Genomic DNA, 57671 nt, shown 5'->3' with positions numbered 1-57671 from the left:
TGTTCACGCATTGGTTGCAGACGATGCATTTTTCCGGATAAAATTTTTGAATGCCGCGAAACCGGTCCGGGAGCGGGAGCGGTTCGTGCGGGTAATCGTACGTCACTTTTTCACGCGTCAACTCTTTTAACGTATACGCCAATCCTTTCATTAATCCGATCATCGGTCTCCCCCTCTCATGGGAACATGGCGTTCCGGCATAACCGTCCCCTAAAGCGCAGGGCGGCCATGCGCATCAGCGCGGCTGCCTCCTTGCCTAAGCCGGGTTGGGCCTCGTCCGCTTTTCGATTTAGAAGGCCGGTGAAAAACGGCTGTTACGAGCAAATCAACGGCATTTCGCCAAAAAAGAAGACTGATTCCACAGTTTTTCTCTAATTGAGAAACAGGTGGAGCTAGCAGTATTTTGTACTAAATCACCAACCTCTTAGAAAAACCACGACTTGATCAGCGCCGTCAGCACCATGTTGACGAGCGAAAGCGGAAGCAACACTTTCCAGGCGAACTCCATCAGCTGGTCGGCGCGCACGCGCGGAAACGTCGCCCGAAACCAAATGAGGACGAAAACAACGGCACAAAATTTCAACGCAAACCAAACCGCTCCGGGAATCCAGCCGAGAAACGCGACCGGATGCCAGCCGCCGAGAAACAAAATCGTCACAAGCGCCGCCATGGCAAACATGTACACATACTCGGCAAGCATGAAAAACGCCCATCGGAATCCTGAATATTCAACATGAAACCCTGCGACAAGCTCGGACTCCGCCTCCGGCAAGTCAAACGGCGTCCGGTTCAATTCCGCCACCGCTGCCACAAAGAAAATCAAAAAGGCGAGCGGTTGGGCGAAAATGAACCATAGATCGTCTTGCGCTTTCACAATGTCCACTAAGTTCATGCTTCCGGCCAAAAGCACGACGCCAAGCGCTGACATGACGAGCGGAATTTCATACGAAATCATTTGCGCCGCCGCGCGCATGCCGCCAAGCAGAGCGTATTTGTTGTTCGACGCCCAGCCGCCGGCGACAACGCCGATGGTCGTCAAGCCGGAGACAGCGATATAATACAGAAGGCCGACGCCGATATCGGCGAACCGGAACGAATCGGTAAACGGCAATACCGCCAGCACCATAAACGACGGCGTAAAGGCGATGATCGGCGCCAACACGTACAGCGGACGGTCGGCTGCTTTCGGGATCGTATCCTCTTTCAAAAGCAGCTTCAACACATCGGCAACGGTTTGCAACAGTCCGAAGCGGCCGCCGACCTGGTTCGGGCCGATGCGTCCTTGCATAAACCCCATCACTTTCCGCTCGGCCAAAATGCCGTATGTGACAAACCCGAGCACGACCGCCAACAGCAGCGCCCCAAGCCCGAAAAACAGGGCGATGTTCGACCAACTTGGCGTCGATTCAAGCCATTGCTCCATCATCCATCGACCTCCCCGAGCACAATGTCAATCGACCCGAGAATGGCAATGACATTGGCCAAGTTTTGCCCTTTGAGCAACTTCGGAAGTATTTGCAGATTGTAAAACGACGGACGCCGGAATTTGAGGCGGTACGGCTCCTTTTTGCCGTCGCTCGCAATATAGCAGCCGATCTCGCCGCGCGGCGCCTCAATGCGGACGAACGTCTCGCCCGGCGGCGCTTTGATGATGCGGGGCACTTTTCCCATGATCGGCCCCTCAGGCGGAAATTGCTCGCACGCCTGCTCGATGATGCGAAGCGACTGCTCAATTTCCGCCATCCGGCATTCATAGCGGGCAAGGCAGTCGCCGCCCTCGCGCACCGGCACATCAAACTCAAAGCGGTCATAGATTGAATACGGTTCATCTTTGCGCAAATCCCATTTGACGCCGGTCGACCGCAAGTTGACGCCGCTGAGCGAATAGCTGATCGCCTCTTCTTTCGTATACCGCCCGACGCCTGTTACGCGCTCGCGGAAAATTTCATTGCCGGTGACGAGGTCGTGGTAGCCGGCCAATTTCTCCCGCATGTACGGGACAAACTGCTTCACTTTGTCGATCCAGCCGTCCGGCGCGTCCCATTTAACGCCGCCGATGCGCATGTAGTTGAAGGTCAGCCGCGCCCCGGACAGCTCATTTAATAGATTAATAATCATTTCGCGTTCGCGGAATGCATACAAAAACGGGCTTGTCGCACCAAGATCGAGCAAATACGTCCCCCACCAAACGAGGTGGCTGGCGATCCGCCCGAGCTCCATCGCAAGAACGCGCAAATACTCGGCCCGCTCCGGCACTTCAATGCCCATCATCGTTTCGACCGCATGGCAAAGCACATAGTTGTTCGTCATCGCCGACAAGTAGTCCATCCGGTCGGTGTACGGGATGATTTGCGTGTATTGCAGCCCTTCGGCGATTTTTTCCGTCCCTCGATGCAAGTAGCCGATGACCGGCGTCGCCTCTTGAATGATCTCGCCGTCAATTTTTAAAATGAGGCGGAACACCCCGTGCGTGCTCGGATGCTGAGGGCCGACGTTTAAAATCATTTCTTCTGTGCGCAGCATCATCTACACCTCCGCATCATACGGCTCATAATCTTTGCGCAGCGGATGTCCGACCCATTGTTCGCCGAGGAAGATTCGAATCAAGTTCGGGTGTCCGCGGAAACGGATGCCAAGCAAATCGTACGCCTCGCACTCCGGCCAGTTCGCCCCCGGCCAAAGCGGGACGAGCGAATCGACTTCCGGGTTGTCGCGCTCGATTTTGACTTTCAACGCCACCGGCTGTCGGTTCGGATAGGAATACAAATGGACGTACACTTCCATGTGCGTCTGAAAATCGGTTCCGTGCAGCTCGGACAAGTAGTCAAACCGGAGCTGTTCATTGTATTTTAAAAACTCGGCTACTTTGTAGTACGCCTCTTTGGGAACAACAAGCGTCGGCACGTCTTTCGCCAGCCGGTTGATATACGCGTCTTCGAGCACATCCGGCCCGAGATGTTCCTCAATGATCCGGACATATTTTTGCAGCAGCGGATCGTTCGGCGATGAAGCAGATGGCTTCGCCGCCCCGCCATCCTCCCCAGCGGCTGCGGCCTTCGCCCGGGCAGCCGCGGCCGCTTTTTGTTTCGCCCCCTCATCGCCAGCGCCGCCTTGTTGCTTCGCCAAGGCTGCCGCCCGCGCTTTTACCGCGGCCGCAGCTTTCGCTTTCGCCGCGGCGGCCGCTTTTTGCTTGGCTAGCTCGTCATCGTCGCCCGACGCTTCAGCGGCTTTTTGTTTGGCTAATGCAGCAGCTCTCGCCTTCGCGGCCGCAGCTGCCTTTTTCTTCGCCAACTCAAGATCATCCTCCGCACCGCTTTCCGCCGCCTCGCGCTGACGACGCAGTTCGGCCGCCTTCGCCCGCGCTTCTTCCGCCGCTTTCTTCTTCGCCGCCTCAAGGTCGTCCCCGGCCCCCGCTCCCGACGCCGCCGCCTCGCGCTGACGACGCAGTTCGGCCGCCTTCGCCCGCGCTTCTTCCGCCGCTTTCTTCTTCGCCGCCTCAAGGTCGTCCCCGGCCCCCGCTCCCGACGCCGCCTCGCGCTGACGACGCAGTTCGGCCGCTTTCGCCCGTGCTTCTTCCGCCGCTTTCTTCTTCGCCGCCTCAAGGTCGTCCCCGGCCCCCGCTCCCGCCGCCGCCTCGCGCTGACGACGCAGTTCGGCCGCTTTCGCCCGCGCTTCTTCCGCTGCTCGTTTTTTCGCTGCTGCGAGATCTTCAGCTGATGCCGGCTGCGCTGCATCCGTCTCTTTGTTTGCCGGTTGGGTGGACAAATCCGAAGGCGCTTTCACACCGTCGTCAGGGACGCTGTCGGATGACTTGGCTTGTTCAGCTGCTTGCCTGGCGGCGAGCCGTTCGCGCGCCAACTGCTTCGCCCGTTCCGCCGCTTCTCTTTTTCGCTGGGCCAAATCTTTTTCCTCATCCATCGGTTACAACACCTTCTTCCCTGTTTTGGCTTCAAGGCGAATTTTTTCTTTTAATTTATGAATGCCGTAAATGAGCGCCGCAGGGTTTGGCGGACAGCCAGGTATGTACACGTCAACTGGGACGATTTGGTCAACCCCTTTGACGACGCTGTATGATTTCACATACGGCCCGCCGGCTGTTGCACACGAACCCATGGCGATCACCCATTTCGGCTCCGGCATTTGCTCGTACAACCGGCGCAAGAGCGGCGCCATTTTTTTCGTCACCGTTCCCGAGACGATCATGACGTCTGATTGCCGCGGCGAGGCGCGGAAAAACGAGCCAAACCGGTCGAGATCGTAATGGGCGCCGCCGACCGCCATCATCTCAATCGCGCAACAGGCAAGGCCGAACGTCAGCGGCCAGAGCGAATTGCTGCGCGCCCACCCTTTTAACTGCTCGAGCGTCGTCAAAAAAACGTTGCGCTTCACTTCTTCCATTTCCGCTTGCGAGAAGCCATCCCATTTTACATCCATCGTAACACCTTCTTTTTCCAAGCGTAGATCAAACCAATGGCAAGCAAGAAGATGAAGATCACCATTTCAATCAAGGCAAACAGGCCGAGCTGGTCGTAAACAACCGCCCAAGGATATAAAAACACCGTCTCGACGTCAAAAATCACAAATAGCAAGGCAAATAAATAATAGCGGACTTGAAACTGGATGCGCGAGTCGTGAAAGGGTATGTTACCGCTTTCATAGGTCGTTGCCTTCGCCTCGTCCGGCACATGCGGCCGCAACAAGCGTCCAACCGCAAGCGCCCCGATCGGCAGCAACACCCCGAGGCAAAGGAAGACGAAAATAATCAAATAACTGTTCGCATAGACGTTGCTCAACACGCTCGCCCCCCTTCCGGTTTACTACATACGTATGTTGTTAATGATGAAATTTTTCAATAATTCATTCGATTTCATTATAACATTTATATCCAGCCGTGTCAGCAAAACTTCAAGTTAACACTGTCAACACTGTATCCATTCATGTAAGCGCTTCATCTTTGTTGAAACGACGGAATGCGAGGAACGAAAAAAGAGAGAGCGTTTGCCTCTCTCCTTGACGGACGATTCTTCCGTTTTCATCAAAAAAAGCAGGGGAAAAACTCCCCTGCTTTTTACTTCATTTCCGCAACACTCAAACGGTTCATGGCGCGTTTTAACGCCAGTTCGGCCCGCTTGAAGTCGATGTCATCCTGCTGGCTTTGCAGGCGGCGCTCCGCCCGCTCTTTCGCCGCTTTGGCGCGGAGGACATCGATGTCTTCCGCCCGTTCGGCGGCCTGAGCCAAAATCGTCACGTTGTCCGGTCGGACTTCGATAAAGCCGCCGCTGACCGCCACGTAGTCGGTTTTGCCGTCTTTTTTCAAACGGGCGGCGCTGATCTCGAGCGGGGCGACAAGCGGGATATGCCCCGGCAAAATGCCGAGTTCGCCGCTTTTCGCCTTGACGCTCACCATCTCAACATCGCCTTCGTACACCGGGCCATCAGGAGTGACGACGCTCACGTGGATCGTTTTCATTGTCCAATCCCCCTATCCCGGGTCACACTTCGACACCCATCGCTTTCGCTTTTTCTACCACTTCTTCAATGCGGCCGACTAAGCGGAACGCATCTTCCGGAAGATGGTCGTATTTGCCTTCCAAAATTTCTTTAAAGCCGCGCACTGTTTCTTTCACCGGCACATACGAACCCGGTTGGCCCGTGAATTGCTCCGCCACGTGGAAGTTTTGCGACAAGAAGAACTGGATGCGGCGGGCGCGGTGGACGACGAGTTTGTCTTCATCCGACAGTTCATCCATCCCCAAGATGGCGATGATGTCTTGCAATTCTTTATAACGTTGCAGCGTTTGTTGCACTTTGCGGGCGACTTGGTAGTGCTCCTCGCCGACGATTTCCGGCGCCAACGCACGCGAGGTCGAAGCGAGCGGGTCAACGGCCGGATAAATCCCCATCTCCGCGAGCTTCCGCTCCAGGTTCGTCGTCGCATCCAAGTGCGAGAACGTCGTGGCCGGAGCCGGGTCCGTATAGTCGTCGGCCGGGACGTAAATCGCTTGAATCGAGGTGATCGATCCTTTCGCCGTCGACGTGATCCGCTCTTGCAATTGACCCATCTCCGTCGCCAATGTCGGTTGGTAACCAACGGCCGACGGCATGCGGCCTAACAGCGCCGACACTTCCGAACCGGCCTGCGTGAAACGGAAGATGTTATCGATAAAGAGCAACACGTCTTGGCCTTGTTCATCACGGAAGTATTCGGCCATCGTCAAGCCGGTCAAGGCGACGCGCATCCGCGCCCCCGGCGGCTCGTTCATTTGTCCGAACACCATGGCCGTTTTGCTGATAACGCCGGAGTCTTTCATTTCATGGTACAAGTCGTTTCCTTCACGCGTCCGTTCGCCGACGCCAGCAAAGACGGAAATCCCACCGTGCTCTTGGGCGATGTTGTGGATCAGCTCTTGAATCAAGACCGTTTTCCCTACGCCGGCGCCGCCGAACAAACCGATTTTTCCGCCTTTAATGTACGGGGCGAGCAAGTCAACGACTTTAATCCCGGTTTCCAAAATTTCGACTTCGGTCGCCAATTCCTCGAATTTTGGCGCCGGACGGTGAATCGGGTCGCGGCGGGCGTCAGCCGGAATGTCGCCTTCGAGGTCGATCGGTTCGCCCAAGACGTTAAATACGCGGCCGAGCGTCACTTCGCCGACCGGCACCGAAATCGGTGCACCGGTATCGATGACTTCCATGCCGCGGATGAGGCCGTCTGTGGACGCCATTGCGATCGTCCGTACTGTATCATCGCCAAGGTGCAAGGCGACTTCCAATGTCAAGTCGATGTCGACTTCGTTTTCGTTGCGCGCTTTATGTTGAATTTTCAGGGCGTTGTAGATCGCCGGCAAGTGGCCGTTCTCAAACTTGACGTCTACAACCGGACCCATGACTTGGATAACGCGTCCTCTTGTCATCGTTTTCCCTCCTAACTTGCTAGTCCGCTATTGCAAGGCGTTTGCTCCGGCGACAATTTCCGTAATTTCTTGCGTAATCGCCGCTTGGCGAGCGCGGTTGTAGGAAAGCGTCAATGTGCGAATGAGCTCGTTCGCATTGTCCGTTGCGTTCTTCATCGCCGTCATGCGGGCGGCGTGTTCGCTTGCTTTTGCATCGAGCAATGCGCCGTAAATGAGGCTTTCCGCATACTGCGGCAATAAGACGTCCAAAATTTCTTCTTGCGACGGTTCAAATTCGTACACCGTGCGCTGCTTATTCTCCGCCAAGTCAGTGAGCGGCAGAAGCTTCCGTTCCGTCACCTCTTGCTGGATCGCGCTCACGTAATGGTTGTAATACATATACAGCTCGTCAAACGTACCGTCGGCGAATAACCCAACCGTTTTGCGGGCGATTTCTTTAATATCGGCAAACGACGGCTGGTCCGGCAAGCGGGTGATGTCGAGAATGACCGGCATGTTCCGCTTGCGGAAAAAGCTCAACCCGATGCGGCCGATGACGATGATCGCATATTCATCCGGAGAAGCATGGCGCTTTTGGATCGTTTGGTACACGAGGCGCAGCACGTTGCTGTTGTACGCGCCAGCCAGACCGCGATCCGACGTGATCACGAGATACCCGGTCTTTTTCACCGGGCGCGAAACGAGCATCGGATGCGAAGCCCCCCCGGCGCCAAGCGCCACATTAGCCACGACTTCTTGAATTTTCTCCATGTACGGAACGAACGATTTCGCGTTTTGCTCCGCGCGGTTCAGCTTCGACGTCGAGACCATTTCCATCGCTTTTGTAATTTGGCTTGTCTTCTTCGTCGCATTGATGCGCGTTTTAATATCGCGTAACGATGCCAAAGGTTTCACCACCTTTTTGCTGCACGGGTTCTAACAGGCGTGAGGGGGCGATATGCCCCCGCCGGCCTTATTGTGAAACGACAAACGTTTTCTTGAACGCTTCGATCGCTTGATTGAGATCGTCTTCGTTCGGAAGATCTTTCGTCGTGCGGATGTGCTCAAGCAAGTGTTGGCCGTTTTGGTCGAGCCACAAGTAAAACTCTTTCTCGAAACGGCGCACATCTTCAACCGGAATGTCGTCCAAAAAGCCGCGCGTCAATGCATAGATGATCAACACTTGTTTTTCGACCGGAATCGGCTGATGCAAATCTTGCTTCAGCACTTCGACCGTGCGCGCCCCGCGGGCGAGCTTCGCTTGCGTCGCCTTGTCGAGGTCGGAGCCGAATTGGGCGAACGCCTCCAGCTCACGGTAAGCGGCCAAGTCCAAACGGAGCGTCCCGGCTACTTTTTTCATCGCTTTGATTTGCGCTGCCCCACCGACGCGCGAAACGGACAACCCTGCGTTGATCGCTGGGCGGACGCCGGAGAAGAACAAGTCCGATTGCAAGAAAATTTGCCCGTCCGTAATCGAGATGACGTTCGTCGGAATGTACGCGGAAATATCGCCCGCTTGCGTTTCGACGAACGGAAGCGCGGTCAAGGAACCGCCGCCTTTGGCATCGCTCAATTTCGCTGCGCGCTCAAGCAGGCGGGAGTGCAAGTAGAAAATATCCCCCGGATACGCTTCACGGCCCGGCGGACGGCGAAGCAAGAGCGACAATTCACGGTATGCCGCGGCTTGTTTCGATAAATCGTCATAGACCACTAACACGTGTTGGCCTTTATACATGAAATACTCGCCCATCGCCACACCGGCATACGGCGCCAAGAACAAAAGCGGAGCCGGCTGCGACGCCGAAGCGGTGACGACGATCGTATAGTCGAGCGCGCCGTGTTTGCGGAGCGTTTCGACAACGGTGCGGACCGTCGATTCTTTTTGCCCGATGGCGACATAAATACAAATCATGTTTTGGTCTTTTTGGTTGATGATCGTGTCAATGGCGACGGACGTTTTCCCCGTTTGCCGGTCGCCGATGATGAGCTCGCGCTGGCCGCGGCCGATCGGCACGAGCGCGTCGATCGCTTTAATCCCGGTTTGCAGCGGCTCATGCACCGATCTCCGGTCCATAACGCCCGGCGCCGGGCTCTCGATCGGGCGCGTTTCGGTCGTTTCCACCGGGCCTAAGCCATCGACAGGCTGGCCGAGCGGGTTGACAACGCGGCCGATGAGCGCCTCCCCGACCGGCACTTCCATGATCCGGCCTGTGCGGCGCACTTCGTCTCCTTCTTTGATGCCGGTATACGGCCCTAAAATAACAATCCCGACGTTGTTTTCTTCCAAGTTGAGCGCCATGCCCATCACGCCGTTGGCAAATTCAACAAGCTCGCCGGACATGACGTTATCAAGCCCATGAGCGCGCGCGATCCCGTCGCCGATTTGGATGACGGTGCCGACATCGCTCACTTGGATTTGCGATTCGTAGTTTTCAATCTGCTGCTTAATGAGCGCGCTGATTTCTTCCGCTCTAATGCTCATGCCTTTCACCCCTGTCTCCAAATGTTAACCAATGAGCTGCCGCTGAATCCGTTCAAGCTGCCCGCTGACGCTGCCGTCATAAATGCGGTTGCCGATGCGCAGCTTCACGCCGCCAATCAGTTCCGGGTCGACGATATTTTCAATGTGGAGCGTTGCTTTGCCAACCTTTTTGGCAAACACGTCAGAAAGCGCCTGCAGTTCTTCGTCCGTCAACGGGCGCGCCGAATAGGCGATCGCTTCAGCGATGCCGCGCGCATCGTTGGCAAGGGCGATAAACTGGTCGGCCAGTTCAGGCACAAGGCCGAAGCGATGGCGCTCAAGAAGAAGCAAAAGCGTGTTTTGCACCGGAGCAGAAACGCCGGCGAACACTTCACGAACAAGCGCTTTTTTCTTTTCTAAAGAAAGATTCGGGTTGGAAAGAAGCGATAAAAACTCGCCGTTTTCCGCCAACGCTTGGCGTACGGCGCGGACGTCTTCCTCGATCCGGTCAAGCTGCTGTTGTTCGAGCGCGATTTGGAACAAAGCGGATGCATACCGTTTGGCGATCACTTCTTGGTTCATCGCGCTCCTCCTGCCTCTTGAACGTCTTTGATGTACGCTTCGATCAGCTTGCGTTGATCTTGCTCGGTCAGCTCTTTTTCAATCACTTTTGAGGCGATCAAGACAGACAACGACGCCACTTGTTCGCGGAGCGCGGCCATTGCCTGTTCTTTTTCGCGCTCGATTTCTTGTTTCGCCGTTTCTTTTACCCGTTCCGCTTCCGCACGGGCCGAGGCGACGATTTGTTCTTTCTGCTCTTCGGCAAGCTTGCGCGCATTTTCGATGAGCGCTTGCGCTTCTTGACGCGATTGCTTCATCAGTTCACGCTGCTCTTCAAGCAGTTTTTCCGCTTCTTGGCGGCGTTTTTCCGCTTGGTCGATTTCGTTCGCGATATGCTCCTCGCGCTGTTTCATGACGCCCATAAGCGGTCCCCATGCAAACTTGCGGAGCAAAATCATCAGCAAAATGAAAGCGACAAGCTGAAAAATGATGTCCCCGCTATTGACCGCCCCAGCAGTTGCGCCGAGCGCCCATGTTTGTCCTGGTGCCAACATGTTTCGTTCACTCCTTTCGGCCTTATCTCCTGACCGGACATTCCTTTCGCGCAGCTATGCATTAGGTGAATATACAAAAACTGATACATATACATAAAGCAATGGCGAAGGTTTCCAACTAATCTTCGCCATTTATTTTTTAATCTTCCATGTTGTGGAAGGCGCTTGTTAACATTCCGTTAACAAGCGCTCCTCATCCGTTATTGTCCTTGCACCATAAACGCGATAACCACCGCGATGATCGGAATCGCCTCAACAAGCGCAACCCCGATAAACATTGTCGTTTGCAACATGCCGCGAGCTTCCGGCTGGCGTGCAATTCCTTCAACTGTACGAGAAACGATTAAACCGTTGCCGATACCCGCGCCGAGCGCGGCAAGACCAATAGCGATTGCTGCAGCTAATACACCCATCTGTGAAATCCTCCTTATTGATCAAAAGTTGATATTTAAAAAAAATATTATCATTAATGGTCATGGCTGACTTTATGCGCCATATAAACCATTGTCAACATTGTAAAAATAAACGCTTGAATAGCCCCGACGAAAATACTGAACGCCTGCCATACCATCGTCGGAATGATCGCGGCGATCGTTCCGCCAACACCTGTAGCCAAGCCGCCGACAAGCAATGCAAGCAAAATTTCGCCGGCAAAAATGTTTCCATAAAGACGAAGACCGAGCGTCAATGTGTTGGCAAACTCTTCAATGATTTTAAGAGGAAACATAAACCACATTGGGCTCGTAAAACCTTTTAAATACTCGGAAACGCCGCGCAACTTAATGCCATAATAGTGGGAAAGGGCTACAACCATCATGGCCAGCGCCAATGTAATGGCCGGGTCAGCCGTCGGTGATTTCCACCATAGTTCATCATGGACAACGACAGAAAATGGAAGACCTAACATATTAGCGACAAATACATACATGATCAACGTTAAGCCAAGTAAATGGAAGCGTCCCCCTGTCTCCCAGTCCATGTTGCTTTTGATAATTCCTTTCACAAAATCGACAACCCACTCCAAAAAGTTTTGCAAGCCTGTTGGTTTCATGGAAAGGTTGCGCGTCGCCGCAATGGCGATAACCAGCACGATGACACAGGTGATGGTCACCATTAATACGTTGGCCAAGTTAAATGTAAGGCCAAACAGTTCGTAAAGCGGCGCCTTATGATCCACCAATACTCACCTCGCTTTCTACACAGCTGATTAGTCATTATGTAAAAAATGATTTGCTACCAATAGGATATATGGGGTGGCCAAGCCGATGACGACCGGCATAACGGACAAATGTTGGGGATACCGGGACACAAACAGCGCAACGGCGGCAGCCAGCGCAAATCGAATCATGGTCCCAAGCGAAGGAGGGCGCCGTCCCTCGGCCATCGCTTCTCCTGCTTTTATGACACGCCGGGCCAGCAAGCGAATGCTGTACAGCCCTGTTGCTGTTCCAATGAGCAAACTAAAAAACCACGCTTCATAACTGGTCAATATCCATCCTACCGCATAACCCACCATTAGCACCGACGATTGCTTTTGTATTCGTTTTATGATCCTATCAATCATTGCTTCTTATTCCCCAAAAAAACGCCGAATTGTTTTCAGCGTGGCGAACACTCCCGCTGCTAAGCCGAGCAACAAACCAATAACAAGGAAAAGCGGTTCACTGTCCAATTGTCGGTCAACCCATCTGCCGCCAAATAAACCAACTAATGTACAGCCGACTAGCTGTGATGTGATCGCTGACATCAAGCCGATGGCCCGAAAAGGATGACGGTTATTTTTTTTCATAATGGTTACCATACCTCGCCCGTTTAGACCAGAGATCATTTCCGACAGTGAAAACCTTATCAATCTACCCCTTGTAAGCATACAATACCGCTTGGTCAATGTCAATGTGTTCCCACATAAAACATCATTCACACAGAGCAAATATTAATAATTTGTGACAATTTCTCATTTTCTTTTCACAAAAATGGTGTATAATGATATATTTTTGTCTTTGGACACTTCCCTGCCTACAGCAACCGACTCACTCTGGACGCGTCCCTGTTTCGATGTCGAAAGAGGGGCCCCGTTTGGACGCGGCCCCCTCTTTCGACCGTACAGGCAACGGCCTGCTTCGGGTTATTTCGTGCCAAACAACCGGTCGCCGGCGTCGCCAAGGCCGGGGACGATATAGCCGTGGTCGTTCAGCCGCTCATCAAGGGCAGCGATGTAAATGTCCACATCCGGGTGCGCGGTTTCCACCGCTTTAACCCCTTCCGGCGCGGCGATGAGGCACATGAACTTAATGCTTTTTGCCCCTCGCTTTTTCAGCGCTTCGATCGCCGCCACCGCCGAGCCGCCGGTCGCGAGCATCGGGTCGACGATGATGAAGTCGCGCTCCTCGACATCGCTCGGCAGTTTGACGTAGTATTCGACCGGCTTTAACGTTTCCGGATCGCGATACAAGCCGATATGGCCGACTTTCGCCGCCGGGATGAGCTTCAAGATGCCGTCGACCATGCCGATGCCGGCGCGCAAAATCGGGATGACGCCGAGCTTTTTGCCGGCAATCACTTTCGCTTTCGCTTTGCTGACGGGGGTTTCGATCTCGACTTCCTCAAGCGGCAGATCGCGCGTAATTTCAAACGCCATCAACGTCGCCACTTCATCAACCAGCTCGCGAAACTCTTTCGTGCCGGTGTGCTTGTCGCGAATATACGTCAATTTATGCTGGATGAGCGGATGGTCAAACACATACACTTTTCCCATAAGTCATCTCCTCTTCCGTATGTATGCGGTACACTTCTATACATTCTACTGGAAAACGAGCGCCTGTTCAACTGGCGAACGAATGAAAAAAGCATACCGCCAGGCTGATGCGGCGGTATGCTTTCATTTGCCCCATTTTTAGTCTTGGTAGAGCGGGAATTTTTCCGTTAAAGCCGCGACGCGTCGGCGCGCTTCTTCAAGCGCCTGTTCATTGTCCGTGTTTTTCAGCACAAGACCAATAATGGCGGCGATTTCGTCCATTTCTTCGAGGCCGAAGCCGCGCGTCGTCACCGCAGCCGTGCCGATGCGGATGCCGCTCGTGACAAACGGGCTTTCCGGATCGTACGGAATGGTGTTTTTATTCACTGTAATGCCAACTTCATCCAACACTTTTTCCGCCGTTTTTCCGGTCAGCTGCTGCGGGCGCAAATCGACAAGCAATAAATGGTTGTCCGTGCCGCCGGATACGAGGGTGAACCCTTCGTTTTGCAGGGCGGAGGCAAGCCGTTTGGCGTTATCGACAACGCGCTTCGCGTACGCTTTAAAGTCGTCCTGCAACGCTTCGCCGAACGCCACCGCCTTGGCGGCAATGACATGCATCAGCGGCCCGCCTTGAATGCCAGGGAAGATCGATTTATCGATTTGTTTCGCAAACTGTTCTTGGCATAAAATCATCCCGCCGCGCGGGCCGCGCAACGTTTTATGCGTCGTCGTCGTGACGAAATGGGCGTACGGCACCGGGTTCGGATGGAGACCTGCCGCAACAAGACCGGCAATATGGGCCATGTCGACCATTAAATAGGCGCCGACTTCATCGGCGATTTCCCGGAATTTGGCGAAATCGATAATGCGCGGATAGGCGCTCGCGCCGGCGACGATCAGCTTCGGCCGATGAAGGCGCGCTTTCTCGCGCACGTCGTCATAATCGATGACATGGGTTTCCGGGTCGACGCCGTATGCGACAAAGTTGTATTGCACACCGCTGAAGTTGACTGGACTGCCGTGCGTCAAATGGCCGCCGTGCGACAAATTCATGCCAAGCACCGTGTCGCCGGGTTTCAGGACGGTGAAATAGACGGCCATGTTCGCCTGCGCCCCCGAATGCGGCTGGACGTTCGCATGCTCCGCCCCGAACAATTGCTTCGCCCGCTCGCGCGCCAACTCTTCGACGATGTCGACGTACTCGCAGCCGCCATAATAGCGGCGGCCCGGATAGCCTTCCGCGTATTTGTTCGTCAGCACCGATCCTTGCGCTTCCATCACCGCGCGGCTGACAAAGTTTTCCGAGGCGATGAGCTCAATCTTGGCATGCTGCCGTTTCCGCTCTTGCTCAATGGCCGCAAACACTTGCGGATCTTGTTGTGGCAAGTAGTTCATCAATAGCTCCCCCTTATGCGAAATCAGTGAATATTCGTTTTTATTTTATCAGCTTCAGCTAGGCAAGTTCAAAGGAAAAATGAATGAAATTGTTAGAAAGAACAGAAATTGTTCGGGTTTTCTAACGTATAGACGGCGCGGGCGCCACCGATCAGCTTTGGCCGCGTCTTCGCCAGCGTGACGTACGCATGGCCGACATGTTTCACCGAAACACGCACTGGGACGGCGACCGGTTTTAGATGCATGCCGATCAACGTATGCCCGATATCGATGCCGGCATCGGCGCGGACCGCTTCGACAACAACGGGATCTTCCAGCTGCCGGTAGGCATACGCGGCCATCGCTCCGCCCGCTTGCGGCACTGGGATGACGGACACGATCTCGAGGCCATGGACACGCGCCGTTTCCCGTTCGACGACGAGCGCCCGATTCAAATGTTCGCAACATTGAAAGGCGAGCTCGATCCCCGTTTCGCGCCGCCATGCATCAAGTTCAGCAAACAACATGGCTGCCACATCCGTCGACCCGGCGGTGCCGATTCGTTCACCGAGCACTTCGCTCGTGCTGCAGCCGACCACCACGATCTGGCCGCTGCCAAGCGGCGCCTGCCGGCGAAATTCGCGCAAAATCGTTTGCCATTGCTGCTGCCATTCGGTCAATCGTGCGTCCATGTTCCCCCTCCTTCTCTTCGGGCGCGCTGCAAACGCCCGCTCATTCCGCCCAAACAGCCAAGCCTCGACCGTTTCTTAGCGTCCGTTTTCATACTCGGCGATTTTGCCGATCCGCCGCGCGTGGCGGCCGCCTTCAAATTCCGTTTCGAGCCACGCTTTGGCAATTTCGCGTGCCAATCCCGGCCCGATGACGCGCTCGCCCATCGCGAGGATGTTGCTGTCGTTATGCATGCGCGTCAGTTTGGCGCTGTAGACGTCATGGCAAAGAGCGCAGCGCACTCCTTTTACCTTATTGGCGGCGATCGTCATGCCGATGCCGGTGCCGCAAATCAAAATGCCGCGGTCAAATTCGCCGCGCGCCACTTTTTCCGCGACAGGGAGCGCGTAATCCGGATAATCGACCGATGTTTCGCAATCGCAGCCGAAATCGGTGTACTCGATTCCCATTTCATCCAACAGTGCTTTAATTTCCTCACGAATGCGAACTCCACCATGGTCAGAAGCAATCGCAACTTTCATCACGTTCGGACGAGGAACCCTAGGCTTCGCCGTGATAGCGAAAGCCAGGGAGGAATCGCCCTTCCTCCTTTCGATAAATCATATTTGCCTGTGCATCAACGGGTGCGAAACCGGGCGACAGCCGCCTGCAATTGTTCGGCCTGTTCCACCAACTCGCCAGCCAGTTTATGCACATCGTTGATCGATGCAGCCTGCTCCTCGGTCGCCGCCGCCACTTCGAGCGCGCCGGCGGACGTCTGCTCAGCAATCGCCGCCACTTCTTGCGTTTGCGCCGCGGCCCGCTCCATATGCCCCATTTGACGCTTCGCCAGCTCAGCGATGTCATGGACGGCGCGGATCACTTCATCAGCTGAGGCCGCCATGGCCGCAATGGCCTCATTCGTGCGCTCCCCTTTCGCCGCCTCAGCGTTGGCAGCAGCCACCTGCTTGTCCATTTGCGCCACCACACGGGCGACTTCATTTTGAATGTTGCCGACCAGTTCCGCGATTTTCTTGACCGCCTTGGCGCTCTCATCCGCCAGCTTGCGCACTTCCTCGGCGACAACGGCAAACCCCCGGCCGTGCTCGCCGGCGCGGGCTGCCTCAATGGAAGCATTGAGCGCAAGCAAGTTCGTCTGTTCGGCGATGTCCGCGACAAGCAACGTAATGTTGCCGATTTGATTGGCGTGTGCTTCGAGCTGCTTGACAGCCGCCCGCGACCGTTCTTGATCGTCAGCCAGCTGATCGATGCCGCTAATGAGCGAATCGGTGATATCGCGGCTTGCCTTCAACGTTTCGGCCATCCCATATACCGACTGTTCCGCTCGCTCGGCTGTTTCTTTGACTTGCACGGCGATAGCAAGCACATCCTCGGCCGCCGCAGCCGCTTCTTGGATCGCCTCGGCCGAAGACGCCGCCCCTTTGGAAATGTCGTCAATCGTCGCTGCAATATCGCGTGCACGGCTTGACGCTGTTTCGGACGCCTGCCTCATTTCCGCTGTCTTTTCCGTCGTGCGCGCTGCGCTCTCTTCCACATTGGCGACGACGGCGCGCAAATGGCCGAGCATCCGGTTGAACGCGACAGCCAGCGAGCGGATTTCATCATGGGAAGAGGGCAGCGGAACATCCTCATCGATATGCCCTTCTGTCGCCTTTGCCGCCGCTTCCTCGAGCCGTTGCAGCGGCCTTGTAATCCAGCCAGCGGCCAAATAGGCAAGCACTCCGGACCAAAAGATGCCAAGGAGCAGCACGATCATCGTGAACACGCTTTTGTTCCATGAGGCGAACCACTGATCATACAAAACGTACAAGAAAAAGGCGCTCGTTGAATACGTGATCAGCGCCAACGCTGTCGTAAAAACGATGAGCTTCAGGCGCAAACTGAACTTACGACTTGTCCCCCCCATTTGTGTTCCCCCTCACTTCTTTACCTCATTGTTCTGTTTGCAACTTTTCCGCCAAGCGGTCAATGAGCGTCTCCAGCTCATCGCGCGCCGCCCGATACGCCTCGACCGGCCCGCCGAACGGATCGGCGATGTCGCCGTCTGTTCCCGAGACGAACTGCTTCAACGTAAACGTTTTGTCCTTCGCTTCTGGGAAACGCTCGACGATCATGTCTTTATGGCCGGATGTCATCGCCAGCACGTGCGTCGCCCAGTCGATATGCTCTTTTTTCAGCTGCGAGGAGCGGTGGGCCGCTTCGATTCCTTTTTCCTTCAACACCGTCTTGGCGTGAACCGACGCCTCGCTCCCTTCCGCCGCAAACACGCCGGCCGATTTCACCTCGACGCCTGGCAGCTGCTTATTCTCCAGCAGCGCAGCGGCCATCGGGCTCCGGCATGTATTGCCCGTGCAAACGAACAAAATGCGATATGGCATACAACCACCTCTTCATATCAATGACTTACCATCAATATACCATAGGGAAAAGAGCAAAAAAAGCTCTTCAACGCAACACGTACTTGACAAGCAATGCGGTTTTCTGCGCAAGGATCGGCAAAAAGTGCTGATTTTTCCTTACAAGCGTAAATAGGGTATTGTTCAGAAAAAAGCAAGCGCAACTTTTTGGCGAAGAGGCGCAAAAAAGCAGGCAGTCCGCCTTTTTTCGCTGAAGGAAAACCGCCTGCCGCCGTTTATAGAAAAAGCAACTTGAGCCCGAACGCCAGCAAAATGCTGCCGCCGAGCGCTTCGCTGTACGAGCCGAGCCATTGCTGAAAATGACGGCCGACAAAGAGCCCAAGCCATGTCAGCACCGTGCTGAACAGGCCAAACAGCAAAATCGTCACCATCGTCCGCGCTCCGAAAATGCCGAGGCTCAGCCCGACGGAAAAGCTGTCGAGGCTGACGCTGAACGCAAAAAAAAGCAGCCCGGCGCCGTGCGGAAATAGTTGCGACCCGTCCTCCCGCTGGAACGAAGCCATAATCATCTGCGCGCCCAGCCATAGCAACAGCACCCCGCCCGCATATGTCGCGATGCTTCCAAACTCGCGCGACAACAAACGGCCGACCAACATGCCGATTAGCGGCATTACAATATGAAATAACCCGATCGTCACCCCGATATAAAAAATTTGCCGGAGCCGAAGGCGCAGCAGCCCCATCCCTAGGGCGACCGAAAAAGCATCCATCCCTAACGCCAGCGCCATCAGCGACAGGGCGATGATCTCGCCGATTAACGCGCCCATTTCTCTTCCCTCCCGGACTGGCCTTACTGCTAGCATATGCGCGTCCGGAGCTCTTTAGAAGCGGCGCGTGGCCCAGCCGCTTCCTGCCAACCCAAAGGCGAATGGCGGCGTTGTCCCGCCCTGCACGCCCACGGAACGGCCGCAGCCCGGCAAAGCAGCGATGGACAAAAAAACGACGATTTCCAAAGGCCGTTGCCACCGCCCTTGAAAACCGTCTCCATTTTGTTGCGAGCCGCGCGGATGAAAGATAGACCGCCCCCAAACCGTCTCCGTTTTGTTGCCGGTTCAGCCCGACGGCGCCGCTTTTTCTCGCCTGCCGGCCGCGTCATCCATCATCTAGCCGCTGATCACGCGCCCCCCGGCCGCTTTGCGCAGCCGGTTCATAATCGCCGCGCCGAGGCCTTCTTCCGGAAACGCCTCGCTGTAAATGAGATCGACGTTCGTTTCATCAAATCGGCGCAGCGTGTCGTACAGCCGGCTCGCGACCGTCTCAAGCGCCTGGCGCGTTCCGCACGGCAGCACGACATCGGCCGCATACTGATCCCGGTTCTCCTCGGTCGTCAACACGCCGACCGTTTTCCCTTCCGCCCGGCTTTCGTCCACGAGCTGCTGCAAAAACGCCGGTGGGCCGGCGACAATCCAAAGCGGCGCTTTCGGGGCATAATGCGTATATTTCATGCCGGGCGCTTTCGGCGCTGCCTGTTCGTCCCCGCCGCCGGCCGCCTCGGCGACATGACCAATCACTTCGCTTAACATTTCTTTTGTCACCCCGCCCGGACGCAAAATCACCGGCACGTCCCCGCTGCAGTCGAGCACGGTCGATTCCACGCCAATGCCCGTCGGACCGCCGTCAATCACCCCAGCGATTCGCCCGTTTAAGTCCGCGAGCACGTGCGCGGCTGTCGTCGGGCTCGGCCTGCCGGAGCGGTTCGCGCTTGGAGCGGCAAGCGCCAGACCGCTCGCCTCGATCAACGCCAGAGCCAGCGGGTGATCCGGCATGCGCACCGCCACCGTCGGCAGCCCGGCCGTCACTCGCTCGGACACGGCCCCCGCTCGTTTCGGCAAAACGAGGGTGAGCGGCCCCGGCCAAAACCGCTCCATTAACGTCTCAGCCACTGGCGGAAGCGGCGTGGCGACCACCTCCGCTTGCGCACGGCTGGCGACGTGGACGATGAGCGGGTTGTCGCTTGGCCGCCCTTTGGCTTCAAAAATTTTCTCCACTGCCGCCGTATTGGCGGCATCCGCTCCTAAACCGTACACCGTTTCGGTCGGAAACGCGACTACTTCCCCCGCCCGCAGCCATTCGGCCGCCTCTCGTATTTGTGGATAAACTTGCTGTTTATCAACAATATTATCCACAATCCAAACACGTGTTTTCACTCGTTTCACCTTCTCCATCGCCGTGATTCATCTTGAAAATGGCGGATTTTTTTACAAGCGTCAGATCGCCGCCCGATTTCTTTCCACAGTTATACACAAATTGTGAATAAACTTGTTATTTTTGTGGATAACTTTGTGGATAGATGCTTATGGAATGAGATGGCTGAGCCATTCTTTGAAGAAAAATTTGACTTCCACCGGCTGTTCCGGCTCGGCCATGACGACGAAGGACGATTCTTGATCATCCGTGTCCCCTTTGTCCTTCTCGCCATCCGCATGGATGGACGGAACGGCGCGATCTTCGGTTTCCGCCATCGCATCCCTCTCCTCTTTCGGTTCGTCCTGCTCGATGGCCTGCTCGCCGCTTCGCATCGCCTCAGCTTCCGCTTCGACGGCCTCGCTGTTTTGCGTCGCCCCGGCTTCCATTGACCGGACGCTCTCAGCCGACACCGGTTCATTCGTTCCGGCAGGCGATCGGTTCGCCGCCATCATGACCGCATCGCCGTTGGAAAAATCGAGAAAACAAAGCGGTGGAAACAAGACGCACCACCAGTTTGCCCCTTTTCCTTCCCCGAGCGTAATGAGAAGGGCATCATACGTGCCGGCTGGATACACATAATTGCCGTACACTTTCGTCGGAAACTGAACTGAGCCAAACTGCACATGGTACGACTGGCTGCTTTGCTCTTGGCGAAGCACGCGGGCGACTGTTTGCTCGATCTCCGGCAAGTGCGAGCGGATGACGCGCTTCGCTTCGTCCACCGACGTAAGCTCCGCCACCCAGCCGTTGATTTGCGCATTGACCGCATCGCGCACTTTTCGCTTTAGCTGTTGGTCTTTGTCGGCGTCACTGTTCGCCAAGATGCGCAGGCGAATCGCCTCATCGGGAATGGCGACAACGGCGTTTGCCCCGGCGTTCGTCTGCTGGCCGTACAAGTGAACGAGCACACCTGTGATTAATAGAGTGATATATAAACAAATCGCGATCGAATGTCCCTTGATCACCATGATCGGCACCGTCCTTTCATCTTCCATTGTGGACGGCGCCGCTTCATTTTAAACCTATCAATCTAATTTTTTTCTTGTCATATATACCATCCGCTCTTTGCCGTTCAAATCAACGGCGACCTCAATCTCAGCATCTGGAAACGCTGCAGCCAAGAGCGCCGCCACCGCTTTTCCCTGCCCGGCGCCGATTTCAAATGCCGCGAGCGAAGGGACACCGAGCACAAGCGGGAGCTCGCGGGCAAAGCGGCGGTAAAAGTCAAGCCCATCGCGGCCGCCAAACAGCGCCGTATGCGGCTCATGCTCTTTTACGACAGGCGAAAGGACCGCCGCATCCATCTCCGGGATGTACGGCGGGTTGGACACGACAACATCAACCGTCTGTCCGCCTTGTATAAACGGCTGCAGCAAATCGCCGCATCGAAATGCGACGCGCGCGCCAAGCCGTTCGGCGTTTTCCTTGGCGACAGCGAGCGCTTCTTTGGAAATGTCGGTGGCGGTCACGGACAGCCGCTCGTTTTCAAGCGCCAGCGTGATGGCGATCGCCCCGCTGCCGGTGCCGACATCAACGACATCGATCCGTCGGCGGCCGGCAAACAGGCGGGGAAGGCGCTCGAGCACCCCGAGCACAAGCTCTTCCGTTTCCGGACGTGGGATCAACACGTGGCGGTTGACGAGAAACGGCCGGCCATAAAACCATTCATAGCCAATCAAATATTGAATCGGCACATGCTCCATCGCATGGCGACGCACATCGGCCGCAAACCGTTCGTACAACGCTTCCTCAACCGGCTCCCGCCAACGGGCGAACAGCCCGGCCCGATCGACGGCCAAATGATGGCACAGCAGCCACTCCGCCGCCCGTTCTTCTTTTCCATGGGCGCGCAAAAAAGAAGAAGCCCAGGCGAGGACTTCGTGGACGTTACGACGCATCGTTCGCTTGCTCCAATTTTTTCGCCTGATCGTCCAAAATGAGCGCCTCGATAATTTCGTCGAGGTGGCCATCGAGCACTTGATCGAGCTTTTGGATCGTCAATCCGATGCGGTGATCCGTGACGCGGTTTTGCGGGAAGTTGTACGTCCGGATGCGCTCGGAACGGTCGCCGGTGCCGACTGCCTGCTTGCGCGTTTGGTCATATTCGGCGCGCGCTTCTTGCTGGTACTTGTCATAAATGCGGGCGCGCAATACTTTCATCGCTTTTTCTTTGTTTTTGATTTGCGATTTTTCGTCTTGGCACGTGACAACAATGCCGGTCGGAATATGGGTGAGGCGCACGGCCGACATTGTCGTGTTGACGCTTTGCCCACCCGGTCCGCTTGAGGCGAACGTGTCGACGCGAATGTCTTTTTCATTGATTTCGACTTCGATTTCTTCCATCTCCGGCAGGCAGGCGACCGTCGCCGTCGACGTATGGATGCGCCCGCCTGACTCCGTTTCCGGGACGCGCTGGACGCGATGCGCGCCGTTTTCAAACTTGAGCTTCGAATATGCGCCTTTTCCGTTGACCATAAAAATGATTTCTTTATAGCCGCCGAGGCCGGTCGGGCTCGCTTCGATCACTTCCGTCTTCCACCCTTGCGATTCCGCATAACGCGTATACATCCGGTACAAGTCGCCGGCAAACAGCGCTGCCTCTTCACCGCCGGCGGCCGCGCGGATTTCCATAATGACGTTTTTCTCATCGTTCGGGTCTTTCGGCAAAAGCAGCACTTTCAGCTTTTCAACAAGCGCCTCTTCCCGTTCTTCCAGCTCGTCAATTTCCTCTTTCACCATCTCCCGCAGCTCCGGATCGAGCTTTTCCTCAAGCATCGCCTTCGCTTCCGCGAGTTGGTCGCGAACCGATTTGTATTCACGGTACGTTTGCACCGTTTCCGCCAAATCAGCCTGCTCTTTCGAATAATCACGCAGTTTTTTCGGATCGTTGATGACTTCCGGATCCATTAAAAGTTCATTCAGCTTCTCATACCGTTGTTCGACAGCTTCCAACCGGTCAAACACATCACTCACCTCTGTTTTTCCACACAGTCTAATTTCAAATTATATCATGAAAAAAGGCCAAACAAAAACCCCCGCTGTTCGCAAGCGGGAGCTTTTAGTTCAAGCGCACAACAATTTCGTACGTCGGAATCGCTTTTGTCAACAATTTGTCGATGCGGCTCGCCTCGCGCCGCCGCTCTGCAGCAGACAACTCATCCGGCACATCGACGGTGACATACATATTGCCGCCGTGAAACCAAACGGAAACGGGGCGATAGTCGGTGTGCCGCTCGATCAGCTGCATTGCTTTGCGCGTATCGGCGCGCTGATTTTCGCTTCCTTCGGTCAAACTGATGAAGTTCGGATTTTGCCGCGTTTTTTCCGGATCGTCAAAGTTGTTGTACAAGTCGCGGTCGGCATCGATTTTCGGCCGTCCGTCCGTCATCAGCCGCGTGCCGTTTTTGTCTTCGCTTTGCTGACGGTAGGACGGGTGATCCGGGTTGAGCGAGCAGGCAGAAAGAAGCAAAACAACCCCTAACAGCCAGATGCGTTTCATCATTTCGCCTCCCTGCTGTTAGGATGTCCGCAACAGGCAAGAATATGTACGCCTTCATTCGCCTGCCCGTTCGGAAAGCGGGCGGCCGTACCATTTGTTCGGTTTGCCCGGCACTTCATGGTGATGGCGGCAGCGCGGTTCGTACGCTTCGCTGGCGCCGACCAAAATGACCGGATCATCATAAGAGGCAGGCGCCCCGTTAATGAGCCGCTGCGTCCGGCTGGCCGGGGAGCCGCACACCGTGCATACCGCTTGCAGCTTCGTCACCGACTCGGCGATCGCCATCAGCGCCGGCACCGGCCCAAACGGTTCGCCGCGGAAATCTTGATCCAACCCGGCGGCGATGACGCGATAGCCGCGGTCGGCGAGCGTTTGGACGACGTCGATAATGTCATCAGAAAAAAATTGCACTTCATCGATGGCGACGACATCGGTGGCGGCGGAAATGTAACGAAACATTTCCGCCGGCGTCGCGACCGGAATGGCGATCACCGAATTGCCGTTATGCGACACGACGGCATCTTCGCGGTAACGGTTGTCGATCGTTGGTTTGAACACCTTCACTTCCTGTTTGGCAAACTGAGCGCGGCGGATGCGGCGGATCAGCTCTTCCGATTTGCCGGAAAACATGCTGCCGCAAATGACTTCGAGCCAGCCGGACTGCGTCATCACGTACATCGGGCCCTCTCCTTTCGCTCCACACTGTCATCGAAACGATGAGCGCCCCTGCCAGGCCAGGCCAAAACGGCCGGGGCGCCCTGGCGACAGGGGCCGTCCATCTGGTTTCACGAAAAAGCAGGCAAGCGGTGCGCTTGCCTGCTTTCGTCCGTCCTTGATTACTTAAGGCCGTATTTTTTATTGAATTTATCGACGCGGCCCGCTGCCGAAACGAATTTTTGTTTGCCCGTGAAGAACGGATGGCATTCCGAGCAAATCTCAACGCGCAGTTCGTCTTTGACCGAACCGCTTTCGAACTCGTTTCCGCATGCGCAGCGGACGATTACTTTTTTGTACGCTGGATGGATCCCTTGTTTCATCGTTTTCATCTCCTTCCGCCCTGTATCTCATCGAAACAGAGTTATTCGTTCGTGCGGGCTCAGCCAAGCCAAGACTTCTCCCGGTTTGGCCGGGCGCCGCGCATGGAACGACCGGGGCTTCGCGGAAGCGGCCCGGCCGGTGCAGACGGTTCATCGTATGAACACATCGATGTTGGTCCAAACACACATGTTAAGATTATAACAGCTTTTCCGCTCATTTGCAACGGGCGATTCCCGACAAATTCCGCCAGCTTGTTATAGGCGAAGCGGGCCGCCGTTTCTCCATTCTTGCTCAAGCAGCGCGAAAAACTCTTCGTTTGATTTTGTGCGGCGCAGTTTGTTCAAAAACCGCTCGATAAAATCCGGCGAGTCGGCCATCGTTTTGCGAATCGCCCACAGTTTTTCTAAATGTTCTTTCGGGATGAGCAGCTCCTCTTTGCGCGTCCCGGAGCGGCGAATGTCGATGGCCGGGAAAATGCGGCGCTCGGCGAGCGAGCGGTCGAGATGGAGCTCCATGTTGCCCGTCCCCTTGAACTCTTCGTAAATGACGTCATCCATGCGTGACCCGGTGTCGATGAGGGCGGTCGCCAAAATCGTCAAGCTGCCGCCTTCTTCAATGTTGCGCGCCGCGCCGAAAAAGCGCTTCGGCCGATGAAACGCCGCCGGATCGATCCCGCCCGAGAGCGTGCGCCCGCTCGGCGGAATGACCAGGTTGTACGCGCGGGCGAGGCGCGTGATGCTGTCCATCAAAATGACGACATCGCGCTTATGTTCAACAAGCCGCATCGCCCGCTCCAAGACGAGTTCAGACACCCGGATATGGTTTTCCGGCACCTCGTCAAACGTCGAGCTGACGACTTCTCCTTGCACCGACCGCTCAATGTCGGTCACTTCTTCCGGCCGCTCGTCAATGAGCAAGACGATCAACTCGACATCTGGATGGTTCGTCGTAATGCTGTTGGCGATTTCTTTCAGCAGCATCGTTTTCCCGGCTTTCGGCGGCGCGACGATCAATCCGCGCTGGCCGAAGCCGACCGGCGCGATCAAGTCGATGATGCGGGTCGACAGCTTGTCCGGGGTCGTTTCGAGCTTCATTTGCCGGTTCGGATAAAGCGGTGTCAACGCCGGAAAGTGGACGCGTTCCTTGGCGATTTCGGGGTCTTCGCCGTTGACCGCTTCGACATGAAGCAAGCCGAAGTAGCGTTCGTTCTCTTTCGGCGGCCGCACCTTGCCGGATACTTTGTCCCCATTGCGCAGATCAAAACGGCGGATTTGGGAAGCGGAAATGTAAATGTCTTCCGAGCTCGGGGAATAGCCGACCGGACGCAAAAAACCGAATCCTTCCGACGGAATGATTTCGAGAACGCCTTCCATGAACGAGAGGCCGTCTTGTTCGGCACGCGCTTTCAAAATGGCAAAAATAAGCTCTTTTTTCGTCAACTTGCTGTAATAAGAAATTTTGTATTGCTTGGCGAGCTCATACAGCTCTTTGAGCTTCATGTTTTCTAAAGCCGCTAACGTTAATTCCATTTTGACACCACACTTTGCAAAGTTTCCTATTCTCCCATCGTGTTTGTTCGGGCATCGTTCGACAGGCGAAGGGATCTCATTTCGTATAAGAAGATAGTGAAGGCTGAAATGAAGTAGAATGGCAGAGCTTATTTTTGCATAAGCAACACGACTATTTTACCCTTTTTTCCGCTTTTTAATCAATCTTTTTTTCGTTCCGGGCAAAGCGGCGCCTCTCGATGCCGGCGCCGCCAAGACGGATGGAAAGGAAAGCCGCGGGATGGCGTCGTTTGATTCCAATGAGCGGTGTAGGCGCTCCGGCCCGTCGGCGGAACGTCTCACTTAATGACCAAATTCGGTTTTTTCTTCAAGCTGTGCCGCCCTTCGATAAAGCGGACGGTGCCGGATTTGGCGCGCATGACGACCGAGTGGGTGAGGCCGTACGCCCCCTTGAGCTGAACGCCGCGCAACAGTTCGCCGTCCGTGACGCCGGTGGCGGCAAAAATGGCGTCGTCCCCTTTCACCAGGTCGTCCATGCGCAGCACTTTGTTGACGTCAATGCCCATTTTCTTGCAGCGCTCGAGCTCGGCCTCGTTTTGCGGCAGCAGTTTTCCTTGCAGCTCGCCGCCGAGGCATTTTAACGCAACCGCCGCGAGCACTCCTTCCGGCGCACCGCCGGAGCCGAACAAAATGTCGACGCCGGTATGGTCGAACGCCGTGTTAATGGCGGCGGCGACGTCACCGTCATGAATCAGCTTAATGCGCGCACCGGCTTCGCGCAGTTCTTGGATGAGCCGCTCATGGCGCGGACGGTTGAGGACGATGGCGACGACGTCTTCAATATCCTTATTTTTCGCCTTCGCCACCGCTTTTAAATTGTCGATGATCGGCGCCTCAATATCAATCATGCCGACCGCTTCCGGGCCGACCGCGATTTTCTCCATGTACATATCGGGCGCATGAAGCAAATGGCCGTGGTCGGCGACCGCGACGACCGCCAAGGCGTTCCAGCCCCCGGACGCGACGATGTTCGTACCTTCGAGCGGGTCAACGGCGACGTCAACGCGCGGGCCGTAGCCGTTGCCGAGCTTCTCCCCGATATACAGCATCGGCGCTTCGTCCATCTCCCCTTCGCCGATGACGACCGTCCCTTTCATCGGCACGGTGTCAAACACATCGCGCATCGCTGAAGTAGCGGCCTCATCAGCTTCATTTTTTTTCCCGCGACCCATCCAGCGGGCGGCGGCGAGCGCCGCCGCCTCGGTCACGCGCACGAGTTCCATCGATAAGCTTCGTTCCATCGCTGTTCTCCCCTTCCCCTTTGCTGTTGGACTATCAAACATTTTTCACTTGCTCGATTTCTTCATCCGTCATTTTTTCGCGCCAAATGGCGGCGCCGAGTGCGGACAGCTTCTCGACTAAGCCGCTGTAGCCGCGGTCGATATGCTCGACGCCGGTAATTTCCGTCACCCCATCAGCCATCAGTCCGGCAATCACAAGCGCGGCCCCGGCGCGCAAATCGCTCGCCTTCACTTTCGCCCCTTGCAATTGGACCGGGCCGGTGACAATGGCCGAGCGGCCTTCCACTTTTACGTTGGCGTTCATGCGCCGCAGCTCATCGACGTGTTTGAAGCGGGCGCTGTAAATGGTATCCGTGACGATGCTTGTGCCGTTCGCTTTTGTCAATAAGGCGGTAAACGGCTGCTGCAAATCGGTTGGGAAACCGGGGTAGACGAGCGTCTTGACGTCAACCGCTTTCAAAACATCAGAGCCGCAGACGAGAATTTGGTCTTCTCCCGTCTCGACGCGCACGCCCATTTCGCGCAGTTTGGCCGTCAGCGATTCGACGTGCTGCGGGATGACGTTGTCGACGACGACTTCATTGCCCATCGCTGCAGCGGCAATCATGTACGTGCCGGCTTCAATCCGGTCCGGAATGATGGCGTGGCGGCAGCCCGATAATTTTTCGACGCCGTCGATGCGGATGACATCGGTGCCTGCGCCTTTAATTTTCGCGCCCATGTTGGAGAGCAGCGTCGCCACATCAATGATTTCCGGCTCTTTTGCCGCGTTTTCGATAATCGTCCGCCCTTTGGCGCGCACCGCCGCCAGCATGATGTTGATCGTCGCGCCGACGCTGACGACGTCCAAAAAAATGCGGGCTCCGCGAAGCTCCTCAGCGCGCAAATAGATGGCGCCCTGCTCGTTCGTGACGGTGGCGCCGAGCGCTTCAAACCCTTTAATGTGCTGATCGATCGGGCGCGGTCCGAGGTGGCAGCCGCCCGGCAGGCCGACGACCGCTTTTTTGAAGCGTCCGAGCATCGCGCCCATCAAATAGTATGAAGCGCGCAGCTTTTTCACCTTTCCGTTCGGAAGCGGCATGGAAACCATGTTCGTCGGGTCGATGACCGCCTCCTTGCCGTCAAATGAAAACGAACCACCGATTTCTTCGATCAAGCTTCCTAAAATGCGCACATCGGAAATGTCCGGCAATCCTTCGATCGTCACCGGCGACTCGGCCAAAATCGCTGCCGGAATCAAGGCGACCGCGCTGTTTTTCGCACCGCTCACTTTGATTGTTCCCTGCAGCCGATCCCCGCCGATGATTTTGATTTTATCCATCGTCGTCTCCCTTCTTTGCTCGGAAGTGGCTTCACCTTTCGGATGAGAAGACAAGGCCGGGCGGGCTCAGCACCCCACCCCGGGCCGGGCGGGGTGAGCCCGCTTGCCTTTAGAGGCAAACGCCTTATTTTCATTGTTGCCGATTCCAGTCGGCAAGAAACTTCTCAATTCCTTGATCGGTCAGCGGATGGTTGAACAATTGCATAAGCACCTTGTACGGAACCGTGGCAATATGCGCCCCGCGCAACGCCGCTTCTGTCACATGGTGCGGATGGCGGATCGAAGCGGCGATGATTTCCGTTTCAATGCCATGAATGTTGAAAATCTCAGCGATGGTGGAAATGAGCTCTAAACCGTTATGGCCGATGTCATCGAGGCGGCCGAGGAACGGAGAGACGTACGTCGCGCCGGCGCGTGCGGCCAAGAGCGCCTGGTTGGCGGTGAACACAAGCGTCACATTCGTTTGAATCCCTTTTTCGCTGAACGCCTTGACTGCTTTTAAGCCTTCCGGCGTCATCGGCACTTTGATCGTAATGTTCGGGGCGATTTTCGCCAGCTCTTCGCCTTCCGCGATCATGCCAGCGGCGTCGGTCGAAATGACTTCAGCGCTCACCGAACCAGAAACGATCGATGTAATTTCGCGCAACCGATCATGGAACGATACGTTCTCCTTCGCCACGAGGCTTGGGTTGGTCGTGACGCCGGCCAAAATGCCGAGTTCATGGGCGTGTTTAATTTCTTCCAAATTGGCGGTATCAATGAAAAATTTCACTACGTATCCCTCCTTGTCATTATTTGGACGCAGGCAGGCAAGCCCGGGTGACGACCGAAAGCTGCCTGCCAGGCCGATCTTGCCGTTTGCTCGTTATTGCGCCGCTTTTCCGGACGAGCCGAATTCGCGCATTTTGCCGATGACCGTCGCTTTGATCGCGTCGCGGCCCGGACCGATAATTTTGCGCGGATCGTAGACGTTCGGGTCTTTGGCAAGCAGTTCACGGACCACTTTGGTAAAGGCGATTTGGTTTTCCGTATTGACGTTGATTTTCGATGTGCCAAGGGAAATGGCGCGCTGAATTTGTTCAGTTGGAATGCCGGTGCCGCCGTGCAAAACGAGCGGAATGCCGGTCAAATCGCGGATTTTCTCCATTTCGGCAAACCCGAGCTTCGGCTCCCCTTTGTACGGGCCGTGCACAGAACCGAGCGCCGGGGCGAGACAGTCGACGCCTGTCCGTTTGACAAGTTCTTCACATTCTTTCGGATCGGCGTAAATGACGCCTTCGCCGATGACGTCATCTTCCTGCCCGCCGACAATGCCGAGCTCGGCTTCAACCGAGACGCCGCGCGCATGGGCGTACTCTACGACTTGTGAGGTAATGCGGACGTTTTCCTCAAACGGATGATGGGAGGCGTCAATCATGACCGAGGTGAACCCAGCATCGATCGCCGCTTTGCATTTTTCAAAGCTCGAACCATGGTCAAGATGGATGGCGACCGGAACGGTGATGTTCATGTCTTCCATTAAGCCTTTTACCATGTTGACGACCGTTTTAAACCCGCCCATGTAACGGGCCGCCCCTTCGGAGACGCCGAGAATGACCGGCGATTTTTCTTCTTCGGCGGCCGCTAAAATCGCTTGCGTCCATTCCAAGTTGTTAATGTTAAATTGACCGACCGCATATTTGCCGCGCAGCGCCTCGTTGAGCATCTCTTTCATCGATACTAACGGCATGGTTACATCCTCCTTAGTTGATCGTCGTCTTTGTCGCCATGGCGAAACATAGGCCGACAGGCGCAAAATGCATCTACGTTAATAAGCATACCAACTTGCCGGCAAAACGGCAACATTTCCACCCTTTATTCTCCTAAAGACGACAGCGTCATCAATGTCCATCGATGCGCTTTCTTTGCCAAAGGAAAGCCGCTCGTCGATGGCGCTGTCTAGGCGGTAATGTATTTTTTGACGGCAACGCGCAAATCGTCAATATCAAACGGCTTGGCAAAATGCATCAGCGCCCCGAGCTCTTTCGTTTCTTGAATCATATCGAGCTCCCCGTAGGCGGTCATGATGATCACCTTAATATCCGGATCAATCTCTTTCAACCGTTTTAAAATTTCAATGCCGTCCATGCCAGGAATTTTCATATCAAGAAGCACAAGATCGGGGTGATGTTTGCGGGCGATTTCGAGCGCCTGCATGCCGTTGGCGGCCTGATACGTTACATACCCCTCCCGCTGAAACACTTCGTTGAGCAAAATGCGGATGCCATACTGGTCGTCGACAATCAAAATTTTGTTTCCCACAGTTATGCACCTCTATTCCCTGTTTTCTCCCTATTAATGTTTCGCATTTGGCAAACCCTTTTCCTGCTTGCTTTTCTTGTTGTTTGCCGATTTTGTATAATAGCGGCGAAGGGAGGCCGAACCGTGAAAATTTTAACGACGCAAACGATCGGATTGTTGCAAAAAATCGCCGCGAATGAAGAGCTGGCGCTCGAAGACGGGGCGCGTCTGCTCGCTCAGGCCGCCATCGGTGATGGGCGCATTTGGCTGTATGGCATCGGTGAACTCGATGCGGTCGTCACCGCCGCGCTTCTCGGTCCGGATCGGCTGCCAAAGGCGGCCCGCATCGAATCAAGGGAAGTGGGCAATTGGAACGAAACGGACCGGGCGCTCGTATTCGCCCGTTTTTCCAACGACAACGAAGCGATCCGCCTCGTGGAACAGCTGCAGGGGCACGGCGTTGATACGGTTGCCGTCTCAGCGCTCGTCAAAGACGAGCCGGGCTTGGCGGAGCTGGCCGCTGTCCATATCGACAGCAAACTGTCCCGCCCGCTCGTGCCGACGGAAGACGGGCGTCGCATCGCCATGCCGACCGTGACCGCCGCTTCGTTCATCTACTATGGGCTTGTCGTGTTGCTTGATGACATTTTGCAAGAATATGCCTAAAAAGAGAGGGTGTCCCGTTGCGTTGGGACACCCTCTTTCTTGCTGCGCCGCCGGAGGCTATACCGTCCCCTTGCCTAGGGCGGCATATCCTTCTTTTGATTGCAGCGCCGCTTTGACAAACTCGCGGAAGAGCGGCTGCGGCCGCGTCGGGCGCGAGGTGAATTCAGGATGGAACTGCGCGGCGACAAACCACGGATGGTCTTTCAGCTCGATGATTTCCACAAGCCGTCCATCCGGGCTCGTGCCGGAGAAGACGAAGCCATGCTCTTCTAATAGATGGCGGTATTGATTGTTGAATTCATACCGATGGCGATGGCGTTCGTAAATGACTTCATCGCCGTACGCAGCGTAGGCGAGCGTTCCTTCCTGCAGCTTGCACGGATACAGGCCGAGGCGAAGCGTGCCGCCTAAATCTTCGACATCCTTTTGCTCTGGAAGCAAGTCGATGATCGGATGCGGCGTATTCGGGTCAAACTCGGACGAATGGGCGCCAGACAACCCGACAACATGGCGGGCAAATTCAATCGAGGCGAGCTGCATTCCTAAGCAAATGCCCAAAAACGGCACGCGCTGCTCGCGGGCGTAGCGGATCGCCTCGATTTTCCCTTCCACGCCGCGGTCGCCAAACCCGCCCGGAACCAAAATGCCGTCCGCGTCTTTCAGCAACTCCGCCACATTGTCGCGCGTGACGTGCTCCGCATTCACCCATTGGATCTCAATGTCTGTATCAAATGCATAGCCGGCATGGCGAAGGGCCTCGACGACCGAAATGTAGGCGTCCGGCAGTTCAACATACTTGCCGACGAGGGCGATTTTCGTCGTTTTCGACAAGTTTCGCACTTTCTCGACGAGCGCTTTCCACTCCGTCATATCTGCTTCACGGCAGTTGAGGCGCAAATGTTCACAGACGATTTGATCGAGCTTTTGTTCTTGAAGCATAAGCGGCACCGCATAGAGCGTGTCCGCATCGCGGCACTCAATGACTGCCTTCGGGTCGATGTCGCAAAAGAGAGCGATTTTGTCTTTCATCTCTTGCGGCATCGGCATTTCCGTGCGCACGACGATGACGTTTGGCTGAATGCCGAGGCTGCGCAGTTCTTTCACGCTGTGCTGCGTCGGCTTCGTTTTCATTTCCCCGGCTGCCTTGATGTATGGCACAAGCGTGCAATGAATGTACATGACATTTTCGCGGCCGACGTCGCTTTTGATTTGGCGGATCGCTTCCAAAAACGGCAACGATTCAATGTCGCCGACCGTGCCGCCGATCTCCGTAATGACGACATCGGCGTTCGTCTCTCTTCCGGCCCGGAAGACGCGCTCTTTAATTTCGTTGGTAATGTGCGGAATGACTTGCACCGTGCCGCCTAGGTAATCGCCGCGGCGCTCTTTGCGGATGACGGCGGAGTAGATTTTCCCGGTCGTGACGTTGCTGTATTTGTTCAAATTAATATCGATGAACCGCTCATAATGGCCTAAGTCCAAATCCGTTTCCGCGCCGTCATCGGTGACGAACACTTCGCCGTGCTGATACGGGCTCATCGTTCCCGGGTCGACGTTAATGTACGGGTCGAACTTTTGAATCGTCACGTTCAGGCCGCGATTTTTCAAGAGCCGCCCGAGCGACGCAGCTGTGATCCCTTTCCCGAGCGAAGAAACGACACCGCCCGTCACAAAAATGTATTTCGTCATTTTGTCTTCCCCCTTGCCGAAGTTACAATAACAGTGTTTGCGAAAGGGCAAATAAAAAAACGCTCCGCTTACCATATGTAAGGGAGCGACTGATGAATTCGTCCATTTTTCAAGAGCCCAACACACATTGTACCGAATTCCTCAAACAAAGTCAAGCGGTTATTCGTCTTCCTCCGCTTCCTCGAGATCCAGCTCTTCGTCAAGCGGTTCATCGTCCAAATCAAACGGTTCGTCGTCGAGAATGTTCTCATCGTCAAAAGCAACGTCTTCGTCCAGATCGAATTCCTCGTCTTCGAGCAGCTCTTCGTCGTCAAGCTCGAGCTCTTCCTCATCGTAGTCATCAAGATCGTCGTAATCGAGATCCTCTTCGTCAAGCAGCTCTTCGTAATCATCGTATTCATCATCAAGCGCTTTTTTCTTCTTCTTCGGCTTGACGATCGTCACCGTTTCGTCTTCCGTCTGGTCAAACGGATACCACGCACGCAGCCCCCAGACGTTTTCCCCAACGCAAATAAACCGCCCGTCGATGTTTAAATCGGTATAATATTGGGCAAGCCGCGCGGCGATGTCGTCTTCCGCCATGCCGGTTAATGCCGCGGCTTCGCGGACGATTTGGTCGAACGGCAGCGCCTCGCGCTTGTCAAGCAAAATGAGGTTCGCCAGTTCGACGAACGACATCTCCTGCAATTCCTCTGGCGAGTATTGCTGCTGCAGGCTCAAGTTCAGCACTCCCCTTCTATATAATGAAACAAATGAATGCAAGTGGAATACATACCATTCATTATAAACAAATTGTCGGGGTTTATGCTACATATTTGGCGAAAAAAGCAAAAGAGAGCCGCCCCTGCAGGCGGGACGGCCTTCGTTCCTCTTGATCCGGCGTCTCTTCCTTTTCTCCTCTTGGCAACGTTTGCGCCGTTCTACATATTCCGCCGGTATTGCCCGCCGACTTCGTACAAGGCGCGGGTGATTTGCCCGAGGCTGGCGACTTTCACGGTTTCCATCAATTCTTCGAAAATGTTGCCGCCGCTTGTCGCCACTTGCTTCAGCCGTTCGAGCGCTGGACCGGCTTTGTCTTTATTCCGCTCTTGGAATTCGCGCAAATTGCGGATTTGCGTCTCTTTTTCTTCATACGTCGCCCGGGCGAGCTGGATGTTGTTCAGCTCCTCCTCTGACGGCGGATTCGGGTTTAAGAACGTATTGACGCCGATGATCGGCAGCTCGCCGCTATGTTTTTTCGTTTCGTAATAAAGCGACTCGTCTTGAATTTTGCCGCGCTGATATTGCGTCTCCATCGCCCCGAGCACGCCGCCGCGGTCGTTCAACCGTTCGAACTCTTGCAGCACCGCTTCTTCCACTAGGTCGGTCAGCTCTTCGATAATGAACGACCCTTGAAGCGGATTTTCGTTTTTCGCCAAGCCAAACTCTTTTGTAATAATGAGCTGGATCGCCATCGCCCGCCGGACCGACTCCTCGGTCGGTGTGGTGATCGCTTCGTCATAGGCGTTCGTGTGCAGCGAGTTGCAGTTGTCGTAAATCGCCAACAGCGCCTGCAGCGTCGTGCGAATGTCGTTAAAGTCAATCTCTTGCGCGTGCAGCGAACGGCCGGACGTTTGAATATGGTATTTCAGTTTTTGGCTTCGTTCGTTGGCGCCGTATTTTTCGCGCATGACGACCGCCCAAATGCGGCGCGCAACGCGGCCGATGACCGAATATTCCGGATCGAGGCCGTTGCTGAAGAAAAACGACAAGTTCGGCGCAAAATCGTCAATGTGCATGCCGCGGCTCAAGTAATACTCGACATACGTAAAGCCGTTCGCAAGCGTAAACGCCAGTTGCGTAATCGGGTTGGCGCCGGCTTCGGCGATATGGTAGCCGGAAATCGACACCGAATAATAGTTGCGGACGCGGTGCTTGATGAAATACTCTTGGATGTCGCCCATCATTTTCAAGGCAAAGTCGGTTGAGAAAATGCACGTATTTTGCCCTTGGTCTTCTTTTAAAATATCGGCTTGCACCGTGCCGCGCACCGTTTGCAGCGTATACGCTTTCACTTGTTCGTACTCTTCCGGCGTGAGCGGGCGGCCAAGCTCGGCCTCTTTTTTCTCGACTTGCTGGTCAATCGCCGTGTTCATAAACATCGCCAGCAAAATCGGGGCCGGGCCGTTGATCGTCATCGACACCGAGGTGAGCGGATCGCACAAGTCAAATCCTTTGTACAGTTTTTTCATGTCATCGAGCGTACAAACGCTGACGCCGCTTTCGCCGACCTTGCCGAAAATGTCCGGCCGGTAGTCCGGGTCTTCGCCGTAAAGCGTCACCGAGTCAAACGCCGTGCTGAGCCGTTTCGCTTTGTCTTCTTTGCACAAATAGTGGAAGCGGCGGTTTGTGCGCTCCGGCGTCCCTTCGCCCGCAAATTGCCGTTTCGGGTCTTCGCCTTGGCGCTTGAACGGGAAGACGCCGGCTGTATACGGGAACGAGCCGGGGACGTTTTCTTTATACACCCAGCGCAAAATTTCCCCGTAGTCTTTGAATTTCGGCAAGACGACTTTCGGAATGTCCAAACCGGACAACGTTTTCGTCGTCAGTTCGGTGACAATTTCTTTGTCCCGCACTTTTGTCACGAGTGTCTTCGCCGCATATTTCGCTTTCGTCTCTTCCCATGTCGCCAAAATGCGCTTCGATTCGGGCGTCAGCTTCGCTTCGTAATCGGCTTTGAGCGTTTCGAGCGCGCGGATCACGTCTTCAGCTTCGTCCCGTTCCTTCGCCGCTTCGATGGCCCCTTCGATTTGGAAGAGGCGTCGGGCCACCTCGACTTGCTGCTCGGCGCGGCGGTGGTACGAGCGGACCGTCTCCGCGATTTCGCGCAAATAGTAGCGGCGCTCATTCGGGATGATGACGTTATGCTTTTCAACGTTGGCAACGGTTTTCAAATTCGTCTTCCAGTTCGTTCCCGTTTTCCGGTTGATCGTATCGACAAGTGCGACAAAAAGCGTATTCGTGCCCGGGTCGTTAAACTGGCTGGCGATCGTGCCGTATACCGGCATTTCCGATAGATCGCGGTCAAACAGCTGATGGCTTCGTTGATACTGCTTCTGCACTTGCCGTTTTGCATCTTCCGAGCCTTTGCGTTCAAACTTGTTAATGGCGATCAAATCGGCGTAATCGATCATATCGATTTTCTCAAGCTGCGTTGGCGCTCCGAATTCGCTTGTCATCACATACATCGAAACGTCGCATACTTCGGTAATGGCGGCATCGCCCTGGCCGATCCCGCTCGTTTCGACAATGACGAGATCAAAACCAGCCGCTTTGACGACCGAAATGGCGTCGCGGATCGCCGGCGACAGCTCAGAGCGGGAATGGCGCGTCGCAAGGCTCCGCATATAGACGCGCGGCGAATGGATGGCATTCATCCGGATCCGGTCGCCTAACAGCGCCCCGCCCGTTTTTTGTTTCGTCGGGTCGACGGACAAAATGGCGATTTTGATATCCGGAATTTCATTTAAAAAGCGGCGCACGAGCTCATCGGTGAGCGAACTTTTCCCCGCCCCGCCCGTGCCGGTGATGCCGAGGACCGGCACACGCTTTTCCATCGTCTTCACTTGCGCAATCGCTGCTTCAGCGGCGGCCGCCGCCTCATCCGTCGCCTCGGCGCGGTACTCGCACAGCGTAATGAGCCGGGCGACCGCTTGCACATCGCCGGATGCCAGCCGCTCGATTTCATCGGTCACCGCCGTGACGGTCGGAAAATCGCATTCTTCAAGCATGACGTTAATCATTCCTTGCAGGCCGAGACGCCGTCCGTCTTCCGGCGAAAAAATGCGGGCGATGCCATACTCGTGCAGCTCCTTGATTTCGCGCGGGATGATGACGCCGCCCCCGCCGCCGTAAATGCGGATATGGGATGCGCCCCGCTCTTGAAGCAGGTCATACATATATTTAAAAAACTCCATATGCCCGCCTTGGTACGAGGAGACGGCAATGCCTTGCACGTCTTCTTGAATGGCGGCGTTGACGATTTCTTCGACCGAACGGTTATGGCCCAAATGGATGACCTCGGCGCCGCTCGCCTGCAAAATGCGGCGCATAATGTTGATTGAGGCGTCATGGCCGTCAAACAAGCTCGATGCAGTCACAAAGCGGACGTGATGCTTCGGACGGTAAATGTGCGCCATCGTTTCTTCTCCCCCTTTTAGACTCGCTGTTTCTCCATAATCCCCCTTAATAAAAACTCGGTTTGCAGTTCGATATATTCATCGAGTGTATACATTTTCCGCAGCACCCAACGGCGGAACGCCCACATTTGCCCAAGAACGACGATGTTGTGGGCGAACAGGCGGATTTCGCTTTCAGAAAGCTGCAACGCCCCGCTCTCAACGCATGCGCGCAAAATATGTTCGAAAATCGCCGCCATATCGAGTTCTTTATTCAACACATACGGCAGCGATTCTTTGCTTAGCGCTTTCACTTCTTGATACATGACGAGCACTTCATCATCGAGTTCATCAACAACGCGGAAATAGTGGGCAATGGCGCGCCTTAACCCTTCGATCGTGCCATGGTGGGCACCGAGGTCTTGTTCCGTCCGCTCCCGCACCTCGTCGTAAATGCGGTCGCACACTAAATAGAGGACGTCTTCTTTTTTTCGGATGTACTCATACAGCGTGCCGATGCTAAATCCGGACGCTTTGGCGATCTCCCTTGTCGTCGTTTGGTGGAAGCCTTTTTGTTTAAACAGCGAAATGGCGCCTTTAATCATTTCATTGCGCCGTTTTTTCACAAGCTTTTCGTCTTTGACTGAGGCGATTACTTCCCGCTTTTTCATGACCGGTTCCTCTCCCCCCCTATCCCCGTTTGGCGGCGAAGCGGCGCCCGCTCCCCCCGCCGTTGGTGCGGGCGCTAAGAGTGCAAAGCGGAATGGACGGCTTCGCCAGTCCATCGATGTGCCGAGCGGTGCGCAAACGGCGGCCAGCCGCCGCGGCGCCGCTGAACAGAGGCGCGGCGTTAATCGCGCGTCAACGCGCGCGAGATGACAAGACGCTGAATTTCCTGCGTTCCTTCGTAAATTTGCGTAATTTTCGCATCGCGCATAAACCGCTCAACTGGATAGTCTTTCGTGTAGCCGTTGCCGCCGAAAATTTGCACCGCCTCAACGGTCACTTTCATGGCTGTGTCGCCGGCAAACAACTTCGCCATCGCCGACGCTTTGCCGTACGGCAGGCCGTTTGACTCAAGCCATGCCGCTTGATACGTCAAGAGCCGCGCTGCTTCAATCGCCGTCGCCATATCGGCGAGTTTAAAGGCGACGCCTTGCTGCTCGGCAATCGGTTTACCAAACTGGACGCGCTGCTTGGCGTAATCGACTGCGGCGTCAAGCGCCCCTTGAGCGATGCCGACCGCTTGGGCGGCAATGCCGTTTCGGCCGCCGTCAAGCGTCATCATGGCGATTTTGAACCCTTCTCCTTCTCGGCCGAGCAAGTTTTCTTTCGGGATGCGGCAATCTTCGAAAATCAGCTCGGTCGTCGGCGACGAACGGATGCCGAGTTTCTTTTCTTTTTTGCCGATTGAAAAGCCCGGCGTCCCTTTCTCGACGATAAAGGCGCTGATTCCTTTATGCCGCTTTTCCGGGTCGGTGACGGCAAAGACGACGTAAATTTCCGCCTCGCCGCCGTTGGTGATCCATACTTTCGACCCGTTTAACACGTAATGGTCGCCGTCTTTTACAGCGCGCGTTTTCATCGACGCGACGTCAGACCCGGCCCCCGGCTCGGACAGCCCGTACGCCCCGAGCTTTTCCCCGGTCGCCAAGGCGCGCAAATACTTCTGCTTTTGCTCTTCCGTGCCGAACTTGTAAATCGGCCAGCTGGCGAGCGAAATGTGGGCGGAGAGCGTCACCCCGGTTGAAGCGCAGACGCGCGACAGTTCCTCAACGGCGATGACATACGCCAAATAGTCGCTGCCGATGCCGCCGTACTCTTCCGGCCACGGAATGCCGGTTAAGCCGAGTTCCGCCATTTTGTTGAAAATGCTGCGGTCAAACCGCTCTTCTTCATCGCGTTCAGCGGCTGTCGGCGCCACTTCGTTTTCAGCAAATTCGCGCACCATTTTTCGCAGCATTTCATGTTCTTCGCTTAGTTGAAAGTTCATCTTTCCATTCCCCCGTTATTGTATAGTCAAATCCTCGTCCCCCGTGCCAGCGTGATCACCATCTTCCAGATACAGACATAAACTTGTTGGTGAGTTCCCGTTGCACCACAAAACGCCGCAAAAGACAGAGCCCCATGTTTATGCCTCGATCCCTGAAAGCGGCGTTGTTCGGTCTTCCGAAAACCCGGCGCTTAGAGCTATTTCCACCATTTCATTCGATCGCCAATCATGAGCTGGCTGAACACAAGCTTTTCTGCCTCTTTCCTCGAACAAGAACGCCAGCGGGCAAATGCCATTTGCCCGCAAAACGTCCATTGTTCGAGGAGGGCATGCTGTCGCATGCCCAGTCGGCAAGCGAACGGCTTGCCGACTACGGCAGAAAAGCTAGGAACAGAGCCTTCTCATCTGGTTCGGATTGGTTCATCAGCATGCCTGGCACAAATGCTTGCTGATGACGATGTGTTGGATTTCGCTCGTTCCTTCGTAAATTTGCGTAATTTTCGCATCGCGGAACAGCCGCTCGACGGGATAATCTTTCGTATAGCCGTTGCCGCCGAACACTTGCACAGCTTCGATGGCGTTGTCCATGGCGGCTTGTGAAGCGAACAGCTTTGCCATCGACACCTCTTTGCTGCACGGCAGCCCTTGGGCGCGCAGCCAGGCGGCGCGGTAGACGAGCCATTTCGCCGCCTCGGCTGCTGTCGCCATATCGGCGAGCTTAAAGGCGACGCCTTGCTGCTCAGCAATCGGCTTGCCAAATTGCACCCGCTCTTTTGCATAGGCGACGGCGTGCTCGACGGCTGCCTCGGCGATGCCGAGCGCCTGGGCGGCGATGCCGATCCGGCCGACGTCAAGGTTCGCCATCGCGATTTTAAACCCTTCTCCTTCCTGGCCAAGCAAGTTTTCCGCCGGCACTTCCGCATCCTCGAACGTAATCGTCACCGTGCGCGACCCGTGCAGCCCCATTTTTTTCTCGTCTTTGCCGATCGCCATCCCTTTCGTTCCTTTTTCGACGATGAACGCCGAGATGCCGCGGCTGCCCGCTTCATTCGGATTCGTGCGGGCGAATACGATATACGTATCCGCTTCGCCGCCGTTTGTAATGAAAATTTTCGATCCGTTCAAGACGTACACATCGCCGCGGCGCACCGCTTTTGTCTTCAAGCTTTTTGCGTCCGAGCCGGCGCTCGGTTCGGTGAGGCAAAACGCCCCCAAATATTCGCCTCGGGCAAGCTTTGTCACGTATTTTTGCTTCTGCTCTTCGGTGCCGAAGTACAAAATCGGGTTCGTGCCGACCGATGTATGCACCGACAAAATGACGCCGACTGTCGGGCTTACTTTCGAAATTTCATGAATGGCGATAATGTAGGAAATGAAATCCATGCCCGCACCGCCGTACTTCTCGGGAACCGTGATCCCCATCAAGCCGAGTTCCGCCATTTTCTTTAAAATCGGGCGCGGAAATTCCCCTTGCTCCATGCGCTCGACAAACGGGGCAATTTCCGCTGCGGCAAACTCGCGCACCATTTGCCGCATCATTTCCTGCTCTTCGGTAAAGCGAAATTGCATGAGATGGCCTCTCCCTTCCTCTTGTTGCTGGCTCGATGTTGCGTTTGGCGCCGCCCGCCTCGCCGCCGCATGCATGGCTTAGGCGGTTCAACGGCATATAGGCGAAACCGATTGCCGGCTGATGCCGCCGCGCTTATTCGTACGTGTAAAATCCGCGGCCTGTCTTGCGGCCGAGCCAGCCGGCTTTGACATATTTGCGCAAAAGCGGGCACGGGCGGTATTTGTCATCGCCAAACCCTTCGTGAAGGGTTTCCATAATGTACAAGCATGTATCCAGCCCGATAAAGTCGGCGAGCGTGAGCGGCCCCATCGGATGGTTCATGCCGAGCTTCATCACCTCATCGATGGCTTCCTTCGTCGCCACCCCTTCATATAAGGCATAAATGGCTTCGTTGATCATTGGCATTAAGACACGGTTGGAAATAAACCCTGGAAAATCGTTCACTTCGACCGGCACTTTGCCGAGCTTTCGGGTGACCGCCTCGATCGTTTCGTATACGTCATCCGCTGTCGCCAAGCCGCGGATGATTTCGACCAGTTTCATGACCGGCACCGGATTCATAAAGTGCATGCCGATCACGTTCTCCGGCCGCTTCGTCGCCGCTGCGATTTCCGTGATCGGCAGCGACGACGTATTCGAGGCCAGGATCGCCTCCGGGCGGGCGATTTCGTCGAGCTCCGCAAACAGCTTCGTTTTCACATCCATGTTTTCGACGACCGCCTCAATGATGAGATCCGCTTTGGCGGCATCACGCAGGTCGGTGGAACGGACGAGCCGCGACAGCGCGGCGTCTTTGGCTTCGGCTGTCATCTTGCCTTTTTCCACTTGGCGGCCGAGCAGCTTGTCGATAGTGGCCATCCCTTTATCGAGTTGGGCTTCGCTAATGTCGTATAACAACACGTCATAGCCGGCGACAGCGCATACTTGGGCGATGCCTGACCCCATCTGTCCGGCGCCGACGACCATAATCGTTTTGACGTCCATCATTCGATCCCCCTATATAGAAAAATTCGCAAACGCTCTTGTTCGTTTATTGGCTCCGTCCCGGGACAACGCAGATCGCAAACCAGCGGTCGCAGCGCCCAAGGAGGCGGCAGGCCATCCATATTCCAAAACCGCGGCCGCCCCACCGCCAAGCAAACCGCCTCCTCTATGGCGACAACGCCGTCAGGCGGCATGACGCGTCACGCCTCGCCCCGCTGGCGCGCGGCCGCGATGACGCGGCAGGCCATGCTTTATACTTCGATTAAGATGGCGTCGCCTTGACCGCCGCCGCTGCAAATCGCGGCAATGCCCAGCCCTCCGCCGCGGCGCTTCAACTCATGGGCGAGCGTCAAGATGATGCGCGCGCCGCTCGCGCCGATCGGATGACCGAGGGCGACAGCGCCGCCGTTGACGTTTACTTTTTCCGGATCAAGCCCGGCGATTTGAATGGCGGCAAGCGCAACCGCGGCAAACGCTTCGTTCACTTCGAACAAGTCAATGTCGTCAACGGTCTTTCCTGTTTTGCGGAGCAGTTCGTTGATGACAAGCCCCGGCGTTTTCGGGAAATCTTTCGCCTCGACGGCGATGGCCGTGTGGGCGACGACCGTCGCCAGCGGCTCGAGCCCCTCGCGGGCGGCGCGCTCCTGGCTCATCAACACAAGCGCGGCAGCGCCGTCGTTGACGCCTGGGGCGTTCCCGGCCGTGATCGTGCCTTCGGGGTCAAACACCGGTTTCAGTTTCGCCAACGCTTCAAGCGACGTATCTTTGCGCGGCGCCTCGTCGCGTTCAACGACAAGCGGCTCACCTTTGCGCTGCGGAATCGAAACCGGCACGATTTCTTCCGCCAGCCGCCCGGCTTCGATGGCGGCAATGGCGCGCATATGGCTGCGGTACGCCCACTCGTCTTGCGCCTCCCTCGTAATGCCGAGCTCTTTCGCCGTATTCCCGCCGTAGACGCCCATATGAACGCCGGTGAAGCTGCACGTGAGGCCGTCATACACCATTAAATCTTTCACCGTGCTGTCGCCCATCCGCAGCCCCCAGCGCGCTTTCGGAAGCACATACGGGGCGTTGCTCATCGATTCCATCCCGCCGGCGACGATGATATCAGCCTCGCCTAAACGGATGAGCTGATCGGCAAGCGTCACGGCGCGCATGCCGGACGCGCATACTTTGTTCACCGTCTCGGTGCGGACGTGCCACGGAATGCCGGCATGGCGCATCGCCTGCCGCGACGGAAGCTGCCCTTGTCCGCCTTGCAAGACGGTGCCCAAAATGACATGATCAACTTGTTCGGCGCTCACGTTGGCGCGGACAAGCGCCTCTTTGACGGCGACGCCGCCGAGCTCAGGCGCTGACAGCGCTTGCAAGGCGCCGCCCAATTTTCCAAACGGGGTGCGCACCCCGCTCACAATCACTGTTTTCCCCATGGTTCCTTCTCCCCCTTTTTCGAATAAGAAAGCGATTACAAAAACACAGACTGAACGCTCGCTCGATAGCAGTGCGAAAGAGAAGGCGTACCGCTGTACACCTCCCCTTTCATTATACTTATTATTTTAAAAAATATAAATTGTCTATGCAACTATTTTTATGATGCGGCTTCTTCTTTTTCCTCGCCAAACACCGATTTCGCCAACAGTTCGGCGACATCGTACGTCGCGACGCGATCTTCCACTTCCTTCGCTTTCGTGCCGTCCGACAGCATTGTCAAGCAGTACGGGCAGCCAGAGCTGATGACCGTCGGATTGACAGCAAGCGCCTGCTCGGTGCGAGCGACGTTGATCCGGTTGCCGGTCGTCTCTTCCATCCACATGAGGCCGCCGCCGGCTCCACAGCACATTCCTCGCTCGCGGTTGCGCTCCATTTCAACAAGCTCGACGCCCGGGATGGCGCGCAAAATTTTCCGCGGTGCGTCATAGACGTCATTGTAGCGCCCTAAGTAGCACGAGTCATGGAACGTAATGCGTTCATTTACCGGATATTTTGGCACCAAGCGCCCTTCTTCAATGAGCTTGGCGAGCAATTCGGTATGATGGTACACTTCGGCGTCCAGTCCGAAGTCCGGATATTCGTTTTTGAACGTGTTGTAAGCGTGCGGGTCGATTGTGACAATTTTCTTGACGCCCGCTTTTTCAAACTCGGCGATATTGTTCGTCGCCAGCTCTTGGAATAAAAATTCATTCCCTAACCGGCGCGGCGTGTCGCCCGAGTTTTTCTCCTTGTTGCCTAAAATCGCAAATTTGACGCCTGCTTCATTCAGCAGTTTGGCGAAGGCGAGGGCGATTTTTTGGCTTCGGCTGTCATACGACCCCATCGAGCCGACCCAGAACAAATACTCGATTTCCTCTCCTGCTTTCGCCGCCTCTTTGACGGTCGGCACATGCACATCATCGCGCAGCTCACGCCAGTTTTCCCGCTCTTTCCGGTTCAAGCCCCACGGGTTGCCTTGACGTTCGATGTTCGTCATCGCCCGTTGCGCATCCGGATTCATCCGCCCTTCCGTCAACACGAGATAGCGGCGCAAATCGATGATTTTATCGACGTGCTCGTTCATGACCGGGCATTGGTCTTCACAGTTGCGGCACGTCGTACAGGCCCAAATCTCTTCTTCGGTGATGACGTCGCCGATGAGGCTCGGCATTTCAATCGCCGCCGCCTGCTCGGATGCCGCAGCGAATGCCAGCTGGTTGCCTTTCGTGTTTTTAAAGGCGAACACAGGCACCCACGGGGCCCGCGACGTGACGACCGCCCCTTTTTCGGTCAAATGGTCGCGCAGCTTCAAAATCAAATCCATCGGCGACAACATTTTCCCCGTGCCGGTCGCCGGGCACATGCTCGTACAGCGGCCGCACTCGACACAGGCGTACAAGTCGATCAATTGCTTTTGCGTAAAATCTTCAATTTTGCCGACGCCAAACGACTCTTGGCTTTCGTCTTCAAAGTTGATCGGCGAAAGCTTCGGCCGCGTCAGCCGGCTGAAAAAGACGTTGATGGGCGCCGCAATCAAGTGGGCGTGCTTCGACTGCGGAACGTATACAAGGAACGTCAGCAAAATCAACAAATGCACCCACCAGGCGATAAAGAAGAGCACCGCAGCCCCCGTTTCGCCGACCCAGGAAAACGCGGCAGCGATGAGCGAGGCGACCGGTTCGCTCCATGTCGCTTCCTCGCCATGCCAAATCATGCTCATGCCGTTGCCGAACAGAACCGACAACATCAACCCGCCGATGAAAATCAAGACGAGTCCGGCTTTAAAATCGCGCTTTAAGCGGACGAGCTTTTCAATATAGCGACGGTAAAAAGCGGCAAACACCGCGATCAAAATGAGCAGGGTGACGATTTCCTGGAAAAACGTAAACCCTGGATACAGCGGCCCAAGCGGCAAATGCGCCCCCGGCGCAAGCCCTTTGATGATAAAATCGATGGCGCCAAACTGAACGAGAATAAACCCATAGAAAAAGACGACGTGAATGATCCCGCTTTTTTTGTCCTTGAGCAGCTTTTTCTGGCCAAACACGTTGACCCAAATGTTACGCAGCCGCTCATTCACTTTTTCATCAAACTCGACCTTTTTGCCGAGCTTAATGTACATCGCCCGCGTTTTGACAACATACGCAAACAAATAGACGGCGTAAGCGGTTACAAGCAAAAACGCGAGCCAGTTCACCAACAATAAGGCGTTCATCTTCTCTCCCCTTCCCCCGCTTTTCAGCGAATGTATTGCCATAACAAAAGAAATTTTCAGAATTATACTTACGTCTATTTTACAAATGAATGAGCGTTCAGTCAATAGCCTTTTTATGAGAATTTTGCCGTTGCCGGGCCCGTGCAGTGGAACGTCAAGCAGCGAAGAACGCGGACAGGGCGGAAGCGGATGTCCGCTCTGCTATTTTTGCGCGTTGTAGGACACATTAATAAGTACTGAAGCGACGCACAGGAGGGAAAAATATGCTCATCATTGCCGTTATTGTGATCATATTCGCACTCGTTTATCTTGATGACAAGCTTGGCCGGCTGATCCTCCGCAACGGGCGCAAAAAAGTCGTGTACCCAAAGCGGCGGAGCGATATGGCCTTGTATGTGAATGGACGGCATTTATTTGCCGATTATTTTGCCGAGCTGCGCCGCGCCCGCGATCATATCCATATTTTGTTTTATATCATCAAGCATGACGAAACGACGGCGCCATTTTTCCAACTTTTAAAGGAAAAAGCGGCGGAAGGGGTGGAAGTGCGCTTGTTGACAGACTGGGTCGGCAGCCTCGGGTTGCCGAAAACGCTCATCCGTTCGCTGAAGGCAAGCGGCGTCGAATTCGCCTACGCCCGCCCGCCGCGCTTTCCGTTTTTCATTTACCGCCTCAACCGCCGCAACCACCGAAAAATTACGGTCATCGATGGAAAGGTCGGGTATATGGGCGGTTTTAACATCGGCCGCGAATACAGTGGAAAGGACGCTAACATCGGAGAATGGCGCGACTATCACTTAAAAATCAGCGGAGAAGGGGTGCACGACTTGCAAGAACAATTTTTGCACGATTGGGAGGAGGCGACGGGCAAAACCGTCGCTGACAAACGCCGCTACTTCCCACCCCTTCACGCCGGCGCCATCCGCCACCAGCTTGTCGCGACTGACGGCGCCGCGCTTGAAGAGCAGTATATCGATGCGATCCGGCAGGCAAAACGAGAAATTATGATCGGCAGCCCCTACTTTATCCCGAGCCGGCTGTTGTTTGACGAGCTTATGCGCGCGATCCGGCGCGGGGTGCGCGTCACGGTCATTGTGCCGCTGCGGGCGGACCATTTATTTGTCCGCGAGGCCGCTTACCCGTATTTTTATCAAATGCTGAAGGCCGGAGCGCGCATTTACCGCTTTTACCAAGGATTTTACCACGCCAAAACGATTGTCGTCGATGAGGAATGGTGCGATGTCGGCACCGCCAACTTTGACCGGCGCAGTCTGTTTCTCAACGGCGAAATCAACTGCTATGTATTCGACCGCGCGTTCACGCAGGTGGTCAAGCGGGCGATCCAACGCGACCTGACGCGCGCCGAGCCGCTGACGCTCGATTTTTGGCGGAAGCGTTCGCTCCTTGACCGCGGCAAAGAATCGATTTCCCAGCTGATTTCCGCCTGGTTGTAGGCAACACGAAAAAAGCCGGCGATGTTCATCACCAACCCGCCTAACAGCGGCTTTCCCCGAGGAGGAACTTGGCAAAATCAGCCTTTTTTCGTGCAAAACCCGGCGCTTGGACGAACGCCCGGACAAAAGGGCAAAGGAATCCCGGCCGAAACCGCCAAACAAAAAACCTGGCCGGCTCCATGTTGGCGATGTGAGATCGCTGCGGGCGCCGGCCGGGATTGAATCAGTTGGCCATCCTGTATCTTCTATTCATTTCCAAAACAATGTCAACCATTGAAACAGCCGCATCCCGAGATACACTCCAACAATGCCGGCAATGCCAGCCAACGCCGGAGGGGCCGGAATCGGCAGGCGGAACAGCGTGAACAAAAAACCGACAACGATGCCGGTGACAAGCGACAGCACCACTTCTTTCACAAGCAAATCCTCCATCGTTGTTTTTCCTTATGATGCCCAGACAAAAAGGGAAGCAGTCGCTCCCCTCCTTTGTTGCATCTGTTACATTTGTTCCGGGGCGGAAACGCCGATCAACGCCAACGCGTTTTTCAGCGTAATTTGCACCGCCTTCACCAACGCGAGGCGGGCTTTCGTTTTTTCGATGTTGTCCAAATCAAGCACTTTTTCCGCGTTGTAGAAGCTATGGAGCGCCGAAGCCAGCTCAAACGCATAGGCGGTGACGCGGTGCGGCATCCGCTTGAGCGCTGCCTCGGCGACGACGTCCGGGAAGTCGCCGAGCACTTTGAGCAGCTCGATTTCTTTTTCCGTCTCCACTAAATGATGCAAAGCGAGGTCGCCTTCGTACGACACGTTTTGCTCTTCCGCTTGGCGGAGAATGCTTGAGACGCGGGCATGCGCGTATTGGACGTAGTAAACCGGATTTTCATTCGACTGCGACACGGCCAAGTCCATGTCAAAATCCAAATGCGTATCGCCCGAGCGCATCGCAAAGAAATAGCGGACGGCATCGACGCCGACTTCTTCCATCAGCTCGCGCATCGTCACCGCCTTGCCGGTGCGCTTGCTCATTTTGACGCGCTCGCCGTTTTGGTATAAGTTCACCATTTGGATGATTTCGACTTCGAGCGCCTCCGGATCGTAGCCGAGCGCGGCGATCGCCGCTTTCATGCGCGGAATGTAGCCGTGGTGATCCGCTCCCCAAACGTTAATCAGCTTGGTAAATCCGCGCCGCAGCTTGTCTTGGTGGTAGGCGATGTCCGGAAGCAAGTACGTATACGTGCCGTCCTGCTTAATTAAGACGCGGTCTTTGTCGTCCCCAAACGCCGTCGAACGGAACCATGTCGCCCCGTCCTGCTCGTAAATGTAGCCGCGCTCGCGCAAAGTGGAAAGCGCTTCGTCGATTTTGCCGCTTTCATAAAGCGATGTTTCCGAGTACCAGACGTCGAACGGAACACGGAATGCGGCCAAATCTTGTTTAATTTTGTCGAGCTCATAACGAAGGCCGTATTCGCGGAAGAAAGCAAGCCGTTCCTCTTCATCGGCGTGGACGAACCGATCGCCATATTCCTCAGCAAGTGTTTTGCCGATTTCGACAATGTCGTCGCCGTAATAGCCGTCCTCCGGCAACGGCATATCGACACCGAGCGCCTGGAAATAGCGGGCTTCGACCGATTTCGCCAAGTTGTAAATTTGCTTGCCGGCGTCGTTAATATAGTATTCGCGCGTCACGTCAAACCCGGCTTTCGCCAAAATGTTGCAAAGCGAATCGCCGACCGCCGCGCCGCGGGCATGGCCCAAATGCAAGTCGCCGGTCGGGTTGGCGGAGACGAACTCGACTTGCACTTTTTCCCCGTTGCCGACGTTCGATTCGCCATACGCTTGTCCCGCCTGCAAAATCGCCGGCACGACCGCCGTCAAATAGCGGTTGTCCATGTAAAAGTTAATAAATCCCGGCCCCGCCACCTCAATGCGCGCCACCGATACGCGCTCGCGATCAAGCTGCCCGACGATGGCTTCGGCGATCGCCCGCGGCGGCTTTTTCGCAATGCGGGCAAGCTGCATGGCGATGTTCGTCGAGTAATCGCCATGCGCCTTGTCGCGCGGCACCTCCAGCAAGACGTCCGGCAGCTCATCAGCCGAAACGAGCCCGGCTTTCACCGCCGCCTGGCGAATTTCTTCTTTCAGCTGTTCTTTCATTTGTCCGACAATGTTCATCGGCTTATACCCCCTTAAATGTCAACGTCAACGTATGGCGTCCGCTCCGCTCGTTTTGCAAGAAAAGCTCGTAGGAGAGAAAGAGCCGCCCCCGCTTCCGCTTATCGTCATAGTGAAACTCGATCGCATCCGTTTTCGCCGCCATCGCCCACCGCCCAAACACCGTTCCGTAATGGCCCGGCGTTTCTTGCCGGCGGCGGAACGTTTGCCGCATCTCGACCGCTCCGGAGCGAAGGATGGTCACCTCGTCAGGCGCGATTTTCACAATGTTGTTCACCCGCCCGAGTTCGTTTTCCTCCTCAAACTGCAAATAGCCTGTTTCCCCTTTTATGTAATACACCCCGTCCGCCTCAAGCACAACCGTCTCTTGGCGCGGACCGTCGCGAATGACAGCCACTTGGCGGAGACGCGCCGGGATGCCGTTTGTTTCCTTCATATCGATGAACACACCTTTGCGAACAAACAGTCATAGTTTATAGTATAATGAACTGTTCCGCTCCATTCAAGAGGGGACAAACCCGATGGCAGATTTCCGCTCCAGTGGGCAAAAAAAGGGGCTGGCCCAAAAGGTTGTTTTTCCTTAAACAACACACAACATATCGTTATCTTAATGATTGTTTTATGCCTACATACGGTAATAAGAAAAGGTGTCCCGATCCTTTTGGGACACCCTCTGTTCCATCGGTATTTTATGATGACGCCCGAACATTTTTTAACACGTTAATAGCAAAAAGAATGACACCTATCACGACGAGCACCCCGCCAATCGCTGTCACCGGCACGAACGCTTCGTTACCGTAAACGACGAAAATGAGACCGATCATCATGACCGGCAGGCCGATATTGTGCAGCCAGAAATGCACTTTCGCCCATTTCGTCGCCGCCGCTTGTGGAAATAAATGATAGATGATGCCAGCAAGCGTCAAGGCCGTCCAGCCAAGCAAGTTGATATGGACATGGACTGGGGTCAGCGCAAACGAATGGGTCATCGACATGCCAAGCCCAATACAGACGCCAATGACAAAGTACACAACGGAAATTTTGATCAGCTTCACGCCCATCTTCATTCCCTCCTTCCCTTTTTCTGTAAGCACATTACATGTTATGATCCTCCGTACGCTCATATTCCTGCATCTTTTGTCCCACCAAGGAAAAAAGTGCCCTCGCAAACTTGCGATTTAGACGCTTTTTCTCATTTTTCACTTCCCTACCCAACCAAGCAGCATTTCCCGCACAAGCTTGCTCGCCGTATTGGCCGTTTGTTCGGAGTGGTCGTAAATCGGCGCGACTTCCACCAAATCGGCGCCGACAACGCGGACGTCGGAGCGGGCGATCTCATGGATCGCGGCTAGCAGCTCTTTCGATGTAATGCCGCCGGCATCGACCGTGCCCGTTCCGGGGGCATGGGCCGGGTCAAGCACATCGATGTCGATCGTCACATACACCGGGCGGCCGGCGAGCTTTGGCAACACGGAGCGGAGCGGTTCAAGCACCTCAAACTTGGCGATGTACATACCGTTTTCTTTCGCCCACTCAAACTCCTCTTTCATCCCGGAACGGATGCCGAACGAAAAGACATTCGTCGGGCCGATCAAGTCAGCGACTTTGCGGATTGGCGTCGCGTGCGACAGCGGCTCGCCTTCGTAATGTTCGCGCAAGTCGGTATGGGCGTCCATGTGAATGACGGCCAAATCCGGGTAATAGTCGTACACCGCTTTGATGACCGGCCAAGAGACGAGATGTTCGCCGCCGAGGCCGAGCGGAAACTTGCCGGCGTCAAGCACCTTTTTCACGAACTGCTCAATCAGCTCTAAACTGCGGGCCGCATTGCCAAACGGCAGCGGAATGTCTCCAGCGTCAAAGTAGCGGATGTCTTTGAGTTCGCGGTCCAAATATGGGCTGTACTCCTCAAGCCCGATTGACACTTCGCGGATGCGGGCCGGGCCAAACCGCGAGCCAGGCCGGTAGCTGACCGTCCAGTCCATCGGCATCCCGTAGATGACCGCTTCGCTCTCTTCGAAGTTCGGGTGGCTGCCAATAAAGACGTTGCCCGAATAAGCTTCATCAAAACGCATCGATCTGCCCCCTTATTTCACTAGGTCCGCGACAAATTTTGGCAAAACGAAGCACGCCTTATGCAATTCTTTCGTGTAGTATTTCGTCTCAATGTCATGGAACCGGTCGTCGCTCACCGCAAGCGGGTCGTATTGTTTCGAGCCGAGCGTAAACGTCCAGAGCCCGCTCGGATACGTCGGAATGTTCGCTGTATACAAACGGGTGATCGGGAAAATTTCTTTCACATCGCGGTAGACGTTGCGGATCAAGTCCGCTTTAAACCACGGGTTGTCCGTTTGAGCGACGAAAATGCCGTCCTCTTTCAGCGCGTTGGCGATGCCGGCATAAAACCCTTTTGTGAACAAGTTGACCGCCGGGCCGACTGGTTCCGTCGAGTCGACCATGATGACGTCGTATTCGTTTTCGCTTTGCGCGATGTGCATAAACCCGTCATCGACTTTCACTTCGACGCGCGGATCGTCGAGTTTTCCGGCAATTTCCGGCAAGTATTTTTTCGAATACTCGATCACTTTGCCGTCAATTTCGACAAGCGTCGCTTTTTTGACGCTCGGGTGTTTCAGCACTTCACGAATGACGCCTCCGTCGCCGCCGCCGACGACAAGGACGTTCTCTGGCTTCGGATGGGTGAACAATGGGACGTGGGCGACCATTTCATGATAGACGAACTCGTCTTTTTGCGTCGTCATCACCATGCCGTCTAAAATGAGCATGTTGCCAAACTCCGCCGTTTCGACCATATCAAGCTTTTGAAACGGCGTTTGTTCTGTATGTAAAGTGCGGACGATGCGTGCGGTGATGCCAAAATGCTCCGTTTGCTTTTCGGTAAACCAAAGTTCCATTCGGTAACATCCTTTCTCCGAGCGTTGCTTACTATACAAGTTTTCCTTAGCCAACGAAACACTAAACATGAAAAAGTATAGAGCAATCTAGCAAAAATGCAAGAGGAACAAGTTTAAAATAAAAAATTTTTTTTCATACTGGTAAGAAAAAGCGGAAAACCTCGCTGGCGAAGCCTTGACAAAAGCAAGGCGGCGCATCCAGCCGGGCGTCCGCCCGCATGTCTAAAACAACGCCAAAACCGTTGAGGTGATGCGCAATGGAACCGATCCCGGGCAGCCGTTTTCGCGGCACGTGGAAATATGTGCGCGCCGCCGTCTTTATCGGCTTTTTTCTTGCGATCTTTGCTTCCGCCGCTCTCGGGAGCTTTATTTTGTTTGCCAAAATCGAAGGCGCCCCGCCGGTCGCCGTGCCGCAGACGACGATTTTTTATGCGGACGACGGCTGCAAAATCGGGGAAAGCGACCATGGACAAAAGCGGTACTGGGTTCATCTCGGTAACATTTCCCCGCACGTCATCGAGGCGACGATTGCCGTTGAGGACCGAAAGTTTTACGAACACCACGGATTTGACTTGAAACGGATCGCCGGCGCGGTGCTCGCCAATCTCGAGGCCATGGACAAAGTGCAAGGAGCGAGCACGATCACCCAGCAATATGCACGCAACTTGTTTTTAACACATGAGAAAACGTGGTCGCGAAAAATCCAGGAAGCGCTGTACACGATCCGCCTTGAAGCCAATTACAGCAAAGAAAAAATTTTAGAAGGCTATTTAAATACGATTTACTACGGCCATGGCGCCTACGGCATCGAGGCAGCAGCGCGCTATTATTTCGGCAAGCACGCGAGCGAGCTGACGCTGAGCGAGGCAGCGATGCTCGCCGGCATTCCGAAAGGGCCGTATTACTACTCGCCGCTTGTCAACGAGGCGCGGGCAAAAGCGCGGCAAAAAATCGTGCTCACCTCCATGGTGGAAGCCGGCTACATCAGCCGCGAAGAAGCGGAGCGGGCGTACCGTGACAAGCTCGTTTACATCCACCACCGCGAACGAGAGCAGCCTGTGGCCCCGTATTTCCAAGATGTTGTGAAACAGCAGCTGCGCACGAAGCTTGGCCTTGATGAGCGGACGATTGAGCTCGGGGGGCTGCGCGTCTACACAACGCTCGACCGACGCCTGCAGCGAATCGCCGAAGAACAAGTTAAGCAAGTCATCAGTCCCCATTCTGCCATCCAGGCGGCATTGGTGGCCATGGATCCGCGCACAGGGGAAGTAAAGGCGCTCATCGGCGGACGCAACTACGAAGAAAGCCCGTTCAACCGCGCTGTGCAAGCGGAACGCCAGCCAGGGTCGACATTTAAGCCGTTTTTGTATTACGCGGCGATCAAGCAAGGATTCACCCCATCGACCCAACTGCGCAGCGAGCTGACGACATTTACGTTTAACGGCGGCCGATCGTCGTACACCCCCCATAATTACAATGACTACTACGCCAATGGCCCGATCACGCTCGCTCAGGCGCTCGCTGTATCCGACAACGTCTTTGCGGTGAAAACGCTCCAGTTCATCGGCGTCGACAAACTCGTCGAAACAGCGAAAGCGCTTGGCATTACAAGCAGATTGAAAGCAGTGCCGTCATTGGCGCTTGGCACCTCGCCCGTGAAAGTGATCGACATGGTGGCCGCGTACAGCACGCTGGCCAACTACGGCAAACAAACCGAACCGGTGTTTATTCAAAAAGTCGTCGACGCGAACGGAAACGTGCTGTATGAACATAAGCCGGAGAGCCGGCAAGTGCTCGACCGCGACGCAGCGTTTGTGACGACCCATTTAATGACCGGAATGTTCGACCCAAAGCTTAACGGCTATACGACCGTCACCGGGCAATCGATCGCCGATGAAATGACGCGCCCGTACGCCGGCAAGTCCGGGACGACGAAAACGGACAGCTGGATGATCGGCTTCGCCCCGCAGTTGGTCGCCGGCGTCTGGACCGGCTACGACCGCGGCGAAACGATGAGCCGCTTTGACGAAAAGCAATACGCGAAACAAATATGGATCCGCTTTATGGAGAAAAGCCTCGCCGGCGAGCCAAAAAAATCGTTCAAGCCGACCAAAGGCGTCATCGGTGTCTACATCGACCCGCAAAACGGCAAGCTGGCGACCGATTCGTGCCCAGTGAAGCGGAAAACGTATTATATCGCTGGCACAGAACCGGTTGACTATTGCACCGATCATGTAAAAGAGGAGAAGAAGAAAAAAGAAGACGGAAAAAGCTGGTTCGAGAAATGGTTTCCATGGTTTTAAACAAGAAAATCCCCTGCGTTTGCCCGCAGGGGATTTTCTTGTCCTAGTTTTCCTGTGTTATACATGTAGATTTAGTTTATCCTTTTTTCCAGATAAGAACAAGCCCTTAGGCAAACATGTTCACAAAACCGTCACAATTCGCCTTCGAGTCCTTTTTTCAGTTCATCGCTCGAGCGGTTCCACATCCCGATGTCGTGGCCTTTCAAAAAGTCGGCGAGCACCCGCTTCGACTTAGCGTCCATATGATCGACGATGATATGCCGTTTCAGCGATTTATCGAGCCGGTTCACATGTTCCGGCAATAACTTATAACCACGGCGCGCCTCACGGTCGACCGTCATTTCGCACGCCGTCACCCCGGCGTAATACGGACCGTCCTCGCGGCGCTCGATCGTCACCCAGACGATCCAATACGGCTTGCCGTTTGGCACGGCGGAGCGATCCGGCAAAAACTTGATGCCGCGCTCAACAGAGCTGCGGGCATGCATCGCCCCCATATCAACGAACGCTTCACCCGCTTCGACGTCAATGATGACCGGCGACACGTTTTCTAGGCTCAACGCCCCGGCGCCAAAGCCGCGGTGCCCGTCGGTCGGGTCGTCTTTGATGATATTAAAGCCGATGTTTTTTTTCTTTTTTTGCTCCATCCGCTTGTTCCTCCTTCCTACATAAACAAGCTGGCCACAAGTGACTGCAAGTTCTCAAGCACAAACGGCAGCGCCACTTGAAACACCGGCTCAATCGTATAGCGATCGAGCGGCGTCAGCACGAGAACAAGGAAAATGAGCGCCCCGTACGTTTCCCACTGCGTCATTTTCGCCCGCAGCCCATCCGGGGCCAAGTCTTCAATAATACGATACCCATCAAGCGGCGGAAACGGCAATAAATTAAACACAAACAAGACGGCGTTCAAGCTGATAAAAATTTGGAAAAACAGATCAAACCCGGCCGCAAACCAATCCGGCAGCGCCCGCATGATGCCGAAATCGATCATGGCGTACCAAATGACAAATCCAAGCGCGGCAAGCGCGAGGTTGCTTAGCGGCCCTGCCACCGAGACGAGAATGCCGGCAAGGCGCGGATTTTTGAAATAAAAGCGATTGACCGGCACCGGGCGCGCCCAGCCAAACCCGGCGAGAAAGATCAGCAAAGTTCCAAGCAAATCCAAATGGGCAAACGGTGACAATGTCAGCCGTCCCTCGTTTTTCGCCGTCGGATCGCCGAACTTGTAAGCAACGTAGGCATGGGCGAACTCATGCACAGAAAACGCCAGCGCCAGCGTCAACAGCACGTACGGAATTTCGCTTAACGAATACGGCAACATGTGTTCCACTTGATTAACTCCTTTTCCCCTGTATTCACTATCCTTAGTATACATGATTTACCGCCAAAAGTGGACTGAACTTCACCGTTCCATGGTATAATAAGCGCGACAGCACTCGACAAGGAAATGGGGGAATGATGATGCCGTATGTCACGATCAAAATGCTCGCCGGCCGCACGGATGAGCAAAAGAAAGCGCTGGTGGAAAAAGTGACCGACGCCGTTGTAGAGACAACCGGGGCGAAAAAAGAGAGCGTGGTTGTGTTCATCGAGGAAATGACGAAAGACCATTACGCCATCGCTGGAAAACGGCTGAGCGACGCGGAGTAACAAACAGGGGGACGCCATTGAGCGTCCCCATTGCTTTTTGAAATAAAAACGAATATTATTATAGTTGTCTTTCATATTGTTCGTCTTTAGGAGGTTGCCTATGATTCGTCTTCCGCACCATGCCAGTAATCGCAAAACAGAGGTTCTCGCTGGCCTGACGACTTTTTTCACCATGGTGTACATCATCGTCGTCAATCCGGTCATCTTATCAGACGCCGGCGTCCCGTTTGAACAGGCGTTCACCGCCACCGTCATCGCCACCGTCGTCGGCACGCTGTGGATGGCAATATTCGCCGACTATCCGATCGCCATTGCCCCCGGCATGGGGCTGAACGCGTATTTTGCCTATTCCGTCGTCGGCTCGCACGGCGGCATTTCGTACGAAACCGCGTTTTCCGCTGTGTTTGTGGCCGGGGTGTTGTTTTTGTTGCTGTCGCTCACCCCGCTCCGCAGCAAGCTGATCGAAGTGATCCCCGACAGCTTAAAACATGGCATCACCGCCGGCATCGGGCTGTTTATCGCCTTTATCGGCCTGCGGCTGACCGGAATTATCCAAGCTCATCCGCAAAATTTGGTCGCGCTTGGCAACTTGCATGCCCCGTCGGCCGTGTTGACGCTCATCGGCCTGGCGGTGACGCTCGTTTTCATGATGCGCGGCGTCAACGGCGCGCTCTTTTACGGCATGGTCGCGACCGGCGTCATCGCCTACGCGACCGGGCAGCTTCACTTTGACAAAGGTATCGTCTCGCTGCCGTCGCTGCCGGAAGGGCTTGTCGCCGCCAATCCATTGACGGCCGTTGGCGATGTCATCAGCCACAGCTTGTACGCTGTCGTCTTTTCCTTTTTGCTTGTCACGCTCTTTGACACGACCGGCACGATGATCGGCGTCGCCCAGCAAGCGGGACTGATGAAAGGAAACACACTGCCGCGCGCCCGCGAGGCGCTCTTGGCCGACTCCGTCGCGACCACGATCGGCGCCATGTTCGGCACGAGCCCGACATCGGCGTACATCGAGTCGTCAACCGGCGTCGCCGCCGGCGGCCGCACCGGCTTGACCGCGCTCACGGTCGCCGTCTTGTTCATCGCAGCCGCCTTTTTCAGCCCGCTTGTCGGCGCCGTCGCCGGGCTTTCTGCCATCACCGCCCCGGCGCTCATTGTCGTCGGCAGCTTGATGATCAGCAACATCGCCCATATCAATTGGCGCGAACTGGACGAAGCGTTCCCAGCCTTTCTCATCATCTTAAGCATGCCGCTCACGTCCAGCATCGCGACCGGCATCGCGCTCGGCTTCATCTCGTACCCGCTCTTAAAAATCGCCCGCGGCCGCTGGCGCGATGTGCCGTTGCTGCTGTACGTGCTTGCCGTGCTGTTCTTTTTGCAGCTGGCGTTTTTGCCGCATTAATCCAAAAGAAGAAGGTGTCCCGGAAACAATGGGACACCTTTTCGTCTATGGCCAGCTGATGGTGTGTTGAAACAGTGTTTTTCATCTTCTTTGGCGAGGAGACCCCGACTTCTAAGCGAGAGCGAAAGTCGGGGAGGAATCGCCCTTCCTCCTTTCAATTAACAATGTACTAGCATGCTCAACTCTTTTTAACTTTTTCCAGCTTGC

58 protein-coding genes (1 of these 58 running past the window's edge) are annotated in these 57671 nt (G+C 55.3%); 5 read left to right on the top strand and 53 right to left on the bottom strand.

Going from position 1 to position 57671, the window contains the following annotated elements:
- The 36 genes from nuoI to ETC02_RS01495 all read right to left on the bottom strand — a co-directional run.
- Positions 1-163: the 5' end (the start) of an NADH-quinone oxidoreductase subunit NuoI gene (gene nuoI, locus ETC02_RS01670; RefSeq protein ID WP_025949605.1), read on the bottom strand. Its footprint begins 257 nt before the window's first position; the window shows 163 of its 420 coding nt (coding positions 1-163); it begins with the start codon at positions 161-163; its stop codon lies beyond the left edge, outside the window.
- A 261-nt stretch (positions 164-424) separates the two neighbouring features.
- The gene (gene nuoH / locus ETC02_RS01665) at positions 425-1426 is read right to left on the bottom strand and encodes an NADH-quinone oxidoreductase subunit NuoH (protein WP_050367975.1); all 1002 of its coding nucleotides are present in this window, start codon (positions 1424-1426) and stop codon (positions 425-427) included.
- Entirely contained in the window at positions 1423-2523 is a 1101-nt protein-coding gene (locus ETC02_RS01660; RefSeq protein ID WP_033011809.1) for an NADH-quinone oxidoreductase subunit D, read from the bottom strand. Before ETC02_RS01660 ends, nuoH begins: the two co-directional genes overlap by 4 nt.
- 3 nt (positions 2524-2526) lie before the next feature.
- A complete protein-coding gene (locus ETC02_RS01655; protein ID WP_171697982.1) occupies positions 2527-3918 on the bottom strand; it encodes an NADH-quinone oxidoreductase subunit C in 1392 nt (463 codons plus the stop codon).
- A gap of 3 nt (positions 3919-3921) precedes the next feature.
- Positions 3922-4434, bottom strand: a complete 513-nt coding sequence (locus tag ETC02_RS01650) for a NuoB/complex I 20 kDa subunit family protein (RefSeq protein ID WP_050367976.1) — start codon at positions 4432-4434, stop codon at positions 3922-3924.
- Positions 4425-4793, bottom strand: coding sequence for an NADH-quinone oxidoreductase subunit A (locus ETC02_RS01645; RefSeq protein ID WP_033010835.1), 369 nt, complete (start codon positions 4791-4793; stop codon positions 4425-4427). The genes ETC02_RS01650 and ETC02_RS01645 overlap by 10 nt, the downstream gene beginning before the upstream one ends.
- A gap of 275 nt (positions 4794-5068) precedes the next feature.
- A complete protein-coding gene (locus ETC02_RS01640) occupies positions 5069-5470 on the bottom strand; it encodes a F0F1 ATP synthase subunit epsilon (protein ID WP_063210980.1) in 402 nt (133 codons plus the stop codon).
- Between the two features lie 22 nt (positions 5471-5492).
- Positions 5493-6914, bottom strand: a complete 1422-nt coding sequence (gene atpD / locus ETC02_RS01635) for a F0F1 ATP synthase subunit beta (RefSeq protein WP_011232825.1) — start codon at positions 6912-6914, stop codon at positions 5493-5495.
- Positions 6915-6941: 27 nt separating this feature from the next.
- A complete protein-coding gene (gene atpG / locus ETC02_RS01630; RefSeq protein WP_171697981.1) occupies positions 6942-7799 on the bottom strand; it encodes an ATP synthase F1 subunit gamma in 858 nt (285 codons plus the stop codon).
- A gap of 67 nt (positions 7800-7866) precedes the next feature.
- Positions 7867-9375, bottom strand: coding sequence for a F0F1 ATP synthase subunit alpha (gene atpA / locus ETC02_RS01625; RefSeq protein WP_044745368.1), 1509 nt, complete (start codon positions 9373-9375; stop codon positions 7867-7869).
- Positions 9376-9399: 24 nt separating this feature from the next.
- Positions 9400-9936 carry a F0F1 ATP synthase subunit delta gene (locus ETC02_RS01620; protein ID WP_044745369.1) on the bottom strand — a complete coding sequence of 179 codons (537 nt, stop codon included), beginning with the start codon at positions 9934-9936 and terminating at the stop codon, positions 9400-9402.
- Complete coding sequence (gene atpF, locus ETC02_RS01615) at positions 9933-10469, bottom strand: F0F1 ATP synthase subunit B (RefSeq protein WP_050367977.1); 537 nt, start codon at positions 10467-10469, stop codon at positions 9933-9935. The genes ETC02_RS01620 and atpF overlap by 4 nt, the downstream gene beginning before the upstream one ends.
- 200 nt (positions 10470-10669) lie before the next feature.
- Positions 10670-10882 (bottom strand): F0F1 ATP synthase subunit C, encoded by a 213-nt coding sequence (gene atpE / locus ETC02_RS01610; protein WP_033010834.1) that lies wholly within the window; start codon positions 10880-10882, stop codon positions 10670-10672.
- A gap of 53 nt (positions 10883-10935) precedes the next feature.
- On the bottom strand, positions 10936-11646 hold the full coding sequence (gene atpB, locus ETC02_RS01605) for a F0F1 ATP synthase subunit A (RefSeq protein WP_033027747.1): 711 nt from the start codon (positions 11644-11646) through the stop codon (positions 10936-10938).
- A gap of 30 nt (positions 11647-11676) precedes the next feature.
- A complete protein-coding gene (locus ETC02_RS01600) occupies positions 11677-12033 on the bottom strand; it encodes an ATP synthase subunit I (protein WP_033008385.1) in 357 nt (118 codons plus the stop codon).
- Positions 12034-12039: 6 nt separating this feature from the next.
- A complete protein-coding gene (locus tag ETC02_RS01595; RefSeq protein ID WP_033008425.1) occupies positions 12040-12258 on the bottom strand; it encodes an AtpZ/AtpI family protein in 219 nt (72 codons plus the stop codon).
- Positions 12259-12594: 336 nt separating this feature from the next.
- On the bottom strand, positions 12595-13224 hold the full coding sequence (gene upp / locus ETC02_RS01590; RefSeq protein ID WP_033008386.1) for a uracil phosphoribosyltransferase: 630 nt from the start codon (positions 13222-13224) through the stop codon (positions 12595-12597).
- 138 nt (positions 13225-13362) lie between these two features.
- On the bottom strand, positions 13363-14601 hold the full coding sequence (gene glyA, locus ETC02_RS01585; RefSeq protein ID WP_033008387.1) for a serine hydroxymethyltransferase: 1239 nt from the start codon (positions 14599-14601) through the stop codon (positions 13363-13365).
- A 92-nt stretch (positions 14602-14693) separates the two neighbouring features.
- The gene (locus ETC02_RS01580) at positions 14694-15272 is read right to left on the bottom strand and encodes a TIGR01440 family protein (RefSeq protein WP_171697980.1); all 579 of its coding nucleotides are present in this window, start codon (positions 15270-15272) and stop codon (positions 14694-14696) included.
- 75 nt (positions 15273-15347) lie between these two features.
- Positions 15348-15791: a ribose 5-phosphate isomerase B gene (gene rpiB / locus ETC02_RS01575; RefSeq protein WP_033008391.1), complete on the bottom strand. Its 444-nt coding sequence runs from the start codon at positions 15789-15791 to the stop codon at positions 15348-15350.
- Positions 15792-15886: 95 nt separating this feature from the next.
- Positions 15887-17176: a methyl-accepting chemotaxis protein gene (locus ETC02_RS01570; protein WP_033008393.1), complete on the bottom strand. Its 1290-nt coding sequence runs from the start codon at positions 17174-17176 to the stop codon at positions 15887-15889.
- Between the two features lie 25 nt (positions 17177-17201).
- Positions 17202-17648: a low molecular weight protein arginine phosphatase gene (locus ETC02_RS01565; protein WP_061580740.1), complete on the bottom strand. Its 447-nt coding sequence runs from the start codon at positions 17646-17648 to the stop codon at positions 17202-17204.
- 254 nt (positions 17649-17902) lie between these two features.
- Positions 17903-18454: a manganese efflux pump MntP gene (locus ETC02_RS01560; RefSeq protein WP_047819134.1), complete on the bottom strand. Its 552-nt coding sequence runs from the start codon at positions 18452-18454 to the stop codon at positions 17903-17905.
- A 336-nt stretch (positions 18455-18790) separates the two neighbouring features.
- Entirely contained in the window at positions 18791-19852 is a 1062-nt protein-coding gene (locus ETC02_RS01555) for an L-threonylcarbamoyladenylate synthase (RefSeq protein ID WP_171697979.1), read from the bottom strand.
- Between the two features lie 129 nt (positions 19853-19981).
- Positions 19982-20869: a stage II sporulation protein R gene (gene spoIIR / locus ETC02_RS01550; protein ID WP_171697978.1), complete on the bottom strand. Its 888-nt coding sequence runs from the start codon at positions 20867-20869 to the stop codon at positions 19982-19984.
- Positions 20870-20899: 30 nt separating this feature from the next.
- Complete coding sequence (gene prmC / locus ETC02_RS01545; RefSeq protein ID WP_033017325.1) at positions 20900-21772, bottom strand: peptide chain release factor N(5)-glutamine methyltransferase; 873 nt, start codon at positions 21770-21772, stop codon at positions 20900-20902.
- Positions 21762-22838 (bottom strand): peptide chain release factor 1, encoded by a 1077-nt coding sequence (prfA, locus tag ETC02_RS01540; RefSeq protein ID WP_033008402.1) that lies wholly within the window; start codon positions 22836-22838, stop codon positions 21762-21764. Before prfA ends, prmC begins: the two co-directional genes overlap by 11 nt.
- 94 nt (positions 22839-22932) lie before the next feature.
- Positions 22933-23373 (bottom strand): hypothetical protein, encoded by a 441-nt coding sequence (locus ETC02_RS01535; RefSeq protein WP_033008404.1) that lies wholly within the window; start codon positions 23371-23373, stop codon positions 22933-22935.
- Positions 23374-23427: 54 nt separating this feature from the next.
- Positions 23428-24051 (bottom strand): thymidine kinase, encoded by a 624-nt coding sequence (locus ETC02_RS01530; RefSeq protein WP_033008406.1) that lies wholly within the window; start codon positions 24049-24051, stop codon positions 23428-23430.
- 158 nt (positions 24052-24209) lie between these two features.
- Entirely contained in the window at positions 24210-24410 is a 201-nt protein-coding gene (gene rpmE / locus ETC02_RS01525; RefSeq protein ID WP_008880715.1) for a 50S ribosomal protein L31, read from the bottom strand.
- A 255-nt stretch (positions 24411-24665) separates the two neighbouring features.
- On the bottom strand, positions 24666-25940 hold the full coding sequence (gene rho / locus ETC02_RS01520; RefSeq protein WP_033008408.1) for a transcription termination factor Rho: 1275 nt from the start codon (positions 25938-25940) through the stop codon (positions 24666-24668).
- A 317-nt stretch (positions 25941-26257) separates the two neighbouring features.
- Positions 26258-27220, bottom strand: coding sequence for a class II fructose-bisphosphatase (glpX, locus tag ETC02_RS01515; RefSeq protein WP_044745377.1), 963 nt, complete (start codon positions 27218-27220; stop codon positions 26258-26260).
- Positions 27221-27254: 34 nt separating this feature from the next.
- A complete protein-coding gene (locus tag ETC02_RS01510) occupies positions 27255-28541 on the bottom strand; it encodes a UDP-N-acetylglucosamine 1-carboxyvinyltransferase (protein ID WP_033008412.1) in 1287 nt (428 codons plus the stop codon).
- Between the two features lie 130 nt (positions 28542-28671).
- Positions 28672-29313: a fructose-6-phosphate aldolase gene (gene fsa, locus ETC02_RS01505; protein ID WP_171697977.1), complete on the bottom strand. Its 642-nt coding sequence runs from the start codon at positions 29311-29313 to the stop codon at positions 28672-28674.
- A gap of 93 nt (positions 29314-29406) precedes the next feature.
- Positions 29407-30270, bottom strand: coding sequence for a class II fructose-bisphosphate aldolase (locus ETC02_RS01500; RefSeq protein ID WP_171697976.1), 864 nt, complete (start codon positions 30268-30270; stop codon positions 29407-29409).
- A gap of 209 nt (positions 30271-30479) precedes the next feature.
- The gene (locus tag ETC02_RS01495) at positions 30480-30842 is read right to left on the bottom strand and encodes a response regulator (RefSeq protein ID WP_013146624.1); all 363 of its coding nucleotides are present in this window, start codon (positions 30840-30842) and stop codon (positions 30480-30482) included.
- Positions 30843-30965: 123 nt separating this feature from the next.
- Between ETC02_RS01495 and ETC02_RS01490 the strand changes: the two genes are divergently transcribed.
- Positions 30966-31487, top strand: a complete 522-nt coding sequence (locus ETC02_RS01490; RefSeq protein WP_171697975.1) for a DUF2529 domain-containing protein — start codon at positions 30966-30968, stop codon at positions 31485-31487.
- A gap of 57 nt (positions 31488-31544) precedes the next feature.
- Here the strand turns inward: ETC02_RS01490 and ETC02_RS01485 are convergent, their stop codons facing one another.
- From ETC02_RS01485 to ETC02_RS01445, 9 genes are all read right to left on the bottom strand, one after another.
- Positions 31545-33176 carry a CTP synthase gene (locus ETC02_RS01485; RefSeq protein WP_044745379.1) on the bottom strand — a complete coding sequence of 544 codons (1632 nt, stop codon included), beginning with the start codon at positions 33174-33176 and terminating at the stop codon, positions 31545-31547.
- Between the two features lie 159 nt (positions 33177-33335).
- Positions 33336-33896 carry a DNA-directed RNA polymerase subunit delta gene (gene rpoE / locus ETC02_RS01480; RefSeq protein ID WP_033008421.1) on the bottom strand — a complete coding sequence of 187 codons (561 nt, stop codon included), beginning with the start codon at positions 33894-33896 and terminating at the stop codon, positions 33336-33338.
- Positions 33897-34096: 200 nt separating this feature from the next.
- A complete protein-coding gene (icmF, locus tag ETC02_RS01475; protein WP_171697974.1) occupies positions 34097-37354 on the bottom strand; it encodes a fused isobutyryl-CoA mutase/GTPase IcmF in 3258 nt (1085 codons plus the stop codon).
- 17 nt (positions 37355-37371) lie between these two features.
- Positions 37372-38004 (bottom strand): TetR/AcrR family transcriptional regulator, encoded by a 633-nt coding sequence (locus ETC02_RS01470; protein ID WP_063210992.1) that lies wholly within the window; start codon positions 38002-38004, stop codon positions 37372-37374.
- 179 nt (positions 38005-38183) lie between these two features.
- The gene (locus ETC02_RS01465; protein ID WP_033010751.1) at positions 38184-39326 is read right to left on the bottom strand and encodes an acyl-CoA dehydrogenase; all 1143 of its coding nucleotides are present in this window, start codon (positions 39324-39326) and stop codon (positions 38184-38186) included.
- Positions 39327-39749: 423 nt separating this feature from the next.
- Positions 39750-40895 (bottom strand): acyl-CoA dehydrogenase, encoded by a 1146-nt coding sequence (locus ETC02_RS01460; protein ID WP_050367985.1) that lies wholly within the window; start codon positions 40893-40895, stop codon positions 39750-39752.
- Positions 40896-41028: 133 nt separating this feature from the next.
- Positions 41029-41880, bottom strand: a complete 852-nt coding sequence (locus tag ETC02_RS01455; protein WP_050367986.1) for a 3-hydroxybutyryl-CoA dehydrogenase — start codon at positions 41878-41880, stop codon at positions 41029-41031.
- Between the two features lie 251 nt (positions 41881-42131).
- A complete protein-coding gene (locus ETC02_RS01450; RefSeq protein WP_033010747.1) occupies positions 42132-43310 on the bottom strand; it encodes an acetyl-CoA C-acetyltransferase in 1179 nt (392 codons plus the stop codon).
- A gap of 158 nt (positions 43311-43468) precedes the next feature.
- On the bottom strand, positions 43469-45565 hold the full coding sequence (locus ETC02_RS01445; protein ID WP_050367988.1) for a (Fe-S)-binding protein: 2097 nt from the start codon (positions 45563-45565) through the stop codon (positions 43469-43471).
- A gap of 263 nt (positions 45566-45828) precedes the next feature.
- Between ETC02_RS01445 and cls the strand changes: the two genes are divergently transcribed.
- Positions 45829-47019, top strand: coding sequence for a cardiolipin synthase (gene cls / locus ETC02_RS01440; protein ID WP_171697973.1), 1191 nt, complete (start codon positions 45829-45831; stop codon positions 47017-47019).
- A gap of 249 nt (positions 47020-47268) precedes the next feature.
- Here cls and ETC02_RS01435 read toward each other — a convergent pair whose 3' ends face one another.
- The 6 genes from ETC02_RS01435 to speE all read right to left on the bottom strand — a co-directional run bounded on the left by ETC02_RS01435 (position 47269) and on the right by speE (position 52106).
- Positions 47269-47436, bottom strand: coding sequence for a XapX domain-containing protein (locus tag ETC02_RS01435; RefSeq protein ID WP_033010756.1), 168 nt, complete (start codon positions 47434-47436; stop codon positions 47269-47271).
- A gap of 81 nt (positions 47437-47517) precedes the next feature.
- Positions 47518-49191 (bottom strand): arginine--tRNA ligase, encoded by a 1674-nt coding sequence (gene argS / locus ETC02_RS01430; RefSeq protein ID WP_033010744.1) that lies wholly within the window; start codon positions 49189-49191, stop codon positions 47518-47520.
- Positions 49192-49195: 4 nt separating this feature from the next.
- Positions 49196-49627 carry a YwiB family protein gene (locus tag ETC02_RS01425; protein ID WP_033010742.1) on the bottom strand — a complete coding sequence of 144 codons (432 nt, stop codon included), beginning with the start codon at positions 49625-49627 and terminating at the stop codon, positions 49196-49198.
- Between the two features lie 253 nt (positions 49628-49880).
- Positions 49881-50258, bottom strand: a complete 378-nt coding sequence (locus ETC02_RS01420) for a cytochrome-c oxidase (protein ID WP_080729614.1) — start codon at positions 50256-50258, stop codon at positions 49881-49883.
- A gap of 132 nt (positions 50259-50390) precedes the next feature.
- On the bottom strand, positions 50391-51266 hold the full coding sequence (gene speB / locus ETC02_RS01415) for an agmatinase (RefSeq protein ID WP_049624641.1): 876 nt from the start codon (positions 51264-51266) through the stop codon (positions 50391-50393).
- A gap of 12 nt (positions 51267-51278) precedes the next feature.
- Positions 51279-52106: a polyamine aminopropyltransferase gene (speE, locus tag ETC02_RS01410; RefSeq protein ID WP_171697972.1), complete on the bottom strand. Its 828-nt coding sequence runs from the start codon at positions 52104-52106 to the stop codon at positions 51279-51281.
- Positions 52107-52363: 257 nt separating this feature from the next.
- Here speE and ETC02_RS01405 point away from each other — a divergent pair, with 257 nt between their 5' ends.
- Positions 52364-54409, top strand: a complete 2046-nt coding sequence (locus tag ETC02_RS01405) for a transglycosylase domain-containing protein (RefSeq protein WP_171697971.1) — start codon at positions 52364-52366, stop codon at positions 54407-54409.
- Between the two features lie 131 nt (positions 54410-54540).
- Here the strand turns inward: ETC02_RS01405 and ETC02_RS01400 are convergent, their stop codons facing one another.
- Positions 54541-55056 (bottom strand): YwhD family protein, encoded by a 516-nt coding sequence (locus ETC02_RS01400; RefSeq protein ID WP_011232874.1) that lies wholly within the window; start codon positions 55054-55056, stop codon positions 54541-54543.
- Positions 55057-55073: 17 nt separating this feature from the next.
- Complete coding sequence (locus ETC02_RS01395) at positions 55074-55742, bottom strand: site-2 protease family protein (RefSeq protein ID WP_063211002.1); 669 nt, start codon at positions 55740-55742, stop codon at positions 55074-55076.
- A gap of 131 nt (positions 55743-55873) precedes the next feature.
- On the opposite strand from ETC02_RS01395, the gene ETC02_RS01390 reads away from it, so the two are divergent.
- Together ETC02_RS01390 and ETC02_RS01385 are read left to right on the top strand one after the other, a co-directional pair.
- Positions 55874-56062 carry a 2-hydroxymuconate tautomerase gene (locus tag ETC02_RS01390; protein ID WP_025949649.1) on the top strand — a complete coding sequence of 63 codons (189 nt, stop codon included), beginning with the start codon at positions 55874-55876 and terminating at the stop codon, positions 56060-56062.
- Positions 56063-56162: 100 nt separating this feature from the next.
- Positions 56163-57464 (top strand): NCS2 family permease, encoded by a 1302-nt coding sequence (locus tag ETC02_RS01385; protein WP_050367992.1) that lies wholly within the window; start codon positions 56163-56165, stop codon positions 57462-57464.
- Positions 57465-57671: the final 207 nt, after the last annotated feature.

Source organism: Geobacillus sp. DSP4a (assembly GCF_013096875.1).
GTDB lineage: Bacteria > Bacillota > Bacilli > Bacillales > Anoxybacillaceae > Geobacillus > Geobacillus thermophilus.
The sequence above is the reverse complement of the archived record's forward strand: the minus strand, read 5'-3'. Positions and strand labels throughout refer to the sequence as shown.

Coding starts and splice junctions, on each gene's coding strand:
- argS (WP_033010744.1), bottom strand. CDS start 49,191: ATGAACATTGTCGGACAAATGAAAGAACAGCTGAAAGAAGAAATTCGC.
- ETC02_RS01620 (WP_044745369.1), bottom strand. CDS start 9,936: ATGAACCAAGAAGTGATCGCCAAACGGTATGCATCCGCTTTGTTCCAA.
- atpE (WP_033010834.1), bottom strand. CDS start 10,882: ATGGGTGTATTAGCTGCAGCAATCGCTATTGGTCTTGCCGCGCTCGGC.
- ETC02_RS01655 (WP_171697982.1), bottom strand. CDS start 3,918: ATGGATGAGGAAAAAGATTTGGCCCAGCGAAAAAGAGAAGCGGCGGAA.
- ETC02_RS01650 (WP_050367976.1), bottom strand. CDS start 4,434: ATGGATGTAAAATGGGATGGCTTCTCGCAAGCGGAAATGGAAGAAGTG.
- ETC02_RS01455 (WP_050367986.1), bottom strand. CDS start 41,880: ATGGACGTCAAAACGATTATGGTCGTCGGCGCCGGACAGATGGGGTCA.
- ETC02_RS01465 (WP_033010751.1), bottom strand. CDS start 39,326: ATGAACTTTCAACTAAGCGAAGAACATGAAATGCTGCGAAAAATGGTG.
- speE (WP_171697972.1), bottom strand. CDS start 52,106: ATGGAACTTTGGTTTACCGAAAAGCAAACGGAGCATTTTGGCATCACC.
- ETC02_RS01580 (WP_171697980.1), bottom strand. CDS start 15,272: ATGGACGCACGATTGACCGAATGGCAGCAGCAATGGCAAACGATTTTG.
- spoIIR (WP_171697978.1), bottom strand. CDS start 20,869: ATGGAAGATGAAAGGACGGTGCCGATCATGGTGATCAAGGGACATTCG.
- ETC02_RS01500 (WP_171697976.1), bottom strand. CDS start 30,270: ATGCCGTTAGTATCGATGAAAGAGATGCTCAACGAGGCGCTGCGCGGC.
- ETC02_RS01460 (WP_050367985.1), bottom strand. CDS start 40,895: ATGCAATTTCGCTTTACCGAAGAGCAGGAAATGATGCGGCAAATGGTG.
- speB (WP_049624641.1), bottom strand. CDS start 51,266: ATGCGTTTTGATGAAGCTTATTCGGGCAACGTCTTTATTGGCAGCCAC.
- atpF (WP_050367977.1), bottom strand. CDS start 10,469: ATGTTGGCACCAGGACAAACATGGGCGCTCGGCGCAACTGCTGGGGCG.
- nuoH (WP_050367975.1), bottom strand. CDS start 1,426: ATGATGGAGCAATGGCTTGAATCGACGCCAAGTTGGTCGAACATCGCC.
- ETC02_RS01560 (WP_047819134.1), bottom strand. CDS start 18,454: ATGGGCGCGTTAATCGGCGAGATCATCGCCCTGTCGCTGATGGCGCTG.
- ETC02_RS01400 (WP_011232874.1), bottom strand. CDS start 55,056: ATGGAGCAAAAAAAGAAAAAAAACATCGGCTTTAATATCATCAAAGAC.
- ETC02_RS01595 (WP_033008425.1), bottom strand. CDS start 12,258: ATGAAAAAAAATAACCGTCATCCTTTTCGGGCCATCGGCTTGATGTCA.
- atpA (WP_044745368.1), bottom strand. CDS start 9,375: ATGAGCATTAGAGCGGAAGAAATCAGCGCGCTCATTAAGCAGCAGATT.
- ETC02_RS01420 (WP_080729614.1), bottom strand. CDS start 50,258: ATGAAGATGGGCGTGAAGCTGATCAAAATTTCCGTTGTGTACTTTGTC.
- ETC02_RS01450 (WP_033010747.1), bottom strand. CDS start 43,310: ATGGGGAAAACAGTGATTGTGAGCGGGGTGCGCACCCCGTTTGGAAAA.
- ETC02_RS01445 (WP_050367988.1), bottom strand. CDS start 45,565: ATGAACGCCTTATTGTTGGTGAACTGGCTCGCGTTTTTGCTTGTAACC.
- ETC02_RS01530 (WP_033008406.1), bottom strand. CDS start 24,051: ATGTACGTGATGACGCAGTCCGGCTGGCTCGAAGTCATTTGCGGCAGC.
- glpX (WP_044745377.1), bottom strand. CDS start 27,220: ATGGAACGAAGCTTATCGATGGAACTCGTGCGCGTGACCGAGGCGGCG.
- ETC02_RS01570 (WP_033008393.1), bottom strand. CDS start 17,176: ATGGGGGGGACAAGTCGTAAGTTCAGTTTGCGCCTGAAGCTCATCGTT.
- prmC (WP_033017325.1), bottom strand. CDS start 21,772: ATGCGTCGTAACGTCCACGAAGTCCTCGCCTGGGCTTCTTCTTTTTTG.
- ETC02_RS01405 (WP_171697971.1), top strand. CDS start 52,364: ATGGAACCGATCCCGGGCAGCCGTTTTCGCGGCACGTGGAAATATGTG.
- ETC02_RS01390 (WP_025949649.1), top strand. CDS start 55,874: ATGCCGTATGTCACGATCAAAATGCTCGCCGGCCGCACGGATGAGCAA.
- glyA (WP_033008387.1), bottom strand. CDS start 14,601: ATGAACTACTTGCCACAACAAGATCCGCAAGTGTTTGCGGCCATTGAG.
- ETC02_RS01555 (WP_171697979.1), bottom strand. CDS start 19,852: ATGGAGAAGGTGAAACGAGTGAAAACACGTGTTTGGATTGTGGATAAT.
- icmF (WP_171697974.1), bottom strand. CDS start 37,354: ATGGCGCACATTTACCGTCCGAAGCATCACGTCCGCTTTGTGACTGCA.
- rpiB (WP_033008391.1), bottom strand. CDS start 15,791: ATGAAAGTTGCGATTGCTTCTGACCATGGTGGAGTTCGCATTCGTGAG.
- ETC02_RS01485 (WP_044745379.1), bottom strand. CDS start 33,176: ATGACGAAATACATTTTTGTGACGGGCGGTGTCGTTTCTTCGCTCGGG.
- ETC02_RS01640 (WP_063210980.1), bottom strand. CDS start 5,470: ATGAAAACGATCCACGTGAGCGTCGTCACTCCTGATGGCCCGGTGTAC.
- ETC02_RS01470 (WP_063210992.1), bottom strand. CDS start 38,004: ATGAAAAAGCGGGAAGTAATCGCCTCAGTCAAAGACGAAAAGCTTGTG.
- ETC02_RS01385 (WP_050367992.1), top strand. CDS start 56,163: ATGATTCGTCTTCCGCACCATGCCAGTAATCGCAAAACAGAGGTTCTC.
- rpmE (WP_008880715.1), bottom strand. CDS start 24,410: ATGAAACAAGGGATCCATCCAGCGTACAAAAAAGTAATCGTCCGCTGC.
- ETC02_RS01425 (WP_033010742.1), bottom strand. CDS start 49,627: ATGAAGGAAACAAACGGCATCCCGGCGCGTCTCCGCCAAGTGGCTGTC.
- ETC02_RS01510 (WP_033008412.1), bottom strand. CDS start 28,541: ATGGATAAAATCAAAATCATCGGCGGGGATCGGCTGCAGGGAACAATC.
- ETC02_RS01565 (WP_061580740.1), bottom strand. CDS start 17,648: ATGCCATATCGCATTTTGTTCGTTTGCACGGGCAATACATGCCGGAGC.
- ETC02_RS01660 (WP_033011809.1), bottom strand. CDS start 2,523: ATGCTGCGCACAGAAGAAATGATTTTAAACGTCGGCCCTCAGCATCCG.
- ETC02_RS01535 (WP_033008404.1), bottom strand. CDS start 23,373: ATGAAACGCATCTGGCTGTTAGGGGTTGTTTTGCTTCTTTCTGCCTGC.
- atpD (WP_011232825.1), bottom strand. CDS start 6,914: ATGACAAGAGGACGCGTTATCCAAGTCATGGGTCCGGTTGTAGACGTC.
- cls (WP_171697973.1), top strand. CDS start 45,829: ATGCTCATCATTGCCGTTATTGTGATCATATTCGCACTCGTTTATCTT.
- upp (WP_033008386.1), bottom strand. CDS start 13,224: ATGGGAAAAGTGTATGTGTTTGACCATCCGCTCATCCAGCATAAATTG.
- ETC02_RS01600 (WP_033008385.1), bottom strand. CDS start 12,033: ATGATTGATAGGATCATAAAACGAATACAAAAGCAATCGTCGGTGCTA.
- rho (WP_033008408.1), bottom strand. CDS start 25,940: ATGGAATTAACGTTAGCGGCTTTAGAAAACATGAAGCTCAAAGAGCTG.